Below are 57,671 nucleotides of genomic sequence, written 5' to 3' on the forward strand. Positions count from 1 at the left end.
GCTTTTTCTGCTAGTCCATGTTGACTGTGTGCGTATTCAAAAGTTGCGATTTCACCAGTAATATCGAGGTAGTGGGTTCCCGATTGCATACATGCGGTGATTATTTGCTGGCTTGTGGTAGAAAAGGGGCCGGCGCAATTTAAAACCAATTGCATATCAGAAAGCTGGTTTACAATATTTTTCTGCTCACTGAGATCAAAAATACGATGATTGAACCCCAGCTCTTTCGCTAAGGAGATGATTGCTTTCTCATTACGTCCTGCAAGAAGAGGATGCAATCCCCTAGCTTTTGCTTCTCTTGCAATTAATTCTCCTGTATATCCATTAGCTCCATAAATCATCCAACCAGTCATGTCTTGACTCCCTTAGTTTGCGCAGAGATTAGTGTCACATTTTAATTGTAGACAAGATATTGGTATCAAAAAGCCCACCTAAGCTCAACTGGATAGTGGTTTATAAGTACACTGCAAATAAACGATTCATGAAAATAGAGATTTTTGTTACAATAAACAAAGAGATACCTTAAATGGCATCCACTCAATGACATCTACTTAAAATCCCAAACAGCGAGGGATAAAGAGCTCATTACACGGACATTTCATTTAATGATTTAGAATAAGGATATAAATAAATATGGATGTTAGCCTGAATAAACTCCTGGTTTCCTCATGTATTTTTTTGATGTTCGCAAGCCCAGGAAATACCAAGCAAATTAGTCTTTTTGTTTCTAGGGGCCCTAATTTTTCAACGCTTAAAAATAACCGTTTGGTTGAAATTAATGAAGCAATTACTAATGCCTATCACACCAAAACCCAAACAAACACCCAGGGTTTTTGGGCCATAGGAGCAAGTCATACTTTTGAAAATGCCACATTACCTTCTTATCAATTATCTCTCGGCCTGGCCGGTTATTTTTTCCAATTAGGCCAAGTAAAAGGAACTGTATACCCCTTTATCAATGCCGGTCTTTTCGATACTTTGCGCTATGGTTTTCAAGCCAAAAGCGATGCATTGATGCTCGAAGCCAAAGCATTATACTCACGCTATGCATTGAAGCCTTATGTGTTGGTGGGTATTGGCTCAAGCTGGAATAAATTATCAGCTTATCATGAGAAACCAAGTGATCCTTCTTTGAGCGCATCCCCAATAGTGCCTTTTAGTGATCGCACGACACAAACTTTTGCCTATGAATTAGGTGCAGGCCTGCAATACTTGCTCTGGGATGACCAGAGGCGACATATTCAATATCACGCTTCAGCTGGATATCAATATTTTAGTATGGACCGAGGTGCCTTGGGTCGTTCATTGGCACAAACATCATTCGCTCACCTCAAAGTTAAAAACCTCTCTACCCAGGGAGTTATCTTTACCCTGGCCGCATCTTTTGGTTAACAAGGACGAATAAACCTATGAAAAAACACATCGTATTCCTAATTTATGCTGGTTTACTCTCGTTAACGGCAGCAGCGCATGCCGCCTCGATTATTGAAATTATCCCGAGCAGCTCTAGTCCTATTGCCATTTCGGCAACAGGTTCGACTTATGTCACTTATAATGCGAAAAATAATACGTCAACAATGTTACATGGACTTACTGTAGAACCTGGTTTTGGAATTACCAACACTACCTTAAGGGTTTCTTTAAGCAGCACAACGTGTTCCACTTTAGCCGCTGGCGCCAGCTGCTCTTTTGTTGTCTCCATACAGGGAACGGGGCAAAACTCACAATCAAACTTAATGCCACGAATTTGCGCGTACAAAGGGGCCACTTGTTCTGTACCTGTAGCAGGAAATCGCCTTGCCGTCACAGCAACTGCCGCCCTGCCCAGCAGCAAATTCCCACGGCCTTACGCTGGAACATTCTACCCGATTTACAATTCCGGCGCAGGCCAATGGCTACCGCCTAATCAGGCGCCTATTCCGCCCTTTAACCGTGTAAGCGCCATTTTTGTAGCCTTTGCCCATGTTTATACACTGCAAAATGGAGCCATTTTTACTTATGAACGAGGACAAATCGAGCAGGCTTCACGTTTGGCTTTATTAGTACAAACAGCGCGCGCAGCCAATCCCAACGTAAAAATTTTGATGTCTTTGGGATGGAATAAAGATGATTGGAGCGCGGTGAATAGGGATTACATAAATCATGCCAATCTATTTGTACCCAGCGTAATTCAATTTATTCGTACCAATAATCTGGATGGTATTGATATTGATGATGAAAGCATTGGAGGAACCTCCGGCTCTATTCCTCAAGCCAACTTTGATGGTGTAATTGCCAATTTAAGAAATGCGTTAAATTATGCATCGCTTCAAGATGGCAAAGTCTATTATTTGACCATTACTCCTGCAGGAAATAATGTGTCTAGCGGTATTGATTATACCCAAGTGGATGCTCTAAACGTCAAGAGTTTTGATTTAATCAATATCCAAACTTATTTTGATGAAACATGGGCCAATCGCTTTTTTAATGCGCTTATCGCTGTAGGCTACCCTAAAACACAAATCGCTAATGGTATTGATGTAGACCTGGCTAACTGCAACCCTGATTTCCCAACCTATATTGGATTAGCTGGGCTGTTTAACTGGACTATGACTCAAGACAGTACCTGTAGTAATTATGCCAATACCATTACTCTTGCGAATATGGTCGGCTATTACGGAACCTTAAAATAATCCCCATTCTGCAAGAGGTCATCCCAGCCCAAGGTAGGGATGACGCTCAAAAGATTGAACTCTGTTAATTCTAGTGTTAAGTTATGTTCATTGATTATTAAAGATAATTTATGATGACACGGACGCTTCTCACTACCCTACTTGCTTTATTTGTTTCTATTGCTTTTGCACAAGACCAAATAGTTGATAACTTTTTTACCGATGTAAATCCTGCAACACTGAGCGCACAGAATAAAAAAAATGTTCGTGCAACACAGTACCGCCTCATCCATATTGATTTAAGCCAACTGTATGCAGAATTGGAAAATGTTCCCCATCGTGATGGATTAAAATCAGGAGTCGGCACTCAAATAGCCCTGCCCTTGCCTGATGGAAGCAGCAAACTGTATCGAATTGTAGAAAACAGTACCCTACATCCAGAACTTAGTGCCAGATACCCAACGATTAAAACCTATGATGCTTATGGCGTTACCGATCCTAGCGAGTTCGTCAAATTAGATTTAACCGCTCAAGGCTTCCACTCCATGATTTTGCGACCAGGTAAAAGTCCTGTCTTTATCGATCCCTTAGGGAAAGACAAGCATCAATATTATGTGGTCTACAAGAAAAAGGATTTTATTGGTAGGAGTCATTTTAAATGTAATGTGCACGGCACAAACATTGGAATCAAAACCCTTGCTCACAGCGCCTCATTTGCACAATTTAATGCGTGCCAACTTAAAACCTACCGCCTGGCCATGGCAGCAACCGCGCAATATACCCAATTTCATGGTGGCACCGTCAATGATGCATTAAGTGCCCAAACTACCACAATGAATCGCGTCAACGGCATCTATGAAATCGATATGGCAATTACCATGCAAATTATTGCCAATAACGATCAAATTATCTTTACTGATCCAGCCACCCAACCTTATACCAGCGGGAATATCGATAAACTACTTGTAGAAAATCAAGAAACTGTAGATAGAATTATTGGCTCCAACAATTATGATATTGGCCATGTTGTAGATGCCGCAGGTAGCGGTTTGGCATGGCTCCGAAGTGTTTGTAATAATGAAGTCAAAGCAATGGGGACTACAGGTAAAGCTCGTCCCATAGATGATCCCTTCGATGTAGATTATGTAGCCCATGAAATGGGGCATCAGTTTGGTGCAGAGCATGTGCAAAATAATGCCTGCAATCGTAACGACCCTACCGCAGTAGAGCCGGGCTCGGGTAGTACAATCATGGCTTATGCAGGAATTTGCCCTCCGAATGTGCAAAGCAGTTCTGACTCTTATTTTAATGGCACGAGCCTAAAACAAATGGGAGACTTTGTTTCTAGTGCTGAGCACAATTGCCCTGTGACCACGCCAATTCCTAGTGCTCCAATAATTCACCAGACTAACGGTGGTGTGAGCATTCCGGCAAAAACACCTTTTGCATTAACTGCAGTGGCAAGTCCAGGCTCTGCCGGGAGTACCGTTACGTATACCTGGGAGCAGCTGGATAATGAAATATCCCCTCAACCGCCGGTAGACACAGCAAGAGGAGGCCCCAATTTCCGAAGCTTCTCTCCCCAAACCAACCCCACTCGCTATTTTCCTAAACTTAGTGCCTTAGTCAACGGCGGTCCGTTTACTTGGGAAGTATTATCCTCCGTATCACGACCAATGAACTTTAGAGTTACTACACGCGCCAACACTCCTGTTGGTTCATGTAATGCTTATATAGATACCCAAATAAAGATCGATGGTAATGCAGGCCCTTTTACGGTAATAAATCCCTCTGCCGCAAATATTCAATGGGCAGGACAATCATTACAAACCGTAAGGTGGGATGTGGCCAATACGAATACGTTCCCAGTCGGTGCCCTGTCAGTGAATGTATTCTTATCCACGGATGGCGGAATCAGCTACCCTACACCTCTAGTTGTTGGCACCAGCAACAATGGTCATGTTGACCTCTGTGTTCCTAATATTAATACAATGACCGCACGAGTTATGGTGCAGGCAAGCAATGGAACATTCTTTAATATTTCCAAAAATAATTTTTCGATTGTTGCTACACCGCCTAAAGCCCCTGTATTAACTGGCGCGGATCGTAATCGCATGAATACTAAAGAAGCTTTTGTTTTATTTGCTGACTGCCTTCCCACCACAAATATGACCTATCTAGTCAACGGCTTGCCGGGCGCCACGGTTAAACTGGACCTGCAACACCGTCGCTTTGTTATTGGTAACATTTTGACGCCAAAACGCGTACGCAATGTCACCATTACTGCGGTTGATGAAACGAATGTCGGCCGCACTTCAAATCCAATTACGATCCCTAGTATTTTATAAAGAAGGTAGAACATGAATAATAAATACAGCCTATTAGTAATTATCGCCTCAATGCTCTCGTTTCATGCGGAGGCTGGAGGGTATGCTGGTATTAATTTAGGTATTAATGCCGTAAAAGTGCAAAAAGATTTAAGATATCCGCTGGAAGAAGAAACACCAACTACCGCTCATTTTGATAATGCGTATACCAATTTTCATGGGCAACTGCTTACAGGTTATGAATTGTTCTTAAAACCTAGATTTTCAGTTGCTTTAGAAGCTGATGCAGAGCTATTTACTGGGGCATCACATTATAAAATAAATAATTGGTTCTTTACGCAAAATGTGGCGACCAAAGAACAGTTTCAGTATGGGTTTTCCTTCTTTTTACTCCCTGCTTATCAACTTAATGAATCGGTTCGACTTTTTGTGGGGCCTGGAGTTTCTCCAAGCTATTTTGTAGTAAAAAGTGAAGCGACAGCCGGTAACATAGGAGTCAGTGGTAGCTTTAATCAATGGTTGACCGGTGGTGGATTAAAAGCCGGGGCTATTGCACGCTTAAATAGCAATGTGGATCTGGTCTTAAGCTATCAATTTATGCAATACAATAGTATTAAACGTACCCGTATTGAACCTGTATCAGATGATACCTTACAAGGAAGTTATAAGCCGAATGTTAATTCCGTATTGCTGGGCCTGCGATATAATTTTAGTGAGAACAAACCGGTTCAAAATAAATAGCACGTTCATGGCAAAGATGAGTCTCAGCTGACTATTAGAGAAAAACCACCTGCCACCGCTTGAACTTGGTATCTAACTCCCTACGCTTATAGATACCACGATCAAGCCTTGAAATCTGTTCTACCTGTTTTATTTCCTAATCTCGTATCGGAAAAAACAAAAAAACACTCCTAGATAAATTAAATGAGATTAACAAACCTAGAGAAACCCTTGAGTTATATAGTAGGAGCCTCCTCCAAAAATCTCCGGAGGATTATCTAAATTTTACCTTTAAGGACCATCCTAGAACTTTGAGCATTAAATTTACCAACAATTTCTTTAATAGACTTATTACGCGTCTTACCGCATATCCAAGCCAAACTGACAGTGCCCCCAATACTTCATAAAATTTAGTTAAACAATTTAAAACTTGAGCTATGAACTGTTTTATCTCCAGCGTCTTGAGAGCAGGAGTTGAGCTTTGGTCCTATATGATTAAAGTTGAAGCTTTCTATTTGAATCTTTAATAAAACTCTACTATATAATTAAGCCATTCATTAAAAAATACGGATATTATGAACAAGATAATTATCGCCTTCATTACATTAATTTTTTCTCACTTCTTGTACGCAATGCCTTGCTCCTTTGATCAAAATAAACAGTGCAGTTTCTCCCGCAATATTCTTACTGATAAAAATGAAGAAGGATTAAATTATTACGCCTCCACTAACTACGATCATCGTAAGTCTGGTGAGATTAATGTGTACGATACTACCTTAGTTGCACCCTATTGGGACAAGGCAAAGCAACCTGGCCAGCTCAAATTAAGTGCCATAAAGGTCAACGATAACTATTGGCTTTCTGGCGAGATTATGACTCGTAGAAATCTTGAAAGTCCGCCTTATAATTCCCCAGTAAATTCAGCCACTTGGGATACCAGTGCTACAACTCATGGCTATCTTGAAGTTGTAGCAAAATTACCTCGCTGCGAAACCAGTGACGATGGCTCTTGTGAAACCCAGCAAAATCCTGCCAATTATAATACAGGCTTGTGGCCGGCGATTTGGTTATTGCCTACCGATGATAGTCAATGGCCGAATAATGGGGAAATCGATATTATGGAAGCTTATCCTAAAAATACTGACTTTAATGTCAGTACTGCAGCCCTTCATTTTAATGGTAACTCTCCAAGCTGTACAGGTGGTGACTGTAAAGGCCCAGGATATCGATTAATTACCAAAACAGAAAGCGACAAATTATATAATCAGTTTCACAAATGGGGATTTGAATGGGAAAAAGACAGCCAAAGTACTAAAAATGGCTATATCATTACTGGATATTTTGATAATCAAAAAATCTGGGGGCCGCTTAAAACCGATAACTTACCTGCGGATGGAGCCAATGCATTAAGCAGAGGGTTTAATAATCCCGATGGTGGCTATTATCTGATTGTAAATTTAGCTATGGGTGGTCCTTACGCCGGTGCTCCAAACCCACACATGAAGAGCGCCAGTATGCTCGTACAAAGCATTAAAAGTTACAATGTAAAATCGCCAAGTATATGCAAACCACCGGCTAATATCACATATACCTATACTACAGATAAAAAAAGTGTCACCTTAAAATGGCAAAAACCGGAAGGTAGCTTACTGATAGATGAATATCAGGTGAGAAATTGGGTACAACAACTCTTATGGAAAGGCACTGCCTTAACCTGGACTGAAAACACCCTCCCTGGCAAATCCGGAAAGTATACTTACTATTTAAATTCTCAATGTGGTGATACCACTTCTGAATTAATCAAATACGAAGTAATAATTCCATAAAGCTATTGTCGCAGGGCTGATAAGCCTAAGGGATCCTCAGCTTTTTATTCCTAGAGGATCCCAAACATTCCAGCTGTATCTCTACGAGAATAGCAGGGATATCAATTTTTTCTAATGCTATCCCCTCGTGCATTCCTCATATTTCCCCAAAACTAGAACTTCTAAGTCCGCACAATCACGTTCCTATCTCTTTATATCAACATGCAGCCACCTAAAAATACATAATAGTCTAATATTAATAAACGAACAGGGTGTTTTATATATAGTCATATTATGGAGCTTAGATATGCCCATCAAATACATACCATTAGCAGAAAACGATATTAAACTGTTATCTACAGTGGTATTAAGTCCCGATGAAAAAAAATTACTCGAACTTGCGCTCGTTATCGATTTTTTTAATAACAACCCGGAGAATGTAAAATGCTGCCGAGGACAAATTATCCATGACATTAAGTTGACGCAATCTTACATCAGAGACAGTGAGGGAGCGATTGTTATTGTAGAGCCAAGCTTTTTAGGGCGTGGGGCTTTTGGTAAAGTAAAAGACGCTCGCTCTTTACTGCCTCGTAGCGAAGCATTAGCAATTAAAATTGTAGAGATTGAGGATGAGGAAGGACTCGAAGCTCTGAAAGTAGAAGCACTTTTCAACAAGGATTTAGGTATTGCACGTGGTCGGATGCTGGTAAGAACAAACACGGAAAGGCAGGGACAAGGTCAGAAAAAAGTCGACAAGGATCTAATGGAGGTCGGCCCAGTGGCGTCAACTTTACCGAGCAATGATGTTCCTTCTTTTGGTTTTGAGTTCATCACCGATTCAATTTATCCATGTAAGGTGTACCAAATTATGGAAAATAAGGGGAGCTCCTTACAAAAGAAAATAATAGAGGCAAGGGAACAATTTGATCAGATAGAAAAAAATGGCGGTTCGGATGAGAAAACAGCCGCATCCGCTAAGCTCAAAGCCTTAGAGATGGATTTTGCAATCAAAATAAGTATTTTAATTAGCAAATTAGGTACGGGGGCATTGTCTTCTACCGGAACTCCATATGCTCATAGAGATCTCAAACCTGAAAACTTCGTAGTAGATAAAAAGGGCAAAATTATGGTTATTGACTGTGGTTCAATGACCTCAAAAGTAGATGTTGATGAACTAGTGAGCTATACATTCAAAGGCACTATACAATATGCGGCAATTGATGTAGCAGAATTAGTAAAAGGTGGGCCCATCGCATTACGGATTCAAAACGGGATTGCTTCTTTGTATGCCCAACGTGATAAAGGGGCTTTTCCAGCGGCTCCTGTGCTCACCAATGCCACACTGGATAGAATCGCCATGCTCAGAACCCTATGGAATCCCTTCGATCCCGATAGCAAAAATGCACTGGCTATTTTTCATCGGCGAACTTTTGACGCAATGCCGCAGGAGCTTCGCAATGTCTTGGATACAACACACATTATGCCTCATGTTGATGTGGATAGACACATGGAGACCCCGCTATTTTTCGCAGCGATTCTAATTGAATATAAAGAAAAAAATACTATAAGTGCAAGCCGTATCAATGAAATTCGAAAGTCTCTGGTGTTACAGAAACAGTTAGTCTTGAATTTCGAGGCAAAAGTAAATGAATGCATTGATGATTTAACCGCAGCACCTCTTTCTAAAGAAATTACTGAAGAAAAAACAACCGATGTCGATCTATTGCAAACGCTTAGAGAAAGAGTGCAGGAAACAAGAATAGAGCTAATTGAAAAAACAAGTAACAGTACCGATGAGGAGAACGAAATGGGGTTAACAGGTTCCTTTCACTTCTTGCCGCGATGAGCTTTAGAGTCTTATAAGAGGGAGCATCATGGTAAGCTCACACGACTCAAAGCCTAAAAAACCATGTCGAGTGACATGGCTTTTTAGACGCAAAAATAGACTAAATAGTTAATGAAGCCCCAATTAATTCTTCTACTGAACCTTGCAACTCAGTCACTTTATTAATGGAGTCGGTGTTAATTTTTGTAGAGAAGAAAAATTGACCGTTAAGTGCATAATTAATCGATCCTGCAACCACATAAGCCGCACCCACAGTCGCAATGCTCAGCACCGCAAGGACAGCAAGGCTAGCATAACTTAGAATCTGTTTTAAGGAACCGCGATGATTTTGGAGCTCAGATTCCTTTGCTTCCCTGATTGCATTTTCTGCCGCCGCTTTAAACGCCTCTTTATTATTATTCTCGAAATATGTTTGCGCCGCCTCATAAAGAGAATTATGTAAGGTACGTGCGGCATGAGCTGCCCCCGAGTAACTGTGATAAGCGTCGCTTTGCTTCCTCAGCTCATCATCATAAAGGTCATTTCCAGTACGGGCTAATGCTTCAGCTTTATCTGAAATTGCGTTCAACATATCATTAAATTTGTTTCGTGCTAGCAACTCTTCTTCAGATACAGCAGGTACAGGATTCTCAATAATAATACTTTGTAACGCCTCAGGAAGTGAACTAACAGCACGAGCTTTTCGGTTTTTGAGTTCCTCAGGCTTTGCATTATTAGCCACATAAATTGGCTTAGAGTGTCCATTGTTATACTCTGTGGCTGCTTGCTGAGATAGATCTTTTACAGTTTGTTGATAATTTTCATCAATAAATCCTGTTCCCTTGATTTCATTCATCAAAGTAACTTTGCCCCCAGCATAATGATTTAAGCGTAAAGTCACATTTGCAGGTATTAAGGCGTGATGCTGGGTATAAAAATCTCTTAATTGTTCGAGAATATCGTGGGTCGCTCTTTCTCCATTACCTCGATCATCATAAAAATCCAAAACAATGGGCTCATTAGGATGTTGGTTCGCTATTTTATGGATTTGTGCATAAATAAGCGTTGTTTTAGTATCATCAAACATCCAATCACTATGTTTTATCTCATGCTTGTTGCTACTGGTTGCCTGACTATAAGAGGTTCCTATCGGCAAATCACCGAAAATATCAGCTAGAAGAAATGTATCTAGTTTTGTACCCAGATAATCGCTTACTGTTTTTATTGCAGGAAAACAAGATCCTTTTCCCCAAGAATTGGCCATATCAACGTTATAGGATTGTCTATTGGAACCAACTAAACTGTAAACGGTAGTAAATTCTTCATTTTCCTTTTTAACGGCTTCCAAAAATGTCTCATTACTTTTGACAACATTTTTATCTTCAGAATAAACATATCCTTTATGGAAGAGACAGCCATCAAAATCAAAAGAAAGAACTCTAATCGTCATACATGCACCTAATGGTTGATTTTAAGAATTTCTGCTATTATATTTGACAAATATTAAGGTAACATTAAGAGAAAAAGCTCCCTGACTTGAGACGAACCGATTTTATAAACGAACCTTTGTTCTCTTATTAATCTATTTGAATAATTAAACAATTAATTTTACTTTTAAGAGATCTCCAGGGAAAAGACTCTAAAAAACCAGTATCTTTAGCCAACCTCCTCGTTGGGTTCACCTGAGCCACTGCTGAGCTGTTATCGTCTTATCAGAATATCATCGGGCTTGTGTTGGGCTCGCACTTTTTAAAGAGGTTATATGCCATTAATAAAGCTCTAATTGCGTAGATTTATTTCTTCTTCAACCGTTGAGAACGCTCATGACATATATGTTTGTATTTCTCTTCTAAATTTTCCAACTCTTTATCGGATAATGAAGCCAGGTCAATAGACAAATTATTGGCTTGTAGATGGGATTTAATTAACTCATCTAATTTTAAATTCATTATTTTAGTATCTCTATTTTGGGTATTTTGGATTAGGAACACCATTAAAAAGGTTACAATTGTGGTACCTGTATTAATTAAAAGCTGCCATGTGTCAGAATAGTTAAAAAAAGGACCCGTTACTAACCATATAATAATTAGAGCTGAGGCCGTTAAAAAAGAACCTGCTTGCCCACTTAATTCTGAAACCCACTGTGCAAATTGCGAAAATATACCTTTCTTACACTCACTCTTTTTCATATTATGAATTCCTTTTTATCATTCTCACAGTAAATACAAGGATGATTACTGTAACAATGCAATAAATTTAACTGAGACTTTCCTTAATCCTGAATATACAGCCTTAAATAACCATAATAAAGCTCAGAATACACTCTGTGTTCCTTCTGCTTGCGATTTTGAAAATTTAATTAAAATACTCGAATATAAGAGCTAAGGGTCTGATTAATGTTTATGCATATCCTCTTGTCTCCAAAAAAAACAAGAGGATTTCTTTACCTGCTTATGCTAATTCTTTAGGTAGGTAGCTTGGCGGTTGTTTAAAAATACTCATGTTCCGCCACTTAACAATCATTCAGAACGACAATTACGACCTTTGGTGCTTTGGATTTTAGCGCATATCCAGCCAAAACTGGAAATGAGATAGCTAACCGACTTTAAGTGCCATAGAATTACTTTTGAACCAGAATTAGGAAGAAAACAAACTCACAAAAAAATCCATAGATAGTGAGGTACACTCTTTACGAATAAGATTAATTCTAAAATTAATTATTTTTATTTGCATGGTCTAAAAATGGGGTGTTTTGAAGCAAGTTATCAAAAGCCTTTATTCTTACTTCAAATAACGATTTCATCGCATTCAAATTAGCGATAAGGATACTCGTCATTCCAGCACGCATGGCCTCTGTCATGCGCGTATGGCTTGCAGGTCCTGTGTTTGGCTCCGACCCTCTTCCCTTATATATAGCAAATTTTTGGCCTAACTCAGAGTCAAACCAATTTTCATTTTTAGAGCTTAATGAGTTACGAAATTGTGTTAAAGGAAGGGGTTTTTTAATAAATTGCGGCAAAGGAGAAAAAGGAACTGCAGAGCAATACTCATGAACAACGTGTATGGGAAGAAGCCTTTGTGCCCCACCCACACCTTCTATCCATTGGCGTTCAATCGCAGCCCAATCTTTTTCCCCACAAGCTTGCCTGGACTCAATTTGTACTTGTAACTCTTTAATAAGGGTATTTACAAAGTCAAAATGCATTTCTGTACTAGTTTTTCCATTTAGTTTATAGGTTACACCCCGGATATGGATTTTTTTATATTGAGAAATCAACTGCTCAAATACCCTTCTGTTTTCAGTTGGGGGTATGCACTCGAGCATTGTTACCCCCATATGCTCATCTAAAGCCCAAAATACATATTCAATAGCACTAATATTCTCAAAAGTCCTCCCAGAATAGTCTGTAACCGAGGCTCTTTTAAAAATTAAATTTATATCCTTTTTTAATACAGTTTGCACGGAATCATGCTCTCCTTTGACTACATGAGTTAGCAGTCTACGTGCATCAATTGTTGGTTGAAAAAGAGTAAAATAATATTTTGAAGACGCAGCTAAATGGGCTAAATCAGAGGTGGGCAAACTTTGGTGTTCATTCGCGAATTCGGAAAATTTATCCAACGTTCAAGTCGTCTTATTTAAGGGTTGATTGTAGAATTATAAGTCTATTTGGTGAAATAGACAATATTCCTGTACAGAAATATTATAAATTTTAAGGATTAAAATGATTATCGCTGTCTTCGTCATTTGATTCATTAAGTACTCTTATATTATGAAGTTTTTGTTTAAAATCATTTGTGGATGCTATATTGTCAGGAGAGTCCGTCATGATTGGAGCCTCTTTAGCTGGCTTCACTGACTCTGGGGTGGCTGTCGGGGAAAACCCTTTCAATTGTTCCGCAGTTAAAGCGAGCGTAGGTGTTCTAACAGGGTTGGCAATAAAGAAATTTGCGCCCTCAGGTGTTTGATAATGTCCGGTCCATTGCATTTGGGTGGGAGGAATTAAATATTCGTTTTCATCGGGTTGTTTTGAAATAGCTGCAACATATTTTCCTATTAATCCTGACAAAAGAACTGCATTACCTGCACCAGATAGCATCAATTCCTTGTTCATTTCGGTAACAAATGGATCACTGGGAAGTCCAGAAGCAGTACTAAAAAATGCAGATTCGTTCATTACGGAACCACCTTTTTGGACTGCACTAATTCTATTTTGCGAAAACTCTGCTCCACGATGTTCTTCAACACGAAAACTATAAGAAGTAGTCGATTCAGAAATTTTATTTAAACCCACACAACTCATTGTTACTGTAGCTAATATTTCGCCTAATTCTTTTGAGCTTATTTCTGGTAAGCCCTCCGTAAGCCCCCTGAGTAAATCATTACAAGGCTTATAAAAACCACCCGTATAAATATTGATGGCTGTTTTTTCTGCAAGATTTAATTCTTTAAGAGCGTTAGGATGAGGACTGTTCGCTTCACGTTTTTGATAATCGTCCATAGTAGGAGTTCCCTCGACTTCAAGTAGTGAAGGACCAAACTCTATATCCTTTTTATTGATATAAATCATATAATTATCCGCATCTTGCATACTAAAAGATAAATGAGAGAGGTTTGCATTTAATAATAAAGCACTTACATCTACTTTATGACCGTCGAGGACGGTGTAAATTCGCTTGCTGTCTATAGTAAATTCAATGGGCGGTTTTTCTGGATCTGCCTGAGCTGTGAGAAACGCTTTAATAACTTTTTCAAGTTGGATTGTGGCTTTATCTTTATTCAATGGACCCGCTTCAAGAGCGACCGGTGGTTCCAGCATCACGGTTTTCTCATGTATTGCCTTTTCCAGTTGAGGACCATTTTGCGTAATAAACAATTCTATTAAATCATTATCAGTGTTTGTGTTAGACATGGCTTTTGTGAAAAAAATAGTTCATTTAATTTAATAATAGTACATTATGTATTAAATTTTTCTTTGAGCGGTATGGGTGAGTAGAATGAGCTCATACTGAGAAATTTGGTTTCACCTTTTCTCTAATACATCACGCCATTGCTTAATTGGGCCACATATGAGGAAAAACGCAACTACTGCAATCAATTCACTATTCCGGCAAGTGATTTAAGCTGCTGGAGTTGAAGCAACTGAATTTTCTTCTGTTCAATAGAAATAATTTCATTATTTTTGAATTGGGTAAACGTGCGGCTAATCGTTTCTGCAGTTAATCCCAGGTAATTTCCAATATCTTGACGAGACATCGGCAAAAGAAATTCTATTCGTTGATCACACACAACTAATCGCGTCGACAAGTCAATGAGAAAAGCGGCTAAACGCTGCTCTGCTGTCACGAAGTTTAAATAAGAACCTGTAGCTAATTGCTGACTAATTAAATACAAAATGTGCTGCTGTAAACTGGAATGAGAACGCAACAATTCAAGAAAATGAGTATAAGGAATTTCACAAACCAGTGCATCCGAAAGCGCAACCGCAGAGTAAAGATAATTTCCACGGGCAATGGCCTCAAAACCCAGGATCTCACCGACAAAATAAAAGCCGCGCAGTAATTCATTACCTTCTTTATCCACTTCATAAGTCTTTAAACAACCTGCTTTAACCGCATACAAGCTATGAAAGTTGGTCTGAGGAAAATACAAAGACTGCTTTTTTTTAAGAACATGCTCTTGGCTAACTGCCGCATTAACTTGATTTACCCATCGCGAATTAGCCTCCTCTGACGTGCAAAAAGGCGAGAATCCACAGTACGAACAGGATTGATTATCTTTTGTGTGCATCAGAACACCGTAAATTGCTCATTTGCATAGTTTAGCTTGTTTTATACCTTTTTACATTTTTCCATGATGTATATCAGGGTATTTGCAGGAAGGCTGCATATAAAATGAAACAAAGCTAAAAGGCAGAAAGTTAGATTAGCTGATGGCCAATATTACGGAGCACGCATCATCAAACCAATTACACGCGATATTTCTTTGACCTTAGCATTCAAATTACTGCTTCTCTTTTTGCTGTGGTGGGTTTGTGTTCGCACAATGCATCTCCCACTGGAAAAGGGTGATCAGTGGTTCCTCGGCTCAGCAGAAAAGCCAGCTCTCATCAAGAAACAAGAGGTATTTAAATGATTCCAGCAACTGAGGTAGTTGACCTGTCTCGATTACAATTTGCATTAACTGCATTATACCATTTCTTATTTGTTCCTCTGACCCTAGGATTTTCAGTTCTCTTAGCCATTATGGAAACCGTTTACGTCATGACCGGTAAAGAGATTTGGCGAAAGATGGTTAAATATTGGGGTGTCTTGTTCGGAATTAATTTCGTTCTGGGTGTGGCTACTGGCTTAACCATGGAGTTTGAGTTTGGCACAAACTGGTCCTACTATTCTCGATACGTGGGCGATGTGTTTGGTGCCCCATTAGCCATTGAAGGTTTAATGGCATTCTTCCTAGAGGCGACTTTTGTCGGGTTATTTTTCTTTGGCTGGGAGCGTTTATCTAAACGGCAACATTTAGCATGTACCTGGCTGCTGGCTTTAGGTACTAATTTATCGGCACTATGGATTTTAATCGCTAATGGCTGGATGCAAAATCCCGTTGGGGCCTATTTTGATTATCAAACCATGCGCATGGAGGTAAGCAGCTTTTTTGATATTTTATTTAATCCGGTGGGCCAAGCAAAATTTGTGCATACAATCAGTGCAGGATACGTTACCGGGTCGATGTTTGTGCTCTCCATTAGTGCCTATTTTATGTTGAAAAATCGCAATAAAGATTTTGCAAAACGCTCCATGACGGTTGCCACCACTTTTGGTTTAGCAGCAGCCTTATCCGTCGTGGTTCTTGGCGATGAGAGTGGCTATCTTGCCAATGAAGATCAGAAGATGAAAGTTGCGGCTATGGAGTCCATGTGGGAAACCGAGAAAGCCCCCGCTAGCTTAACTCTTTTTGGCATCCCAGATGAGCAAACCAGAACAACTAAATACGCCCTTAAAATTCCCTATGCCTTAGGCATTATCGCCACCCGTTCATTCAACACCCCGTTGCAGGGTATTAATGAATTAATTGAAGAGGGTAAAAACCGGATCAAAGATGGTCTGCTCGCCTACAATGCATTAAGCATCTTGCAGCATGAGCCCGATAATAAAGATGCCCAAGAACAATTACAAAGCCATGTTAAAAATTTAGGCTATGCCCTTTTACTTAAGAAATACGCCTCCAATATTAACGACGCGACTGAAGAACAAATAAGCAAAGCCGCAAATGACTTAAAACCCAAAGTGGCACCGCTCTTTTTCTCATTCAGAATCATGGTTGCCTGTGGTTTTTATTTTATCCTGCTATTTGCCTTGGGTTTTTATCTCGCCGCGAAAAACAAGCTACACAGCACGTGCTGGTACCACCGGATGGCATTTTATTCTTTACCACTGCCATGGGTTGCCGCGGAACTAGGCTGGGTAGTTGCTGAGTACGGACGCCAACCTTGGGTGGTACAAGGAGTCCTACCAACTTTTATGGGAGCATCCAGTTTATCAACGAATCAGGTTCTGACCTCATTAACAGGATTTGTATTGTTTTATACCATCCTGGCCGTGGTGGAGCTGTACCTAATGGTTAAATACATTCGCCTTGGCCCAGATGGAATGGTTCTTGAGTAGAACCTTCGCAAGCTTATTAATGCAAACTTTCATTACGGAGGGGAACATGATTTTAGATTATGAAACATTAAGAATAATCTGGTGGTTTTTACTAGGCATTTTATTAATTGGCTTTGCGATTATGGATGGTTTTGACCTAGGGGTTGCCATATGGTTACCCTGGCTTGCGAAAACAGATACCGAACGTCGTATTTTAATTAATACGATAGGACCCACTTGGGAGGGCAATCAGGTCTGGTTTATTCTCGGTGGTGGAGCAATTTTTGCAGCTTGGCCCGATCTTTATGCTTTATCTTTTTCAGGCTTCTATTTGGCCATGTTAGTGGTTTTATTATCCTTGATTTTAAGACCCGTTGGCTTTAAATATCGCTCTAAACTGGATAATCCTACCTGGAGATCTACTTGGGATTGGCTCCTTTTTATCGGCGGATTAGTGCCTACACTAATTTTCGGCGTAGCTGTAGGTAATGTACTTCAGGGCGTCCCCTTTCATTATGACGACAGTTTAAGAGCAATGTATACCGGTACTTTTTTACAGTTACTAAACCCTTACGCGCTCGGCTGTGGCGTCCTTGCCGTATTCATGCTCGCCATGCATGGCGCATTTTTTCTGCAAGTAAAAACAGAAGGTACCTTGCAGCAGAAAGCGAGAAAAAGCGCACGTTATACTGCTTTATTGATGACTATCTTATTCATCATCATGGGATTTTGGACTAAAACGCTCGAGGGTTATGCCTTGACAAGCGCAATGCCACACGATGGCCCATCCAATCCCTTGTATAAAGAAGTGGGGATGCAAGTTGGCGCTTGGTTCACTAATTATAAAACGATAGCAAGTATGTTATTGGTGCCTCTTTTGAGTATTGTCTGTGCCTGGCTGGCCATTCTATTAACCAAGAAAACGGTCATCGCTTTTATATTAAGTAGTTTAAGTGTCGGCTCATTAATCGCAACTGTAGGGGTAAGCATGTTTCCTTTCATTTTGCCCTCATCAACGCATCCTAATCACAGCTTAATGGTCTGGGATAGTTCTTCAAGCCAAATGACTTTATTTATTATGCTGATTGCAACCGTAATTTTTCTACCGATTATTCTGGCATACACCGCATGGGTTTATCGTGTCCTTCGCGGCAAGGTCAATGAAAAAACCGTTACGGAACAACATGCTTCATATTAACACTGAGGAGAAGATAATGTGGTATTTTTCCTGGATTCTTGGAACAGGGCTCGCCTGCTCCTTTGCAATATTAAATGCAATGTGGCTGGAGCTAAGGGAGCAAAAAAACGGGGAACCCGATAAGAATGGATAAATATGGACTGGTATCCGCATCTAGGTGGGGATGGCCGAACCCGGAATTCCTAGTGTCACAAAGTCTCTTTATAACAATGGTGATGGCATGTTTTTAAATGATATTTCCGAGCAATTAATCCTAAATTATGAGGGTCAGATTCCAAGATACACGAGCTACCCCACTGCCCCTCATTTTTCTCCTGAGATTAACAGTGCGATTTATTCACAATGGCTAAGCACACTCCCAGCCCAAGACAAGCTGTCACTTTATATTCATATTCCCTTTTGCCGGCAATTATGCTGGTATTGCGGATGCGCGACTAAAGTCTCCAATAAGGATTCATCTCTGGGGGCCTATATTCACCTTGTAAAGCAAGAAATAGCTTTAGTCGCCGCACGCTTATCTAGCACCAGGGTGACCCACATTCATTTTGGTGGTGGCTCGCCCACAATATTGCCATCACCACTCTTTTTAGATTTGATGAACAGCATTCACAACTTATTTAATGTATCGCCTCACGCGGAAATAGCCATAGAGGTTGATCCGCGTACCGTCGATGCAGAAAAGGTAAAAGCCTATGCCAGTGCCGGGGTAAATCGGGTGAGTATTGGTGCCCAAGATTTTAATCTTGAAGTTCAACAGGCAATTAATCGAGTGCAGTCATTTGAGTTAGTGCAATCCTGCGTTAATCTTTTTAGACAGCATGGAATGAACAACATCAACCTGGATTTGATTTATGGATTGCCCAAACAAACAATAGAAAGTATTAAAAACAATATAGACGCCATCTTTCTGTTAAATCCCAATCGAATCTCCCTTTTTGCCTATGCTCATGTCCATTGGATGAAAAAACATATGCAACTTATTCAAGAAAAAGACCTCCCGAATAACACCACACGAATAGAAATGTTTGTCACCGCATCTGAAAAACTAAAGCAACGAGGTTATTTACCCATTGGCCTGGATCATTTCGCCACCCCCTCCGATGCAATGACCCGTGCGTTAAATACCAAAACACTCAAACGGAATTTTCAAGGGTATAGTATAGAGCGCGCGCCACATCTCATTGGTCTTGGCATTTCATCAATCAGTCAATTAGGCAACGGCTATGCCCAAAATACTTCAGAGCTAAAACAGTATAAAAGTGACATATTAAATCATCAATTACCCATCACACGCGGCATAGAGATTTCTATTGAAGATCAATTAAGAAAAAAGATTATCGATGAGATTATGTGTTATTTGAAAGTGGATCTCAAAGAACAGTGCGAACTGTTTAATTATCCGTTTAATTATTTTGACGAAGAGCTTAATTTGTTAGACGGTTTAGTGCGAGATGGCCTGGTGGCGGTTAGCAATTACGTCATTCACATACACCCAAAAGCAAGACAGATAACTCGGGTGGTAAGCAGCTATTTTGACCGTTTTTTTAAGAAAAGTACTCAAAAACATTCAAAAATCGCTTAAAAAGCTTTTGATAGCCATCCATGAGATGACCTCCCAAAGAAGCGGGCTCTTATTGTAACGCGATGAAGAGCCCAACAGTATTCTAAGCGAATCGTTAAATGTTCCTTACTGCAACCAAGGTTTTAATACCAGTTTACAATTTAAAGGATGCCTCACTGCAACTAGTGCTGTCCATTTCACATACCCCGCTGGAAAAGAACGAATACTGATTATTCGTACTGTTATGCGCTGAGCTTGAAAAGTCGACTAATCTGATTAAGGCCTTGGCTTGTTCCTCTGAAATATTGGCACGAATTATTCCCAAGATAGCTTGAGCCTTTACTAGTTTTAGCAAACGGTCTTTTTGCGCAATACAAAGAGCATTAATCTGCTCTGGTGCCAGAGGTTTAAGTATTTTAATTAAATCCTCCTTGTTATTGATGATTCGCGGCATATTTTTTTCCATCACGCCACATACAGCAATAATCTGGTTTGGCTTCAGAGAAGTAATCATTACGCTAAACTGATTGCTGTTGTTGATGATTTTGAGCAAATGTTCTTTAATCAAAGTACCGACAACGTTGATTTGCTCTGGAGCTAAGGGCTGAAACACGCATAAAACATCTTTACCATTCTGAATTAAGTACGGAATATCCCTACCTAAATCACGGCAAATTTCCTTTATTGATGCCAATGGAAGTGGTTGAAGTATTGTAGCTAAATCGTTACTGCTATTAAGTAGCCCGTATAAGCTAAATTTAATTTTCTTATAAGCGGTATAAATTTCCCCTTGAGGCACACGTGTTAAAAATAGAGCAAAATCATCAATAGTTTTAATTAGTTCAGGCTGGCGGAATTGTATATTCGTGCATATATTAAGAATTTGTACAGGCGTAAAATGGTGAAGCACAGCCCGCAACTCCTCTGTAGTATGTACTATCCTGTCTAGTGAGTCTTGCATTTGTTCACACAAAGCATCATATTGTTCTGGAGACAAATAAGTAAGCATTTTAATAAAATCATCATGGGTTCTAATGGTGCGGTGAAGATGCGTCCCCATTACCTCAAGCAATGTTTTTCGTGGTTCATTTAAGATCAAAGAAAGAGATGCCTGCATTGCCTCAAAGTCGTCCATATTATTAATTAGAAAAGGCACTCCCTTTTTTAAACTGCGGAAAAAAACCAAGCGATTATCGTCAGCAAGCTCCTTAAAAATTTCAATAAATTCATCGCAGTGTCCAATCAGATCTCTTAAAGAAGCACTCATTATCTCTAAGATCTCTGTGTGGCGCTTAGGGAGAAGCTTAATTACTGCGCCTAATTGCTCACCATTCTTAATAATATAAGGAAAACTGCTTTTAATACTCTCTAAAACTACACTACTTTTTTCGGGAGGCAAATCAAGAATCGAATTAAACTCCTTCCGGGTTTTAATTATCTCGGGGAGAATTTCTTTTATAATCTTATCTAATAACGCAATTTCTCCAGGAGAAAACTCATTAAGTGCATTAACGAGTCCCTGAGCGTTAAGGACACTTGACAACTTGTCTTTCATGATATGCCATACTTCAATACGTTGTGCTGGAATTAAACATCTAAATAACATATCCAATTCATAACTATCTGTAATAAGGTTAGAAAGGTCATTTTTTAAGAGGTCAAAAAGCTCTGCGCGTTGCTCCTTAGACAGAAGAGTCAGTACTTCCGCACACGCATACTTATCCCCCTTTATCATTTCCCGGAGATTTTTTTTCACTAAATTAAAGAGTTCGTTCTGCTGTTCCACCGACACTATTGGGAACAAAGCACAAAAATCATGACTACTTTTAATGATATTCGGAAGATTATTTTTAATAGCCTCAAAAATAAGAATATGCTTCTCCGGGAGAGTGCTCCATAACCATTGAATATTGCTGATGTTATTAAGAAAATCGGAGGTGCTTAAAACAGTAATGATTAGTGCATCCAGCTCCGCTTTTTTATCCCTGAGTGACTCAGTTAGAAGCGCGTAAGTAAACTCCAATAAATTTTTTTTATTACATAATAAATAATAAATAAAATCGTGTAACATCCGATTCTCGTTAAAAGGAGTTCCACTCGTAAGCAGTTCTATTATTAAAGACTTCGTCTGATACTCTGATTTACAGAAAAGAAAAGGCTTATTCACATCGGCTAAAACACGTTGTGTTGATGCATCACTATAACCTGTGTAATCCACACATTTCTCTATGCTCGCCGAATTATCAATAACTCCTTGATACCTAGCAATACCTGAGCCTGAGCCACAAACTACTTTATGAGTATGCCCCTGAGTAATTAGTTCTTTTGTCAGTTGATTAAAGAAAGGCATGATGGGACAATACGGTTCATTTTTATTCACTTCAATCGAATCAAAAACCAGCGCATTATCTTTACTTCGCCATGTCCAAGATTGGGCTATAATTTCATCACTCAGAGCGGGAGCGTTTGGATTTCCTCTGCATAAAACATAAAAACCACTATGGGGCGAACTAATACCATCTACTGCACAACTAGAGCCAGCCCCACCAATGTATTGGCAACAATGCGTTATTTTTCCCAGGCAAGCAGCTAGCGCAGCCCCCTCTTTGTCCATAACATCTAATTTTTTCAGGTAATAATTTTCATAGCCTTCATCCGCTATCTTGATAAATAAATTAGGAATAAGAACATCATCGTTGCGAGGAATTAACTGATTAAACTCTCTGATACTGGCTTTCGAAATGCCGTATTTAACCAACGTTTGATGATCTTTACATTCCCTTTGATATTCCTTATAAAAAGCATCTAAAATAGTCATATTACAATGCATCAATGACATGCCTTTACAAAGCTGCGCCAATTCATGACTCAATTGCATGCTCTTCATGCTTAAATTGGCTAACTCTTCGTCTCGTGTTGCTTGTTGCGTTGGTGATGGGTTTGTTTTAAGGACTTTATAAGTTTTGCTTGTCTTCGCAATTTCCTTTATTTTATCCTCTACCGCCTGGGTATTTGTTTGTATATTTTTCTGTCTATTTCCCGTGGCGCAAAAGACCTCAATTTCTGTTGCATGAGGTAATAAAGCTCTGAAAGAAGGATTAGCTAGATGAGTATTGGCTAATTTTTTCCACACGTCAAAATTGCAAGTCTCTACATCAGGTAATTCGAAAAGACAGGCATCATGAAAGAAATGCTCAAACGTATTTTGCGTTTTAAATTTTATTAAATAATCAAAAACGTCTTGGTACTTTTCAAAAATCTTAGCCAATTTATCAGCATGATCAATTGCTAGACCATTTTGTTCGTTTTGATAAGCCATTTCACATAAAGGCAAGAGTTTTCCTGACAGCGAGCATGGAAGAATAAACTTTACGTCAGAATTGAGTTGCTCTTGTAGCACTTTAGGAAAGTTTAATTCGTGTAGCGTTATTTGTAAAAACTCAGCTCCCTGCGCCCCGTATTCTATGAGTATCGATTCTTCTAACTTTGTCAGTTCAGTGAGCGCCAGATCACACTTAGCTGCAAATTTTTCTTGAATACTATGTTGCCTAGGTACGGGCATTGATTGGGGAGGGATAGGGCAAGTACCTATTTGTTTTCTAATACGAATAAGTGCCTCGAGTAACTGAGAAATAGACATTGATATTTTCCTTTATTGATAGAAGAAAGGAGTTTAAATACCAGGAATTAACAGTTAATTAAGTGGACAAGAATTTTGGGAATAGCCCATTCCTAATAAAAATGCATGTGACTTTTTTAGTCCATACCCTCAGGTTGCAAAATGGGCTTGAGAAACTACTGGGTAAGAAGGGATGAATAAAGGCATTGGAAATTCAGACAAGATAGTTCTCTTAACTTGATGATCCTGGAGCATTGGGAAGAGCACGAAGGGTAGTTGCTGGACTTTTCAGTCCAGCCTACGCTTTTGCTCAGTGCATGTTACTCTGTTGCATTCGCTCTGCGCTGATTTTGTTTCATTTCTTTACGTGTCTGAATAATTGCAGCGACATCGCCACCAATGTGTGTTTCACCACGTGCTTTTGCTAACTGATTTTGCTTTTCTCGTTCTTGATGGCGTTGTTTTTGTATCTCTGTATGTTGATCAACACAATGAGGACAGCTCACCCCTTGAACATAAGACTCACTGCGCATGTCTTCTTCACTAATCGGCAAACGACAGGCATGACATTGTTCATAACTACCTTTTTCCAATGAATGATTTACAGCAACGCGATCATCAAATACAAAACACTCCCCTTCCCATAATGATTCTTCTGCGGGTACTTCTTCGAGGTATTTTAAAATCCCGCCTTCCAAATGATAGACTTCTTCAAAACCGAGCATTTTTAAATACGCTGTGGATTTTTCACAACGAATGCCACCAGTACAATACATTGCAACCTTCTTATGCGTTGCAGGTGATAGGTTCTCTGCTACATATTGAGGAAATTCACGAAAAGAGGTGGTATTGGGATTGATTGCGTTTTTAAAAGTCCCGATTTGTACTTCGTAATCATTTCGCGTGTCAATGACCGTAACATCAGGAGAACTAATTAATGCATTCCATTCCTCAGGTTTTACATAAGTTCCAACTACATCACTAGGAGATACTCCTTCCACGCCCATAGTAACAATTTCTTTTTTCAATTTTACTTTGGTTCGATTAAAGGGGATTTCATCAGCAAAAGATTCTTTATGAACAATATTCGCCAAAGCACTGTGTTCATTAAACCAACCATAAAGAGCATCGATTGCTTCCCTGGTTCCTGCAACAGTGCCATTTATACCCTCTGCAGCCAATAATAAACTACCTCTGATGTGATTAAGTTTCATAAAATTTAATAAAGGCTCTTGTAACTGCAGATAGTCACTTAATAATACAAATTTATAAAGAGCAGAAATTACATAACTCATATGAACTCACTTTAAATACCGAAATTAATTGTGGCTTTATTATACACTATCCTGCGCTAGAACTGTATGAATTATCCCGATACCCAAAGGGATAATTGGAGTAAAGACCACTTTTCTTTAGTGCTTTTTCAGTAATGGATTAAATATAAAAACTCAACTGGAGCCGTATTATACTGTGCTAATATGAGCTATCGCATCGATAACTACCCTATACTCTTCCAATAATTTTCCGCATCAAAACGTTCCAAAAGAAAATCAATAAACACTCGGACTTTAGAGGGCAAATAACGTTGGTTCGGATAAGCGGCATGAATATTAATATCATGCTCACAATAATCATTTAACACACTAATTAAACGACCCGCTTTAACTTCTTCCGTAACCATAAAACTCGATAACTTAACTAAACCAACCCCCGCTAATGCAGCTTTTACCAAGCCTTGATTGCTATTAATGCGCAGATTCCCCGATACAGGAATACTCAATTTATCTTTTTCATCATAAAAACGCCATTCATGTTTTTGTCCAATTCCTAAGGAATTCCCAGGTTCTGATTGATAAATAAGGCAGTTGTGCTGGGTTAGATCTTCGGGGATTTCAGGCATGCCAAATCGTGCAAAATAGTCTGGAGAACCATAAACACCACTATTGCGAAGAGCAATCTTTCGCGATTTTAATAAAGAAGTATCCGGCAAATCATTGATGAAAATAGCCAGATCTAAGCCTTTATAAATAAAATTCGCATATTGGCTACCAAGAATTAATTCGATTTTCATTTCAGGATACAAAGCGAGAAAATCATTCACAGCCGGAATAAGGTGTACCTGGCCAAAACTCATCGGGGCGTTGATACGCAGAAGCCCTGATGGGATTTGGTGTTGTTGTTGGATTTTATCCGCAGCATCATTAATTTCCGATTTAATCCGTTTGCAATGCTCATAAAAGAGTTGGCCACTTTCGGTGAGGGCCATGGTGCGCGTGGTTCGTTGAATCAATTGCACTCGAAGTTGATTTTCCAAGCGGCTAATGCGTTTGCTAATCACTGAAGAAGAAATAAATAGTTTTTTAGCCGCCGCCGCAAAACTTCCCTCTTCCGCCACGCTTAAAAACACCAAGGCATCACTAATTATAAAATCAGTCATTTTATACCCCCAATCGATTCATGCAAATTTTGCATCAATATGATTCTAAAATTGGTCATTGTTTATTATTTTATATCAATTTATTATGCGGGCCAAATGCTTATCTAGCTGTCAGTAAGAAAAAAAGATAGCCAATATCAATTAATAGTGGGATTAATAAACATGGGCCTAGTATTAAAAGAAACAGCAAACTATCAAGCACGCTATGTTGAATTAGCAAAACCGATGACCGGAGCCATAGCAATAGCCCTCTATTACGTGCTGGAGGATATCGACGGCGATCCCAGCATGAAGCTCAGCATGAGCAACACCATTGCCACCTTTATTTGTTGGGTATTAGGTGAGCAATTAATTCATCGGATTTGTATGCATTTTGATTTATATACGAAACCCAATGCAAAAAATCCCCTATATCGAAACTTAAAAACCCTCGCAAGCTTAGGCTCTTCTTTAGGAATTATTTTTGCTTCACTAAACCATAGTTTATCTAATCGCAAACTATCCTTTTCTCTGCACAGCATGTTGATGGGCTCGATGATCGGTTTATTTGCCTTTATTATTCACCACTATGAGAGCAACCTAGAGCAAGACGCAGAAAGTCTTGATGCGCAAATGGGAACTGAAGGATGGTCCAAATATGCTAAAACAGCGCTTGTTTTAGGGACGTCTCTGGGACAATTTATTGGTGGGCTAGTATCCTACCTCGATGATTGTGACACCCTGACCAGCACAAGCAACATAACCCTCTACAGTGCCATTGCCGCAGTGGCAACCTTTTTTGCGGTCATGGCGTGTGTACCGCTGATCAATTACCTGACACGTAATAAAGAGGAAGACAAAGCTCGAGGCATTTTGGTTAGTGAAGATCGCTCCCTGTTTAATAATAATTACGTACGCTGCGGCCTAACTCTTGGCATGGCTCTAGGCACAGTTTTAGGAGGACTTTTAGGACCGGCGCTTCTTCCAGGCCTCAGTGCCGAAATTGCCATTGCGCTTGGGGCCAGTTCCCTATCAATTATCGCAGGTCTGGGCTTAGGTTTTTGTGGTCAAACTATATCTTCTTATTTTGAGAAGTCTTGGGGAGTCTCTAGCACTACTGAAAACAGTTGGTCTTATGCTGCCCGTAGCACTGCTAATTTTTTTAGCTACATCGGTATTGTACTTGCTTATGCATTCTGTCCTGGAGCGGCATTAGTTCATTGCGTCCTGCTTGGTTCAGCTCTTGGGAGCCTCGTTGGCTGGTTTGCAGGGTTATTAATTATCTGTCTAGCCCGTAAAATAGAGCCAGATGAAAAAGCGATGAGTGCCGACACCCTACCCTGGACCCAGCGCATTGCCGTTGGTACGGGCCGAGGAACAATTATTGGTGCCGTTATAGGTTTAACTTTAGGCTTTATGGTTGGCGGTCCTTTCACCTTGGTCGGCTGGAGTGTTCTTCTGGGAGCGGTGGGTGCTATTATCGGTGGGATACACGATATTGTTGCGGAACCTGTTTTTTATAAATCGATGGATAAAGCAAAACAGCTTATTAAACGCTCAGCTTCATCATTGTTTTTTCCCCCTGAAAATAAAACCCATGCGCTTGAATACTCATCAACTAAGTCTCATTCGCACCAAGTACCCAATCGCCACACTTTATTTTTTGAGAACAAACCTAAATTTATCATTTCTCAAAGTATTAGCACACCCTTACCCCAGACAAAGAACATATTTGATCGTTGCGAAATACAGCCCTATGGGAGCCAAATTTAACACTATGGGTGAGCTAAAGATGTGATTTGAGACGGATAAACGCTTACTGATAAGTGGAAAAGTAAATTGGTATCCCGAGGAGACAGACCACATCCTTGTGGTTGTGCATCATCCTTAATGCATTCTAAACAATCCTTTTAAGACGTCCGCTGTCTTTCCTCGTACTCATTAATCATAGCTAACAATGATGAAGAATAAAACTCCAAATCGCGCATTATCATGTAAGAAATTTCTTATTCTCCGTGCACTCCACGGATCCTTCAAAGATTAAACAGGAACTCTTTCCTGCATTGAAAAAAGTTACATTGACGAGACCAAAATCTCGAAAGCGCATAAAATGCATACATAAAATAAACTATGTTATAATATCGCCCATATTGACCTAATTTCAAGTTTAATCCCAATAACTAAAAGGTGTACTTTATGCAAGATTTAATCGAACGAAATCCTATTGTAAATAATCCAGTATTTCAAGAAAGTATGAAAACAGAGCAAAGCTATAATCAGACTCTAACTTTACTAGAAAATGCGTTTGATAAATCTGATGTACGTAAAAATCAAAATCTTAGTGATTTTAAAAAATTAATTCCCCCGTTAAAAGTTATTTCTGACCAATTACTATCTAATGTAATTAAAGCTGTCGATGTTTCTACTACAGACGGCTCAGTCCTGAGGCAGCAGCGTCAGCAACTTATCACTGCTTTTTTTAAAGCCTACAAAGATTATGTACAAGCTTATAATAGTTTTTGTGTTGCAAGCAAAAAAGAACCTGAATACGCCGCCGTTATCAGCCACTTAGGAAAGCATGATTTAGAATCACTTTTAATTCAACCCATCCAACGTGGTCCACGTTATATGTTACTTATTAACGAAACCGTAAAGAATAATAAAGGTGTTGATGAAACTAACCTCAATGAACTGGACGTATTACTGTCCATAGTTAAAGAATTTTTAGTCTCTATTAATCAAAGTGCAAACGTTCCCAAATCAAATACAAAAGAATATGAATTTGGTGATTACACTAAAGCACTTATGGATTGGGCTGCCGCTGTGACAGTACAACATGAAGATAACCTTAAAGCCCGTACTGGTGAGCAAACCTCTTCAAGTTATCAATTTGGAGATATAACTCGTTACTTTTATGGGAAATTTTTCGTAAATCAACAAGCACTTACAGATGATCTAACCGAAGACCAATCTGAAAAAACACCAAGTGCAACTCTTGGGTCGAGTAGCCAATAAAACAAACTGACATGACACATTCAAGCAGCCATACCAATGTGTCATGTCAATTGGCTTTGTTGTGTAATTAGTGCTAAGAGGGTACGGAGAGCAAAGCAAAATACCCTTAAAAACGAGTTAATGATAAAAACGAAATATCAAACTCTGTCGATTGTTTGCTTGCAAGATCCACCAATATTTTTCCCAGAACATTACTCATTTTATAGGCGTGCCCCGATAGTCCGGCTGCGAAAGCAATCTGGGGGTAATCAGGATGATTATCAATAACAAATTGATGATCCGGCGTAACATCATATAAGCAGCTGGCTTCTTTGATGGCATCGCTGAAGGTGAGCTTAGGTAAATACTGTTTAGCAAACTGCTTAATCGCATCAGCTTCATTATTAAACTCTGGCGAGTCATGCGGATGCTGCATTAATGCACCACCATTATGTCTTGCGACTTTAACAAGACCACTGATGTTAGGAAATCCATAAAAAACCTCACCATTGAGATGATATGAAAAACAAGGAGAGCCATTTTGAATGCTGTATTCATTTGGTTGTACAGAAATCCATACTAATTTTTTTTGGATAATTTGCAATGGAATATCCAGTGCATGCAATAATTCTGGGGCCCAAGAGCCCGTGGTTATAATCAAGTATTTGCTGTAGTACGTCGCTTTATTTGTTGTAACCTGAACCAGGTTATTTTCGCCTACCTTCCAAGACACAACTTTTTCATTATAAGCAACGGACGCCCCATTGGCAGTAGCGGAATTAACAAAATAATTCATGCAATTATCGATTTGCAAAAAACCAGCCTCAGGTTGAAAAATACCAACCATCTCATCTGGAACCTGAAACCCAGGAAAGCGCGTGGTAATTTGTTCTTTGCTTAAGAGTTCAATAGGAATTTGATAATCGTTACAGCATTGAATCGCATCCACACTCATTTTGCTATTCGCAAGCCCCATTTCAAGAACACCACACTCGATAAATAAATCCATTTCGCTATTTGCATCTAAATTTTTCCAATCTAGATACGCTTTTTCTAAAATCGGAATATAGGCAGGATTATCATAATAGGCTTTGCGAAATGCTCGAGTTTCCCCAAGAGTTCCGCCCTTTTGGTGCCCTTGTTCATACTGTTCTATACATAAGGTTGATAATCCGGCACGCGTAGCATTGTACAGTGTTGAACTACCAATACCCCCGCAACCAATAATAATGAGATCGTATATCTTCTTCATTTCCTGAGGTTGTCCATGATTTTTCCCAACTACCGCCCCATTCATATAGGGGCTTTCAATAATATCTAGCCGCGATAGTTGCTTAAAGATCCATGAGTTGTCAACCGATTATTAGTACTAAAGCGGGGTATGCCTTTTGCTTCATAACTGGTTGCGCTATAGTATAAAGAGGGTAATCGATAGAGAGTGCTATGGCAGAAATCATTAATCTTAATAAAAAAAGAAAGGCTAAAGCTCGTGTAGAAAAAGAAAAAAAGGCTTCTGAAAATCGCATTAAATTTGGCAGGACCAAAAAGGAAAAAAAAATTGCCAAGCAAGAAAATGAACGCCAAGAGCGCCATCTTGATGGCCATCAATTGGAAAACAAGGACAGCGAATAAAACACAATATCGTAGGCAGGGCTGCCTCAGACCCAGTAAACACAGTTCGTGCTCACCTCGATGTAAACTTTGCAGCCGCTACATTGATCAAATACTCTAATAATTTTTTTTCTTTGTCTATTCAAAAGAAAGCTCTCTATGTTAAAATTTGAAGCAAAATAAGCACTAAATCATCAAAATATTCCCTCATAACGCCCAGGACTTGTGTCATGCTTCTCACTTACGTAAAAAATAGTAAATTAACTCTGTTAATTAATACTTTCGATGAACAAGCCTTGGTTCCCGGGAGTAATCCCCCCAGATCCAATCGCGATTATTTAGCAGCATTAGTCCAGACTATGCAGCAGGGTGAAATAGACCATCCACTGTTTGCTCATCCAAATATTGAGGTCTATTTGGCTTATCTTTATCTTTGTCGACAATACTTAGACAAGGAATTAGAAAATGCAAAAGACCAACCATTAATTGCAGGCTTTTTAACCAAGATCCGCCATCAAAAACAGGAGGCTATTTTATCAATCACCAAGCAAGACTTTCTGCAACAATATATGTATTTGCTGGCAAGACGGAGCTATGACCAGATTCATGCGCTCAAACTCAATGAGCCTGAGCATAAAATGCTATTCGATGCCTATCTACAGCACATACAATACAGCTACCCAAACATTGACCTTGACCGTATACAAACAAGATTACAAGTCAACCCAGGACTTGGTAACCTATTTATTGCCATTGAAGAAGGCCAGGCAACCTGCAAAGATGAATTATTAAAAACACTACTAGAACCCTCAGATGATCCAACCATCCGCTCACCAATGGCCCTGGTCACTCATGAGGGAAAAGCCCATTATTTAATTCCACCGCTCCATCTGGTCGAATGGATTGCGCGTGAGTGTAATCCCATGCATCAAATTCAAATAGAACCCTGTTTTGGTATTATTAGTCCACAAACCTTATATCAGGAATTCCATTTACAAAACAAACGCTTGATTAACTTACCCTCCCAATTTGTACGCAAAAATCTGGAAACTGCACATGAGCTTAGTTGCACTCCATTTAGTATTTCCGCCCATGATAGTCACTATCATTTCATTGCCTTAGCTCTGCTCTCCACGAATGAATTTCGCTTCATTATGGACTTTGTCATTCCTAAATTGAGTAGCGCAGTTACTGATTTTCCCAGTATGAAAGAGGCCATAGAGGAACTCAATGATCTACCTAGCGACTCAAGTACCAATAACAGCGCCCTCTCACCGGATTATACATTGACCTTTCTGCATCAACGCTTGATTGAAGATCCCTTGCTCTTTTATTTTGGACTGATTAAGTTAATTCCTGAATTTAAAGCGCGTGCCAATGAAATTAATCAACAATTTGGGATTAATATCCAGCAACTTACCCAGCTATTTTCCGTCTATGAACCCTATCATTCACGATTTGAACGTTGCCATCCGTACCATGCATTAGGTGTCTATCATGCTCTTGACGAATTAAAAACCAAAGATCTTCTTAACAAATTTATTGCTAATTTACTGTTTCGCCACAGCGCTCAAGCCTCTCATCTGGCTGCTATTGTCATCAGTTTTCAAAATTATCCTAACTTATACCTCGATGAATCTTTGCTCAATTTATTAGCCAAGGGATTAAGTAATGCACGTGATGACCGTGAAGAACTCCTCATCCGCTCCATTGCACGACGTTTCGTTAGCGCAGCTGAGCTAGGTACTCAACTGAACTTACCACTCATGAGCCTTATCATCAGTCAAAAGAAAAACATCTCATTGACCAATCTCATCATTTTAAACCAACAGGCAGAATCTTTAGTCTGCAACTCAAACATTCCTTTGCTTATCGAACTAGCCAACTGTCCCCTAATAACCACCCCCTTGATTCAACAGGGACTTAGTAAAAAATATTCTATTGCGGAATTAAGACAACAACAAAAACATATTCTAGAACAATGGGAAAGCGCGATACATGACCCATTTGCTCCCAAAGCTCCTCCCTTCCAAGCAATGCGCAATAACTGCACGCAAAATCTAACGATACTTTCACTCTTTCTCAATGCTGCCGAGCAAAAGCCTCTACTTCAAAGCACCATTGAAAATCTATATCGAATGCTTAGTGAAGAACCTGAAATTGCTGGAGCAAATGGAGAAAAACTACATGATTACATCGAGGCTCATCAACAGTCATTGAGTAGTGATTTTTTGCTCACAATTGCTTATTTACTTCATTTAGCGCATTTGCCCTTATCGAAAAATAGCTTGGAGCTTATTTTCAAAGAGCAACGTGAATGGAGTTTAAGATCCACTGCAAATTATCGATTGATTTATGAACTCACAGTTATTATCAAAGCATTACGATTGATACAACCCTCTACCATGAAGAGAGAAATCCAATTATCTCCCCAATTCTTAGAGCGTCTTTTAGCAATGCCCTATGAACAATTGCATAATATAAACCGGGTCTGTAAAAAACTCACCGAAAATGAGATAGACACCTTGTTTGTAAAAACCAATATCCATCCATTAGTCTTATGCATTTATCAAGAAGTGCCCCTAACTCCCCAACAACAAGCATTAATTACAACAAGCTCCCACAGGGACAAATTTAATAAACTTTATAAAAAATATCCACAAGTTTTCGGCCCTTTACTTGGTTTAGCTGAAGAAGGAGCAAAACTAGAGGAGCATGCCGCGAAAAGTTTTTCCCCTAAGGCCTAATGTAAAATGTCCTTGATGCAACGAACACATTTAGAACAATGGATTTACGCGGGAACTATACGCCTAAATCCATGTTCTGACTTATATGAGTAAGCAAGGGTTGTATCACTCTCACTTCACACCTAATGAGTTGTCATTCCGGAGTTCATCTTCCCCTCTTCCCTCATTTAATAGATTTCTATATCTAACGGTTTCTCCCTTATCAATATGATGTTTACGATGAGGCAGATCATCAGGATTTACTTCCATTTCATCCTCGTCGCTCCCATGATCCAACCCGGCACTTTCTTCCAATGAGCCATCAACTACCAACTTAACTGGTTTAAGTTTTACAGACTCAATATTAACGGCTATTATTTCTTGTCGTTGTTCCAAGACTGGTCCATTGGCCAATCCTTGCACTACATTCTCTCTTGGGTGTACCTCACTAGCTTCTTGGGTGACGATCCTTCCTGCATTAAGAACGGAGCTTTCAGCGCGCACCTCTATCGCACGCTCGTCAATCATGCGATCATCAAGTCCATGTAAATGCTCACGTTGTACTAGCATTTCAGTTTGTACATCATAGTATTCGGGCGGAGTGAATATTAGATCGATGGAAGCATTTACATCTTTTTCGATAATAGTAGGTATATCGAAATGATCATCAAAGAACTCTATTTGCTCCGCATTAACAATAACGTGATTATCCGTAGTGAATAGCCCAAAGAATTTACCAATGTTCGTAATCAAGGAACGAATTGCATTCCACTCGGTATTTAAACGTGCTAATAATCCTTCATTGTTATTCAATTCTACTCTTATCTCTTTGCATTGCTGATCAAGCTTATCTATTTCTTCTTTACGTTGTTTTTTAAGTTCGCTTATTTCTTTCTCAAGTCTTAAAACTTGCCGGTCCATTTTTAATATTTCTTTGTGGCTAGAATCAAACATGATTCGTGGTTCACCCGTTTCAGGATCTGGCTCGAACTTGGGTTCGCGATTTTCAACGGGTCTATAGTTATTTTCTAAAAGTTCTTCAAGAGCTTTTTGGCCACGCATCTTCGCTATGGTATTATTAACCATAACTTCGATTTCTCCCTCAGTTGCCTTGACTTTTTGCGCAGCTAATACCTCTTTAATAGCGGCCCTGATTTCCTCCTTATCAATAGGAGTAGTCTTATAATCTTTCAATCTCTCGGGCAATGGGAAATTATTTTTATCAATTTTATTTTCTGACCACACTTTAATACGTTCGTAAAATCCTCGTTGCTCTTCTGTGGCAACTCCAATGGAGTCAAGAATGCCATTTAAGACCATATTTTTCATTGCCTTTTGTATGGCTGTCTTACTTTCTGCTTTATTGAGTCCAGCAGTGATGGAATAACACAAACGATCCTTGAATCTCTTTTCCATCCTGTCGGGATTGGAACCCACTTTAGAGGCAAAGTTTCTACAAACCAGCATTAATCGTTCTTGAAGTTGTTCTTGAGTAAGTGGTGGATCTTCTCTTCTAGCTAGGAAAATGACGCTTTTAAAATGTTTAGAAAAATCATCAAACGCTTTAGTTCGTTCTTTTTGACCGTCTTTGAATTTATCATCAATTTGTTCACAATAAACATCATAGAATAAATTTCTAAAGGCGGTATCAAAATCTTGTCCTAGGAATGTAACCTCTAAATTTTGCTTTGAACCTATTTTAGCGGGTGCTCTGCTTGCTTTAAATAAAGAGTCCATAGGTAATTCATTGTCCTCTTTATAAGGCACTGCATCGGAATATCTCTTTTCGACTACCAACAGAAGTCTAGTTAATTCTTTATTTAAAAGTACAGATAATTCCTCGTCACTTAAGCCTGAGGCATCACCTTTCACTATTTTGTCTTTATTCAGTTTAAAAAGTTTGTTGAGACAATAGCTCGTCCCCATCTCAAGATCATCACACCATACTTTATCGAGTTGGAACCCATAGTGAGTTGCACCTTGAACTTTATTTCTTGCAAACATTTTTAGATGTTTCAACGCGAGGGAACCCACAGGGCCATTAGACCATTCTTTGGCATCGAGCGAGGATTGCATTGCTTTAGGATAGCCATCAATGATTGCTTGCTTGCCCTCGCTAATTGCCACTGCTCTTTCTTCTTTCTTCTGTCTAATTAACTCCGCATAGTGATCCATTCGTTCATGTTTACGCTCCCGAAGATCATGATGTTCTTTTTTAAGAGAGGCGTGTTCTTCCAATGCCTTTTCGCGTTCCTCTTCAATTTCATCTCTAATTTTCTTAATCGCCTTAGGCTTGTCTCCTTTGGTGAACCGATCGTTTAGTTTTGACGAAATAAACACATCCGCTTTACCGTCATTTTCACCAATAGATATAGTGACACCAGTCTCTTTATGCTGTTCTGTATGTTCTATTTCAGTGCGCTGAATTTGTATTTTACATTGGGTTGTATTTTTTCCAGTAAAGCCCCATTCAGGTATCTGAAATACGTTATCCTGAGCAGTTAGATTTTCAGTATTAGAAAAAGTAATATCCAAAGTGGGTTGAAGTTGTTTTGGAGTTAATATTCCTTTAAAAGATTCTGCCAACTCGCTCACAGTGGCGCCTACTACTGGATGTCTAAAGGCGGCAAAATTTAATTTACTCACTGTTGGCTCTTGTAGTAAAGCAATTTCAGGACCCACTATTGGTGTTAGAACTTTTGCTTTAGATATTTCATGCGTTTTGCTAACTCGGATGTCATAGAGACTCCAACCTTCTTGAGGTGATGCTTTAAATTTATTTGCCTCATCTTGATTGATTAAAATAACTTTAGGATCACCTGCTTCTCGAGCGACAAAATAACGAACTGGAGGTACGGGATCCGTTGCTTTATAGGTTGAGCTGCAACGAACAGAATCATCATCTAAGAATAACTTTGTCATGTGTGCTATTTTACTTGCTAAAGGCAGTGCACTAATTTCTGTAGGCTTAGATAAATAAGCAACTGAAATCGGCTCAACGGTCATGTCATGTTTTAATAAGCGAGCGTCAACAACCACCTCTTCATTATTCACCTCAGAAAATGAATGTGTCTGTGTTTGACTTTGACTTTGGCTCTGACTTTGTGATTGACTTTGAGATTGATTTTCAGTAACGGCTTCGCCTTCCGCTAAAGCATTACCGCTGTTCGATGGAATCACAAATTTATCGCTTAATTGCGATTCACGTCTTGCTATAATCCTCTTTTTCATTGCAAAGTAAGGATCTTGTGTATCTAGATCTTTTTCAGGTACACCTTTGCCCTGTCTTTCAGGAAGTTCCAGATCAATTCTTGCCTGATCAACAGCCTGATAGAGTTCATCCATACGTTTCTTAAATAGAGTATCCAAATCTTTAATAAATTGTTCTTTGGTAGTTTCTCCATATTTTCCACCATATTTAGCCTTTAAATCTCCTACCGCATTGGGAATAAAGGGCAAAGAGCTAATCTCACTGAGTTTTTGTACAAACGTGCTGAAATGGTTTACTTGCTCCTCAGTTAAATTTCCAGAACCCATTAATTTGGTTATTTCTGCTTGTTGCTGCAAGATGGCATTTTTAACAACGGAATCGAGCTCTGCTTTAAATACAGAAATATTATTTAAATCACTTTTGAGTTCTTTTTGTCTTAGCCAAAAAGCGATATCATTCCCTGTTAATCCTTCTGGTCTATCCTCTACTGTAAGTTTTAAATCAATTAAAATCTGTTTTTTTACATTTTCAGGTACAGCGATTGAGAATGATTGGCCTGCAGTCTTGTCGACAATTTTCCTCATTCGCATAATCGCTTGTTTGTAATCATTATTGGTCACGGTAAAATTCAAGGTTAAAACAGCATTGGCTCCATTCATCTGTTTAATATCCGCACCGCGGGAGTGACTTTGATCATAATAGGTAAAATAACTTCCATTTTTATCGGATTCAGCCACCATATCTGGAGTTAACTCAACAATAGTTTCCTTACCCGATTCATCTACAGAAAGAACCTTTTTCATGTTCGTGACGTCATCATAGAAAATAACGCCTTTTAATCCTTTTAATGGTTCTTCTTTTAGCTTTAATTGCTTGGCTATTTCAAATGCAACACCCCGATTTGAAATCTTGCATAAACCACCCACGTCAATGAATGTTCTTGTTTTTTCCTGAAATGAAGATTCAGCTAAAGCTTGAATCAAGTTCGCGGTGTAATCACCCTTCTTAGTAAAACCATCAGTATCGAGTGTTGTAGTGGTTTGGCAGTTTTGTCTTCCCATAATACCTAAAGTCATGTTCCCATCGGCAGCTGGGTCAAGCATATTCTGTTTAAAATGAGAGGATGTGTCGCCTGCAGTACCTGAGAACCCAATGACTACATCCTGCATTGTTCCTTGCTCATAACGGTTACTGTTGGCTTTACCCGTATCGAATTTTATTTGCTCTTGGATAATGGTGCGAGCCAGCATTTTTCTAAAGGCAACACCATCTTTATCTAGAGTTTTAAAGTACTCATGTCGTTGCGAGTTTCTGAAAATTGGATCCTGAATATCCGCTAATTCTTTCAGCTTCTCAAATAGTTCTCGAAACTCAGGATCAATTTGCTGACCTGATTGGTCTAAGAAGGGTTTTTCACCAACTCCTGTGCGGATGGACTCAATTAAAAACTCTAAATGAGGGTCTTCATATACTTTGGTTTTAGAATCGAGGTAATACAAAAAGGTGGTAATTGCGGTAACCTCTGGATTATCAAATCTCGAACCTTGTGGTTTTGGAGTATTTGCCGCTTGATAGGGAATGGTAATTAACAAGGGTTTAGTTGATTTTGCCTCACCCGCGGTTCTAAGCGCATCATAATCATATTCTTTTGAACCATCGGATGCAGTTTGAAACCAAACCCCAAAGTCTGTACCCGCTTCTTTTTCGGTAAATACGCTGAGCATCACCGGATCAGTTAAGACAGCCCGCATCAAATAAATTTGTTTACAATTTTCCTGGTTAACTCCTGAAGGTTGCTCTTCTTCCAAAGACATAATGTATTTCTTAATGCTCTGTTCAGAATCATCAACGATGTTAAATTGCGCAAGCAATGCATCAGCCAAGGCGTCAGGCGATCTATCTTTTGCGGCTTTGATGATTTGAGTAATCACTTCCAATGGATAAATTTCCGCTGAGTCAAGTGACTCTTTGATACCCGAAGTATAATTTACGTCCGTTGTTGCGCTATCTTGGGTCGCATCCAACTCATCAAATACGGAAACAGTGGCCATAGAACGTATTTGGTTTAACACCGCAATGCATTCAACAAGCTCTTGACGTTGCAAGGTCTCCTTAGGATTAATTCGATTTAACATATCTAAGAAAATCTTAGCTTGACACTCCATGGAGTTACGAACATTAGGTGCTTGTACCAGCACTTCACGATTTTCTCTGATTCGTTCATACAACGCGAGTCGTTTTTTTAGATCTTCTTTGGCATTTTGCAATGAGTGTAAACGAGGACTCTCCAAGCCCATATCGGGTTGAGGATCTGCTTCGATTCGATAACGTTGGAAATCATCTTTTACGGCACGACCACCAAGCAAATCTCCCAGGCTTGAAGACATATCCGCGGTATTGGTTTCCAGTGCTGATTTAGGAACTATGAAGCGAACTAATTTACTGGGATCTGTTTTATATAAAGCAACCAAAGGTAATAAAGTGGTCTTACCAAATCCCATTCGCGCTTGAGCAGAGTCAATTTTGTCTGGATTAGTTTCTTCATCAAGCAATAGACCACGGAAAATATTTACTTGACGGGTATTACAACGATGACCAAAGCCAGATTCAAACAAGAGATATGCTCTTTGCATTTTTCGCTCTTGTTCCACCACTTGTGGATCTGTTGCCATTGCATCTAAAGCAATTTCAGAATCAAGCAGTCTATCGAGTTGGTAGTTTCGTTTAATGTGTAACATTGAAACTGCTTTTGCATCTTCTCCTCTTTTGAATGTTGCTTCGATATCATTTAAATGATCCAGTTCTGTTTTGTAGTATAACAAGCGAGTCATATTATTATTCAAAGAAATTTCAATTTTCTTCAGATCAGTTCCTATAGGGAATTTGGCAAGAAGGCTACTGTAATCATTTAAGAGGTAAGCTGAATTGAGCTCGGCAAATGTAACTTGTGGCGATGAATTTGCCAAAATTGATTCAAGTTTATCTTTGGCCATTAAATATTCAATATTGCATTTTTCTTGAGCTTCAGTAACTTTTTCAATTAATTCGTCTCGAGCACCTGCTTTTATAGAGTAAGTGCCACCATTCACTGCAGTTTGGTATAAAAATGTTTCCAATCTGTCAGAGATGGCGCGTACTTCGCCTTGTGCAAACCCTTTTTCAACGAGATAACTGGCAATTTTGTGAGAGGAGTAAAACTCACTCGGATGCAATGCAAGCTGAAATTGCCCTTTCTCTTTAGGTTCTACGACTCGAACCCAGCCATTTTGTTTCATTAAGTCAAATAACTTCGCAACATGTTCTTCACTTAATCCACCAAGCCCCTTATGGCTTGGAGTGACACTGAACAGTTTTTCAAGCGTTTTTTCATTAAAGACCCCATAATTTTCGTAATAATAACCATCCTCTTGGGCCTGAACCGATTCACCATGCTCGCTTAACTCTGTTCGTAAACGTTCTTCAAGTTCAAGCTGAGCTTTATCAATAAGCTCTTGCGGATTGCTATGCAATTGAATGGTAACCAAGGATCGAGCCCCCATACTTTCAATGGGCATATCCGTTGTTCGGGTATTAATACTAATGGGTTTTTTCTCACCAGTATCAACAGGAGTTATGGGTTTGATAAAGAAGTGATCGAGCATACTAGGATCAAATTCTATTCTCTTTTCTATTGGATATTTAAACTGTATGCGTATCCATCTTTCTAAGATCTTAGGTTGATCAGTAAATTCTGCTTGTAGACTACGCCATAGCTCAGAAAATTGTTCATGGGGAAACGTTCCAGGATGTTCTTTCTCTGTCCTTAAAACACCATCCATTTCTGAAAGAAATTGATTGATTAAGTTGTTATAAGTCTCTCTATCCCATTGATCTAATCTACCATAGGCGCATGCAGCTCGCTCTAACATATGATGTTGGAGTTCTGTACCAATCAACATCATTCGCGCGGCTCTATCTTCTACGCTTAAAGGTTCATTTTTTGCCATAAACGTTTGCTGAATATTATGCAACTGATCTAATTCAGTTGATTTTAAAGGGCCTTTTGGAATATTAGTGCCTAAAAGCTGGGTTAAAACTGTGGTCTTACCCTCTACTGAAGCAATATGAAGAATACTTTGGAAGTCTTGAGCTTTTAACAAGCCACCTTGTTCGCTATAAGTTCGCAAATAACTTGCGGCTGAGTAAGCTTGATCCAGTTTAAACTTACCTTGTAAATAGGCGTTTTTCTTTGCTTCATACTGAATTGCCAGAGTATCTCTATCTTTTCCGCCTGCCTTAAATTCAAGATAGGACTGCTCCATGGCATCCTTAAGTTGAACGAGCGATCGTTCTAATTCTTCAATTTGTGGCGATTTCGCTACAAAAACAAAATACTCAGGGTTAGTAATTTCTCTAATTTTATTTTCAAGCACACTAATTTTTTTCGCTACCTCTTCTCGGGCTTGTCTACTGAGTAAACCCGTTCCTTCGAGCAATTGCACTCTTACTTGATCTTTTTGAATTTGCTTTTCGAGCAGTCGTGCGTCTTTTTGGACTGGTGTATCCCCAAGCAAGGTAATTTTTTCACAAGCTTGCTGAATTAACGTATTAATTTCCTCATCTTGAATATTTTCTTGCTCTAGAGCAGCAGACTCCATTCCCACTTTTTCCAGCAGCGCTTTGGCATTTTTTATAATTTGTGTTTTAAGAGCAGGTGTTTGTTCTTTTAATTTTTGAATTTGCTCTTGATAACCATGAACCTCTCTTTCTTCGGAGGATGACAATTGTTTCGTGGTAAATGCACTGCCATCTTTCTTTATATCAAGATGCATTCTTGAGGAAAGATCGGCAATGCTGTCATTATCGGATAGGAAATAACTTGCTAAAACCTCATCATAAATTACATATCTAGCAATGGAGGGAACATAAACTGTGTTCTTATTCACATTGATCAGTTCATCTGCGGGGAAAATACTCGTTAAATCATGAGCAGCAGACTCCTCCACCGTATGCAAACTGATATCAATTGATTTACCACGATGGTCTATTAATTTACCACTCCAAATCTCATTATCACCCAGCGATAATTGTAATACAGGTTTAAAATCTGCGGTAAACCCATGGATTTCCCCCTTAGAATCGACAAAATAATGTGCTGCATTGAGCCTTCGTTTTAATGCAATAGGCACGGCACTCATCTTATCAGGCTGGATGTATTGAAGGATCTTAGGAGTACCATCTAAAATTTTTAACTCTCTTTGGATTATAAGACTTCCATCTTCCTGAGGCGTAATGGACGCTTTTATTTTATTACCACCCTCTTCCACATTATCTTCAGAATAGATGTATCCACCGTCTTTGGGTCTAAATGGAAGAGCACCAATACCTAATTCTTGAAGGGCAATATTAGATTGAATATAGGCAGGCATCACGCCTAACCTATTGTTACCCATATAAAGAACACCATGTAAAACATCCAGCGAAACCTGCCCTGCCAACGTGATAAAACCAGGTAAATCTTTAGTGGATGAGACCGACGTTTCAATTTCAATCTGATGACCATCAAATTTAGAATCCTTCGCATAAGCAGAGAAGACTTTGGTAAAGAGTGCTGAACGTCCCTTTTGGTTAAGAGTAGTTGAGAATTCAGTGATTTGATCCTGATATTTGCTGATATTCGTCTGAGCTAATCCCATTTCTCGAGAAAACTCAAAATTCTTTTTCAGATTAGCTATAGTTTCTTCAGTAGCTTGATCATAAGTTAATTTATAGGCCAAGTTAGAGCATATTAGTTTCGCGTAGAGTTCATCTACGGCAGCGACATCCTCCTCACTAAGTGGTTGTGGTTTATTAGTAAAATGCTCTATTTTTAATGCCAATAGATTTATCTCTCGGACAAATCCAAAGAGTCTATCGGTTGCATCCGGTTTTTTGACACTCAAGGGATCATCTACAGTCAATGAATGAACAAACGATTCTGTTGCCGTAGTTAAGGGTAGATCTGTACCCGTAATTTCCTTAAATGCTTTAGGGTCAATATTGGCTGCTTTGAGCAACAATTCATCGATAAATGATGCATGTGGCGCTTTAAGCGTGCAAGGCATCTTCGCTTGATTTAAAGGTAACTCATATATGAAATTTGATAACCGCTCTTTTTCCTGCATGGTGATGGCATTTCTAAAAGGCAAATTATTTATAAAATGCAATAGCTGTTCTTTTTCTTGCTTTGTAGTGGCATTTCTAAACGCATCTAAAAATGCTCGTTCAAAGAGCTCTCGACCTTGTGTGCTATTTATGCCATCTTTAGAAAGTAGAAATGCTTCATTGGAATAATAGTCGATAACTTGTCGTGCAAGTAAGGCATCACCATTTCTCATACTCAGTTTATCGGCAAGTTTACGCAAGTCAGCATCTACCAGTTTTTCTTTACCGTAGTTGAGTAAGGCTACTTGTAAGCCTCTTTGACCTTCATACAAACCTTCCAAACCAATTGGAGAACCGTGAAGAGCAAGATCAACTTCTGTAAAGAGCGTAATATCAACCGGCTCCGTTCCATTTGGAGTTAATAAGCTTATTTTTTGTGACATCGCCTCATCACGAGGAATAATTAACTTTTCCCATTGTTTAATCGTAGAGTAGAATTTAGGATTAACTCTGGCATCAACGCTAGGATCAATTTGTGACAGAGTTAATTTAATTAAACCTGTGAGTAATTGTGAGCGCTCATGATTTTCTAAATCCATAAACCCTTTATCTAAGCTGTGTTTTTCATCATCAGCTCGATAACGCTCCAAGATGCTTTCGGTAATATCATTTACCAATTGAGCAGGAGGTGGATAAGGCAAATTAAAGATTTTGGATGCAGCCGAATCACAAAATTCAAGAACGCGTTCACCTTTATTTTCCAATCCATTAAACGTTTTCAAATTATGTAAATGAGCCGCTATGTCTTTAAAGTATTGTTCGTAATTTTCGCGAGTATCTCCCTTTAAAGTAGGAGTAGGATGTTCACGCAAAAATTTCAGCGTGCTTCCATCAATCACTATATTTTCATACAGTTTTAAAAAATTCTCTTTTGGTGGTGCAAAATCTTGAACCTCTGTGACCACATGTTGTCTCTCTAAATCGTCACCAGTTAGCTTAACTGCAACAACAGTAGGCGTATCTTTGGGTTTTGGTCGAGCATCCTCCAGCTTTTTAAATTTTGCGGCAGTGATTAGTGCGTTATTATGGCGCTCTTGACGTATGGCTTCGATATCAATCGGCTTCCATCCCATTTGCTGAATTTGGGCTTCATTGAGATCGATGGGATATCCCGATTGTTTTAGTGTTGCGTACTTAATATTTGCTTTTTGTTCTAAGAAATGATGGAACAGATTATTAATTGCTTCGGTGGAATTGGCGCTATTTTGAGCTTTGTTTAAGAGCTCAGCACGCTCAAATTTTATCCAAATAGCAAACATTCCACGAACCCATTCCTGTTTCAGTTCATCGGGTATAGACTCTTTGCTTAACTCTCCAGCAATCCCATCAAGCTTGATGTACTCATCATTTCCAGATGACATCGAATTAAGATCATCTGGAGCATAATGGTCCGATTTAACAAGGACCTTTCGTTCTACAATCTCAAAAGCTTTTGCTTTAAGCTTTTTATTCATGTCCTGTATTTCGTAATACACGCTACCCGGTAAAAATGAATTTTTCCCTAATTTGTAAAACTCAGCCCGTTCCTCAGCTGATTGCTTATACATTTCCCGATTTCGTTCTTTCTCAGTTCCTAGTCTTCCCGCTGCGAGCTCAGCCAAGATTCTAAATTCGGGGTTAGTGTCCATATGAGCCGTAATCACGCGCTCGCGGAATTTGTTCACATGGAGATGACGATCATTGATTTGTTTTTCAATATCATCTACTTCAAAAGTTTGGGTAATTGACATTAAATCTTTATGGACTTTTTCCAGATGTTCATCCGCAGATGAGAATGCATGACATACCGCATTACTCGTTTGCAAGTCAGAGTTTTTATCACTGAGTCTTCCATAAATTTCATTGGCAATTTTAATACGATTTTTTAGAGAACCAGGAACTGTTTCATCAGACTCCAACCGTGCTAGTTTTGTAAGAGCCGACTGTTTCAAACTCTCAATTTCTAAAACTTCTTTTTTTAGAAGATCGAGACGTGCTTCCAGATTTCTTAATTGGACAGAGTTTTTCCCTACACCAATAATCGCTTTTTCTCCCTCAATTTGCTCCTCAAGTGATGTAATGCGCTGTGCAAAATCATCCTCAATCATTTGAGTCAATTTTTCTTTAATTTCAGTAAGTTTTATCACATCGGCTTTTAGGCGATTAGTCGCTTTATCGATACTAGTAGCAAGCTTCTCTGCAAAGGCTTGGCGTTGTACGTCGCGTATTTTGCTCTTATATTCCGCTTCAATTGTTGTTGATGAATTACGTAAATAGTTAATAATCCCAACTACATTAGGGTTGGTAAGCGCCTCTTTATTTGCACTTTTTGTTACAAGCTTAAAAAATGTATCGTGGTCAATTTCTCTGCGTTTACCTCCTACATCGATTTCTATTTTAGTATATTCTTTTCTATCGTTACTGGTAACGAAGCTGACTATATTTGCATTCATCAGATCGTGGGCTGTAACTTTTGACACACCCCAACCGCTCACTGATTTCAATCGCTCGCTCTCAGATTCGATATGTCGTTCATTAACGCTTAGTTTTTGAATCTGATGATTCACTAATTGAATTGTTGCTTTCCACGCCATAGCAGTGGAATGTTCGCTTAATCGGGTCAATGCAGCATCATTTATTTTGCCAGACTCATCAGTCTTCAATGGCATAACAGCAGATTTCCAATCATATACTGGGTCTGTACTATATACAGCAGGTGCGAAGATTTCCTGAATTTCTGCCTGTTTATTATTCGCTTTTAAATACGAATATAAAGCTTTAGCATGAGCAGCGATTTTATCATCGATACGCCCAATCGCTATGTGTTTAGGATTACTTTTCAGAAGTTCCGCTTTTGCATCCAATAATGCGTTAAAATAGGTTTTATAGTATTCGGTAGTGGGTGGTTTTTCTAATTCGGCTAAGCGCATGGATACATCATGTAGCTCATCTGGAGAAAGATATTCGGGTTCGATGCTTTTCAGCATGTCTACATACTGGGAGCTAATAAACTTAACTGCATTTTCAGCCTGTACCTCTCCGTTCTTTCCACAAACATCATTTAAAATGCCTTCGCGTTGTTCCAGTAACATCGCGAGTCGAACTTTTTTATAGGTCGCTTTTCCTAATTGATATAATTCACAGGCTTGCGATTTCTTTGCAAAACAGTTCGAGGTGTTTTGAGGTCTTTGTAATAACTCTTCAAATTGTGGTACCCCATCAGGATCGGAGAGGGAACTAAAATTTTTGATGTAATTGGAATAAATATCCGATTGAGCGTTTAGAGCGGATAATCGCTCAAAATAGCCCATCTGATCACGCTCTTCCATGGTGCTATGTTTAATATTTAAGTCGATATGTGTTTGTGCCCAACCAGCCATTGAGTTGGAGCGTACTAGGGTACTTAAATAATCTAAACCTTCAGCGGTATATAACTTATCCTCAGAAACAGTGAAGGATAAGGCATTCCTGCGTTGTGACTTATAGCCCATCCCCCATAATTGGAAAATCCCTGAAATAGCACTTCCAATGTCGCCCAAAGCACTCCATAACCCTTTGGTTCTCAGAGTATCCATAAAGCCTTTGGAACCGTCTTTAATGATGCTCACACCTCCTTTGGATAAGGCCGTATTTTCTAGAGCTCCAGATGAATCATAGGTGGAAAGTTTAATTTTTCCATTTTCCTTTTTGATGACCAACTGCATCGCATGGCCTTCTAAGCCAGTTTCAAGGAATAAGGATTCACCATCGGGTAATTGTTTTATTGCATCTTGCAAGGATCTACTGGCAAGATGTAGCTTTTGCTCAAATCGTTCGTTTTTAATTTCAAAATCTTCGTCAACTTTGATGTAATTGTCTTTCGGCTCGCCTTTTTTGGGATCTGTCTTTCGGTACCCACCCCAGTCAGAACAAACATGCTTCAACATATGGCTTAAATCTTTACTTTTCTCCATACTGTTATAATAACTATCTATTTGTTCTTTTTCAGTTCTTGTCAGTTTCAATCCATACTTGTCAAATTTTTCTGGATTTTCACATAAGGATTTGAATAGCTCGAACTCAATAGAAGTAACTAGATCAGCATCGCCTCCTTTAGAACAGGCATGTTCGCTATTTAAAGGATTGTCCGCAATTGGATTAACCACACCTTTGATGGCATCCTGCAGTGAACGGACCGTTCTATTATTATCTTCTGGTCTAACTAAAGACCCAATTACAGTCTTGATAGCACCATGATTTTCATTTTCTGTTGCCGCCACCATTTGTGACGCCATTACCATCCCCAAACGGGAATGGAGTGAATTTTGAATACTTTCCGCATCGCGCTTTTTAGTACCGCCCACCGCAGTTAACCCTGTGGTTTCTGCTATGGCTCGAGCACCGGCATCACGCCATAGCTCTAATTCCAACTCCTCATCCTCGGTAAAATCATCTGGAACTGGCTTCAATTCTTTTACTGGCGCAGGTCTTGGAGCAGGTGTAAATAAATAACTATAAACCGTCAAAGGAACATATCCAACAACCATGGCAACGCTCTTGACCAAAAACTCTCCGGTGTTTGTAGCCGCCTTAGACACCCAATTTCCTACATTAGCCCAAAAACCGGGTTTCTTTTTTTCAACCACCTCATAGGTTCTTGGTGGAGGAGTATATAATTCCGCTTCAATTTCTTGACCGTGTCTAATTAGTTTTTGCCATTGTTTTTCTTCCCACTGCAAATTTCCTTCCTGCTTTTGAAATTCATGGAATTCATCCATCCATATCTGGGGATCCACATCTGGAATTTTTTTGCGCGTTTCAATTTCAGCATCGATATCAATCTTAAATAGCTCTAATTCTTCATTAGCAGCCATGAGACTTAATCTACGTTTCAGCACAAATAATTCCATATTGGATGCTTTCTGCAGCAGTGCTTCTTTTACCTCTTCTTTATTAAATCCTGAAAGAATATCTTGAGTGATGTCCTCAAACATCACTTGCAGCTGATCGCTAACCCTTACATTGCTTTGGAGTGCACCTTCAACGACACTCTGTTTTTCAGAGGTCGTAAGAATCTGCTTTTCTCGTTCAACTAACATCGCATTCAATTGTCTTCTACGATCTACATCTCTGATGTTAGGTAAAATTTCTGCATAGATTATTTTTAACTCGTCGAAATCAATTTTTTTTATATAGGACTCTATAAGTAATATATCTAGGCTAGAAAAAAGACTTGTGATTTGCTCAGCGTATTTAGCCATCTTAACTCCTAGCAATTGTAATTTAATATACAGAAGCACGTGGGATTCAATACTATAAGTGTAGGACAAAAAATTCAGATATTGGCTCCAGCCTTAGCACTATCCGAAAAATAGGTGTCATAATCCGATTCACAGCAGTTTTGAATGGTATTTGGCTATCGAGAACATCTGAACCAGATTTAAAATTGATAATTGAAAAATGGTAGTTAATGACCTAGGAGTGTTTACGCGAATTGAGAACCAATTTCCATCGTTCAGGTAGTGATCTAGTTCGTGATGAAAGACCTTATATCAGAACACTGGGACGATTGACTTGCAGAGCCTTTCCGAATGAAGCGGGTAAGACCCTGAAGCCATTGATTTATCCCTTCTGACTTGTTTGGGAACTGCTCGAAGAATGAGCTGACAGCGTGTCATCGACCCCATTGAGAGTAGTTTCTTTTGGTTTTGGTTTGAAAAATCCTATGTGCCCCACCTTAACTTTTTCTTGTTTTTGTTCCGCCGGACTTTCCAACATCTGATATAGCCCAGCAGTTCCATCAAGCATTAGGGCATGACAATTTCCAAAAAAATCACTTGTACTAGCAGATAAAGTCATCTTGGTTCGAACTATGTTCATAAAAACAAAATCTTCAGAGTATTGAGCTCCGTATTTTGTTGTTAGATAATGTTCAAATTCCCTTTGTTTTACAGCTGAGATATTTAAGGCAGTTAGCAGGTTTTTATTCGGCTCACTGATATTATTGATATTAATAATATAATCTTCAAACGCAGCTTTTAAAGCAGCTTTATTGTCCTCTCGAATACATGATTGAAAATGTTCACGAGCAAAGTTTCTTACTTCCCCTAAAATCACATCTTCAGTTACGATGCTAATCAGAGGATGTCCTAGAACCGATTGAAAGAGTCTGCGTTTGACACCCGAATAACAAGAAGGTCTATCTCCCTCTAGGTCATCATATTCCTCTAGTTTCTCTTTTGAAGTAACTCGTGTTTTATCCCAATTATGAGAGCGTCCAATGAGAGCCAACTCGTCAACATAATGATTTAAACGGGATTCAAAAGTATGTCCCTCTGTAGGTTCAGTTTCTTTATCCTTGGCTGCCAACCAAAGAAGTCCAATAAGGGGCTGATAATCCTCAAAAGTAGACCACTTGGCCAAAGTTTTTTTATCCTGATAAACATATTCTGCATCGGGATGCATCCATGGGTTAGGTTTAGATAAATAACGCCACGCCGAATGATCTTTATTTTGATAATACGCCTTTAATGCAAGTTGGTACTCATTTTCTTTTAATTTAAGATGTTTAAATTCTGCAAAATCCATAGGCAGAATAATTCGCTTTCCGTCTCTATCTACTATTGAAGCTGGATTTGCTGTATACCGTTCTATGAGCTGAGCACGTAGATCACTCATGAGATTACTCATACCTCTGCTCTTCAGAGTAGGCCCATATCGTTTAATCGCATCATCAAGACGTTTTTGTTCACCAGTGGTCAAAGCGGTCATGGATGATTCACCATCTTTACACAACTGGGATAAATCTAATTCTCCACGTGCTTCTGCACGATAATAATCATTTTCCTCTGTTAAAGATTTAACTTCGGGAATATTTAATAGAATGGTCGCGGCATCTTGATTCCCGGTGGTCAGAGCAAGTCGTATCAGTTCATTAGGTTGTTCTGGAGTAACTGCCATATGAGCTAAGGCTTTTACCGAAGGTAAATTGAGTAAAAACTTTATCTCATCATCTAAAGCACGCTCATTACGGCGAATTAAATTTCTTACTAGGTAAAAACAAATTTTGGCTTGTTCCAAACTCTGAATGTCAAAAACACCGGGTGGAGGGAAGTTAAGCGCTTCACGATGAAGAGCACTTAAGTGTTGGCTAATAAATGGATTAACACTCGCTTTACCAAATTCTTGCACATGAGCTTCAGCATAAGCAAAACAACGGCTACTCTTTGAGAGCAACCAATGGCTCGCTTCTATCTGTGCATTTTCTACCGATGCACGATAAGCGCGGAAATTATCAGCTTCTACCATGTGCTCGAATAATTGGGGTGCTTTTGATTCTAAATGACTTAATACACTTATATGACCATTTTTTGCCCCCATTCGGAATGCATAATAGTTTTGTGCCTCAATCATTTTGATGACTAATTCTGATGCCTTTGCTTCTAAATCTTTAAGAACAGCCACATGCCCATTGCTAGCTGCATTTTTATAGGCCGCATAATTTTCGGCAAGGATCATTTCCCGAGTAAGGCTTGAAGCTTTAGACTCCAGGTAGTTTAGTATCTCTGCATGGCCATGCTCTGCTCCTTTTCTATAAGCATAAAATTCATTATCCTTAATTAGATCAAGAACTTCCTGGCTACTTTGAAATTGTTTTGTATAGGTATCTAAAAAAACTAGATTCCCTAATACAGCGAATAATGAAAATAGCGTTTTTTTATTGAACTCCAGTTTTTTTGCTGTCTCTTCAAGCAAGGAAAAATTATTGGGCTGAGCCAAGGCAATTCCCAGCCAGGCTTGCTTCTTCTTCCATTGATCGTTGAGTTTAGATTTATATTTATCTAAACTTAAAATTGTTGCCTCACTACTACCGGCTTTCATAATAGAAATGACCGATTCTTCTAAGGTTTCGTTGAATAATTGATTGTCTTTCCACATTGAAGCAGGTATTAGTTTACCTTGCTTATGCTTCATCCGCTCTTCAAGTGATTTAAATTTGGCCATATAAACTCACATAATCGTTCAATATGCTGAATAATACCACAAGCTCTTTGTTTTGACTTAACTTGTAGTCACATTGATAAATATTTACACTCAAACTTCGTTGAAATCAATATTAAAACTATAGACTAACCAGATTAGTTAGGTGGGTTTTTATGCCACATTACTTGTTTCCATTATGAAACATAATGATTTATATAGAGATTTCTGTTTGCTGTAATAGGAGTTAAAGCTAAGAATTAAGTCCGTATGTGCTACATTTAAAACCAGGAGATGAACATACCATATTGACTTACAATTAAATTGACTGTACTATATTTCACCAGATCACAGTGAATTTCAATCATTCCACAGTATTTATCTAATAGATAGCTCATCGGAGACACACTATGAAATTTTTTTCTACGCCAGCAACGGTACTGACCAGTTTGGGACTCTATTCAAATGAAATTCAGTATTTACTAGAAAAATTAACTGGCAAAAAGGCTTGGGTCTCTTATAAAGATGATGAAGGTCATGTTTTAAGGCTTCAAATTATTCGAAAAAACAATGGAACGTATTTTGCTCTTGTGGATGCGGAATCTTTATGTGGTCTAAAAGATAAAACATTATTCATAAGAAACGGGGTAGAATTTGGCCTCAAACAACAAGGTCTTGACATTCCTTTTACTGAAATTGCTGTGGGTGGTCTTGTGAGTGATGAAGGACGATTAGGAATTTTTTCCAAACTCTTAGGAAAGGTACCTCCAGCGGTACATGAATATGTAGCATTCAAGCTCCCTGGTGAGTCGCAGGTATTCATTGACGATCCCCGCACTGGTTTTTTTGATTGGAGAGAAAAATTTCAATCGCGAACAAATAATCAAGTCTGTTGTTTTGCAGCCACGGCAATTTTTATTGCCTCGTGTATCGCTCTCAAGCGCGGAGATGCACCTGACTCTACTCCTGAACTCTTTAACGAAATTTATAAGAACGATGAGCTAAGGGCCCTTATTCAGCAACTAGAGAATAAAGTTGGCAGCTCAACTGAAACCAAAAAACAAGTCATGGACTCTTTTGTAAAAGCCTTAAGCAATTTCCCATTCCCTAGACTAGATAAAAAAGAAGAAAATGGAAATGAAGCGATACTTACTGCATTAAAGGCCTAATCCAATGACGCTCGCGGATTTGCGATGGAAGAGCCTTTTTCAGAAAAGGCTCTACTAAGTTCCTGCTTTTATACTAGTTTTACCTTGAAACCCAGTTGACCATTATACGCATTCACATGCAAATTTAACCCGGTGGTATAACTGGCGTTTGCATAAATAAAAGTATTTTTAGGTAATTCAACTGTAGTTCCTAGATTAAACTCCATTGAGGCGCCTTCCAATTGAGATTGAAACGGAATGTATCCATAGACTGACGTAAATTGCGCTTTCGGATCCCCTTGAAACTGATACCAGAAATTAGGGCGAAACCAGGTAGTGAGTTTTTTGATTTTTTGTTGCTCATTAAATGTCTGTTCATTTGCCAAACGTACCCCCAAGCGCCCTGCAAGTGAATCATTATCTCTAAAACGAATTTTTGCACCGACATCATGTGTATCATCTAAATTAACGAATTGATAAATAAGCTGTCCCTGAGGTTCCACTACCCACTGCTGCTTCCACAGCAAAGGATACCCACCTTCTACTGATGCAGCAAAGCCTACTCCGCTGTTATCCAGTGCGATGGCTCTAAATGAACTGGAGTTCATATCTGTATAAAAGGTAGTCTGTAAGACCGTATCAATATATGCTTTCGTTGGTGAATAATAGGTTCCATATGCACCCACTGTGTATGCTGTAAACAAATTATTACCGATATAATGGGAAAAACGTTTTACATCCCCATCAGAACGACCAAAAGCACCATACCCCCCAAGATGATAGCTTGAGCCGTTAGTTAGAGATTGCGAAAAAAGATCGCCACCTAATTGTAAGCCTGAAAAATTATAATCATAACTCACTCCGCGCATCCGCTGATGATGATTGACACGATTCCTATTGCCATGTAAGCCAATCAGGCGACCCCAAACACGGTTTTTGGCGTTGGTTGATGCATCATTTGACCAGTCATCCTGCCCAACTCGCTCATGCAAAGTACCAATCAGGTTTTGTCCATAGAGCAAAGTCGTTGCAGCTAAGGTAGGATAAATTAGCGTTTCGATTCGATAATTTGCGGGTACAGGTGGTGCAGGTGGCTCAGGTACGCATTCCGGATTACTCGCAGGACAAATGGAACGTAAATACCAATTATTTTCATTATCTCCATTAAGACTCGAACGATATAAAAAATATTCAAATGGACCGGACACTGCGGGAGATGCTAAAGAGAAGGCGGTGGATGAGGTAGTTGCACCACCTAGAGCATCAACTACCAAAATACCATCCCCTGTGGTTAAAGCCCCCGCCCCACCGGTATTATTAATAATTAAACCCGTTGTCCCTGTAGCAGAGCCATTATTGATGATTAGCATATCTGAAGGCGAACTGGAGCCATTTAAGAAGGTGTTCAGCTGCATCAACCCATTATTACCTACATAGTTATCAACAGTTAATGTTTTATAAATACTGCCACTTGGTGGGGTAAAAAAAATGGTACTATTGTCATTCAATAAGTTGGTGATAACGGAATTAGCCGACATATTCCATATGCTATGGTCGAAAAGTGAAACGCTCGATGTTGCATTCGTCGCAGAATCCAGTAAGGCAGAACCAGTTAATGTTGAATTATAGGATTCCAGGTTAATTACTCCAGCATTTACTGCGGACAGCAAACTGCCGTTTCCAGTAACCGTGGTATCCCTAAGGGTGGTATTTAAAATAGTATTATCGCTTACGATTGCCGTGGCATTATGCGTCTCAATAGCCCCTCCCTCCACACTTATTATACTCGTTACCCCGCTACTGTAAGGGGTCGCATAAAGACCATAAGCATTTTCTCCGTACGTTTCAATAGTAGAATCGGTTAAAACTATATCTCCCCCACTGCGTGCATACGCCCCATAGGCTGCATTACCATAAGTAGTAATAGTGAAATTTGAGGCATTAATTAAGGAGCGTTGGCTTGCTGAGGATAAGGAGTAAAGTGCCATTTCACCATCAGCACTGGTATCTATCGAGCCACCATTGATAGTAATAAGTCCTCCCTGGATCGCCTCAATCCCATAATTACCCATGCCCGCTATAGAAGTGATAACATTAGTTAAAGTTATCGAGCTATTTCCTCGTGCATATACCCCTCCCGAACTCGAATTTCCATTGATGGTAATTGAACCATTTGTCATGAGTATGGTACTGGTATTGTCCGCATAGAGCCCTCTTCCTCCTGTCACGGTAGCTCCTACGTTAAGGTTAACCTCATCTAGGATAATAGTACCCTGCAATGCTTCGGCAGCACTCGAAGAAGCCCCATTGACAGTCACATTGGTTTGGGAAGCGGTAATCGTTGGATTATCCAAGCCAATAGCATAAATCCCATGAGCAAAAATACCATTAGTTGTAATGGTTGACCCGGTCACATTTATCCTGCCCGCATCATTTGCCTGCACTCCATTTGCTTGAGTGCCATGAGTAATGATTGATACATCTGTAGCATTGATTGTTGCATTATTAAGAAAAGCATATAAACCATCTGCATTCGCACCCGAGGTAGTTATCTCTGTGTTTGCACCAACATTAATAATTGCCCCATCGCGTGCGAATATTGCTTTTGCATCAGCACTACCTGAGGTGCTTACGGTGCTTCCCGCTGCCAAAGAAATGCTACTGCCTAAACCTAAAGCATAAGCCCCAGAAGAAAAATTACCGCCGGTGATGAGTATAAGAGGAGTGCTGCTTGTAATAACTCCTCCACTCAATGCATAGAGGCTATAACCAAGAGTTGGTGTGGCAACACCCGTATCATAAGTTCCTGAGGCAACTTCGTTGGTACCATTTGCTACCAATTGTACTGCTAAAGCCTCTCCTAATAAACTGAAACTCAAAGAAAAGGAAATTAATAAAAAAGAAGGTGATTTTATTTTCGAAAACATTTTAACATCCTGTATTGTAGGAGACGATCAGTCATTCCGTTAACTAATTTAATTCGTTTTCTGGTCAAACAAAAAAAATTACCACAGCCAGCAAAACTAAACTTTATTGATGCATATTTTATATAATTCAAAGCTTTTCTAATAAATCCTAATCGTAAATGATTTAAATTTAATATTTTTTTATCACATAATAATAACAATATTCAATAGAAATATTTACTCATGCCTCATTGCATCGACATTATCAGCATCCAATATCTCGATCTCACTTTTTGCGGGGGCTTGACTCGGTGCGGCAACAAAAAAACGCCCTCCCTTGCGGAGACGAATAAGCGTAGTGGGCTTGTGTATGGTTCCCTCATCAAGATGCTTCGCTTGGGGCGTAGATTCCCAGCCCTCCTCTTCACTGCTTTTTTTCCTTTTTTTATTCCGAACTAATATATTACTCTCGTTATCAGGTATTGATTCCACAACAGCACGGTGAGTGAGATGATTTTGAGATAGCCTATTGAAATAAGAATGAATTGGCAATGATAATAGTGATGGAATCGGCTGACATTGTGTAATGATAATTTTTTGTTTATGGCTAGGAGCAATCGTGAAAAATCCTTGGTAATTAAATAATGAAGAGGTCTCTTTTAAATGCTGAGTTAGGTCATTAAAAATATTATGTGCATTATTATCGCCCACCACTAAAACAATAAATCCATTCACCTGCATAGACATTAATGCTTGCGTAAGAAGCTTGAATAAAAACTTTTCTTTCCAAAGTGCGTATGTTGTATATCTATGAGTGCTTTGCTCTTGACCTTGATATATCTCTTCTAAAAAATAAGGAGGACAGGTCAGCATAAGTTGATGACGTACTCCATAGGGCATTAATTCCTGCTCACTTAAATCTTCCATCGGTTTGTCGTGGATAATCGTTTCAAAACCGTCAGGAGCGAATTCTCGGATTATATTTTGATAACATTCTTGTAATCCACTATTTGGATCTGTCCCTACATAGCGCTGCAATCCTAATTGTTGTGAAATAAATGCTCCCATTAAACGATCCCCCCAGCCCGAACAAAGATCTAATAATGAGGTGGTAGCCGAATGATATTTATTTTGTAAGTAGGTAATAAGATATGGGACGTATAAAGGTTCGAAGTGCCCTGATGTATAGGTTTGATTTAATTGACACCTTAATCTTCTAAGTGAAAAAAATTCATCACTGTCTTCTTTATCGGCATTAGTACGACAATAATCGCTATAAGCTAATTGACCATTTTTATTTACACTAGTTTTATAAAAATGTAATTGCTTAAAGAGTTGATGTAGAAGGCCGGGGCTTGCCCAAAAGTCGACTACCGACATTTTTTGTTTCGGCTTAACCGTCAAATGACGATAATCCTGGCTATATAAATCGACAAGTTCGTTGCTTTTTAATCCAGTAGATCTAATGTTGATAACACCTTTGTTTTCCGAAGACTCATCAAGCTCTAGTTGATTAGATAGTTTTATTTTAATCTCTGCTACTTGGTTACACAACTTTGCATAACGTTCACTACGCTCTCCGGTATCAATCATCCTAGGAAATGCGAATTCATGCTGTCTAATTTCTTTATAAACCCTTAGTGCTAAGGCATGAAAAACGAGTGTTTCAAGTTTTTTTGTTCGTTCTAGTTTTTCTATTTTTTCTAACGTCGGGTATTTTGCATCCATATACTGAATTAATTTTCCAATGTGTCCTGCTAAGTATTTCGCAGGAACAAATACCGGCCATTGAAAAAAATCAGGTATTGATTGTTCGGTAAGAATAGAAATAAGTAGATGCTGTAACTCAGGGTCATCGTTTAACTCATCCTCGTTTATTGCATTTTTTGAACCCCACTGATGCGGATTTAGCCTTGCCTCTTGATTAATCCAATCGGCAAAGAATGTATCGCTGTTATCTAGTTTTAGAATTTGGATTAATTTTTCATAAGTACGAATTAATTGCCTATTCAATTTCTGTTCCAACCACATAAATTGGACAAATTATACACAGCAATATGCTTTCAATCAATCAGAAAGCGCAAGTAATAATCAATTATCATCTGGTTATTTATTTGCCTCCCAGCCTTTACTCTTCTTAAATTATTTGGGAAGAGAATCAATCCTGTTAATTTGAAATAAAAAAAAACCCTATCAGTATAACTGACAGGGTTTTTTAAAATCGCTTACTGAATTACTTAGCAGCAGCTTTCTTTTCTTTTTCTTTGGCAATTACTGCTTCAGCTACGCTATTTGGGCAAGGAGCATAGTGAGAGAATTCCATTGAAAATTGACCACGGCCTGAAGTAAGAGTACGTAAGGTACTGATGTAACCAAACATTTCAGAAAGAGGAACATCGGCCTTAATACGAACGCCAGCCGCACTTGGCTCTTGACCAGAGATCATACCGCGACGACGGTTCAAGTCACCAATTACGTTACCAACATCATCTTCAGTACTGTACACGTCAACTTTCATAATTGGCTCAAGCAACTGCGGCGCAGCCTTAGGTATTGATTGACGGAACGCACCTTTTGCCGCAATTTCGAACGCGATCGCAGAAGAGTCAACTGGGTGATAACCACCGTCAGTCAGCGTTACGACCACATCTAATACAGGGAAACCTGCCAACGTACCAGTACCCATCATTGAACGGAAGCCTTTCTCAATTGCAGGGAAGAATTCTTTAGGAACGTTACCACCAACAACTGTTGAAGCAAACGTAAACCCAGTGTTTGGCTCACCTGGCTGAATAGTGTAGTCAATTTTACCGTATTGACCAGAACCACCTGATTGCTTCTTATGCGTATAGCTGTCCGCAACCTGTTTCGTAATCGTTTCACGGTAAGCAACCTGTGGTTGACCTACGATTAACTCAACATCATAAGTACGCTTTAGAATATCTACTTTAATATCAAGATGTAATTCGCCCATACCACGAAGAATGGTTTCACCTGAGTCTTCGTCAGTTTCCACTCGGAAGGTTGGATCTTCTGCAACCATTTTACCAATCGCAACACCCATTTTTTCAGTTGAGCCTTTATCTTTTGGCGAAACCGCTATAGAGATTACTGGCTCAGGGAATACCATCGCTTCAAGTGTACACTCATGATTAGGATCGCAAAGAGTATGACCGGTACGAACGTTT

General features: G+C 39.1%; 30 protein-coding genes and 1 pseudogene (2 of these 31 running past the window's edge). 16 read left to right on the top strand and 15 right to left on the bottom strand.

What is annotated here, in order from left to right; translation table 11 throughout:
* On the bottom strand, positions 1 to 353 hold the 5' portion of the coding sequence (locus ACD661_RS12235; protein ID WP_400188151.1) for a saccharopine dehydrogenase family protein. Its footprint begins 685 nt before the window's first position; only the first 353 of its 1,038 coding nucleotides appear in the window; the start codon lies at positions 351 to 353; its stop codon lies beyond the left edge, outside the window.
* A 280-nt stretch (positions 354 to 633) separates the two neighbouring features.
* Here ACD661_RS12235 and ACD661_RS12240 point away from each other — a divergent pair, with 280 nt between their 5' ends.
* The 6 genes from ACD661_RS12240 (at position 634) to ACD661_RS12265 (ending at position 9,349) form a co-directional block, all read left to right on the top strand.
* Positions 634 to 1,392: a hypothetical protein gene (locus ACD661_RS12240; protein ID WP_400188152.1), complete on the top strand. Its 759-nt coding sequence runs from the start codon at positions 634 to 636 to the stop codon at positions 1,390 to 1,392.
* Between the two features lie 17 nt (positions 1,393 to 1,409).
* On the top strand, positions 1,410 to 2,672 hold the full coding sequence (locus ACD661_RS12245) for a glycoside hydrolase family 18 protein (protein ID WP_400188153.1): 1,263 nt from the start codon (positions 1,410 to 1,412) through the stop codon (positions 2,670 to 2,672).
* A gap of 110 nt (positions 2,673 to 2,782) precedes the next feature.
* On the top strand, positions 2,783 to 4,999 hold the full coding sequence (locus ACD661_RS12250; protein WP_400188154.1) for a reprolysin-like metallopeptidase: 2,217 nt from the start codon (positions 2,783 to 2,785) through the stop codon (positions 4,997 to 4,999).
* Positions 5,000 to 5,011: 12 nt separating this feature from the next.
* Positions 5,012 to 5,719, top strand: a complete 708-nt coding sequence (locus tag ACD661_RS12255; protein WP_400188155.1) for an outer membrane protein — start codon at positions 5,012 to 5,014, stop codon at positions 5,717 to 5,719.
* A gap of 554 nt (positions 5,720 to 6,273) precedes the next feature.
* Positions 6,274 to 7,524, top strand: a complete 1,251-nt coding sequence (locus tag ACD661_RS12260; RefSeq protein WP_400188156.1) for a glycoside hydrolase family 16 protein — start codon at positions 6,274 to 6,276, stop codon at positions 7,522 to 7,524.
* Between the two features lie 286 nt (positions 7,525 to 7,810).
* Positions 7,811 to 9,349, top strand: a complete 1,539-nt coding sequence (locus tag ACD661_RS12265) for a protein kinase family protein (protein ID WP_400188157.1) — start codon at positions 7,811 to 7,813, stop codon at positions 9,347 to 9,349.
* 100 nt (positions 9,350 to 9,449) lie between these two features.
* Here ACD661_RS12265 and ACD661_RS12270 read toward each other — a convergent pair whose 3' ends face one another.
* From ACD661_RS12270 to ACD661_RS12290, 5 genes are all read right to left on the bottom strand, one after another.
* Positions 9,450 to 10,778 (bottom strand): hypothetical protein, encoded by a 1,329-nt coding sequence (locus ACD661_RS12270; protein WP_400188158.1) that lies wholly within the window; start codon positions 10,776 to 10,778, stop codon positions 9,450 to 9,452.
* Between the two features lie 343 nt (positions 10,779 to 11,121).
* Positions 11,122 to 11,517, bottom strand: a complete 396-nt coding sequence (locus ACD661_RS12275; protein ID WP_400188159.1) for a low affinity iron permease family protein — start codon at positions 11,515 to 11,517, stop codon at positions 11,122 to 11,124.
* A gap of 524 nt (positions 11,518 to 12,041) precedes the next feature.
* Entirely contained in the window at positions 12,042 to 12,950 is a 909-nt protein-coding gene (locus ACD661_RS12280; RefSeq protein ID WP_400188160.1) for an F-box protein, read from the bottom strand.
* 91 nt (positions 12,951 to 13,041) lie between these two features.
* Entirely contained in the window at positions 13,042 to 14,241 is a 1,200-nt protein-coding gene (locus tag ACD661_RS12285; RefSeq protein ID WP_400188161.1) for an ADP-ribosyltransferase, read from the bottom strand.
* Positions 14,242 to 14,423: 182 nt separating this feature from the next.
* The gene (locus tag ACD661_RS12290; RefSeq protein WP_400188162.1) at positions 14,424 to 15,119 is read right to left on the bottom strand and encodes a helix-turn-helix domain-containing protein; all 696 of its coding nucleotides are present in this window, start codon (positions 15,117 to 15,119) and stop codon (positions 14,424 to 14,426) included.
* 216 nt (positions 15,120 to 15,335) lie between these two features.
* Between ACD661_RS12290 and ACD661_RS12295 the strand changes: the two genes are divergently transcribed.
* From ACD661_RS12295 to hemN, 5 genes are read left to right on the top strand one after another with little or no spacing between them, the layout of a single operon-like run.
* Positions 15,336 to 15,464, top strand: a complete 129-nt coding sequence (locus tag ACD661_RS12295) for a hypothetical protein (protein WP_400188205.1) — start codon at positions 15,336 to 15,338, stop codon at positions 15,462 to 15,464.
* Positions 15,461 to 16,993: a cytochrome ubiquinol oxidase subunit I gene (locus ACD661_RS12300; protein ID WP_400188163.1), complete on the top strand. Its 1,533-nt coding sequence runs from the start codon at positions 15,461 to 15,463 to the stop codon at positions 16,991 to 16,993. Before ACD661_RS12295 ends, ACD661_RS12300 begins: the two co-directional genes overlap by 4 nt.
* Before the next feature lie 46 nt (positions 16,994 to 17,039).
* Positions 17,040 to 18,170, top strand: a complete 1,131-nt coding sequence (gene cydB / locus ACD661_RS12305) for a cytochrome d ubiquinol oxidase subunit II (RefSeq protein ID WP_400188164.1) — start codon at positions 17,040 to 17,042, stop codon at positions 18,168 to 18,170.
* 16 nt (positions 18,171 to 18,186) lie between these two features.
* Positions 18,187 to 18,303, top strand: a complete 117-nt coding sequence (gene cydX / locus ACD661_RS12310; RefSeq protein WP_400188165.1) for a cytochrome bd-I oxidase subunit CydX — start codon at positions 18,187 to 18,189, stop codon at positions 18,301 to 18,303.
* Positions 18,304 to 18,333: 30 nt separating this feature from the next.
* Entirely contained in the window at positions 18,334 to 19,752 is a 1,419-nt protein-coding gene (gene hemN, locus ACD661_RS12315; RefSeq protein ID WP_400188166.1) for an oxygen-independent coproporphyrinogen III oxidase, read from the top strand.
* 133 nt (positions 19,753 to 19,885) lie between these two features.
* Here hemN and ACD661_RS12320 read toward each other — a convergent pair whose 3' ends face one another.
* The 3 genes and pseudogenes from ACD661_RS12320 to ACD661_RS12330 all read right to left on the bottom strand — a co-directional run bounded on the left by ACD661_RS12320 (position 19,886) and on the right by ACD661_RS12330 (position 25,787).
* A complete protein-coding gene (locus ACD661_RS12320) occupies positions 19,886 to 23,371 on the bottom strand; it encodes a hypothetical protein (RefSeq protein ID WP_400188167.1) in 3,486 nt (1,161 codons plus the stop codon).
* Positions 23,372 to 23,934: 563 nt separating this feature from the next.
* Positions 23,935 to 24,645: pseudogene (gene trhO, locus ACD661_RS12325) on the bottom strand (oxygen-dependent tRNA uridine(34) hydroxylase TrhO); the annotation flags it as partial.
* A gap of 203 nt (positions 24,646 to 24,848) precedes the next feature.
* The gene (locus ACD661_RS12330; RefSeq protein ID WP_400188169.1) at positions 24,849 to 25,787 is read right to left on the bottom strand and encodes a LysR family transcriptional regulator; all 939 of its coding nucleotides are present in this window, start codon (positions 25,785 to 25,787) and stop codon (positions 24,849 to 24,851) included.
* A gap of 162 nt (positions 25,788 to 25,949) precedes the next feature.
* On the opposite strand from ACD661_RS12330, the gene ACD661_RS12335 reads away from it, so the two are divergent.
* Both ACD661_RS12335 and ACD661_RS12340 read left to right on the top strand, forming a co-directional pair.
* The gene (locus ACD661_RS12335; protein ID WP_400188170.1) at positions 25,950 to 27,539 is read left to right on the top strand and encodes a hypothetical protein; all 1,590 of its coding nucleotides are present in this window, start codon (positions 25,950 to 25,952) and stop codon (positions 27,537 to 27,539) included.
* Between the two features lie 423 nt (positions 27,540 to 27,962).
* Entirely contained in the window at positions 27,963 to 28,781 is an 819-nt protein-coding gene (locus ACD661_RS12340; RefSeq protein WP_400188171.1) for a RhoGEF domain-containing protein, read from the top strand.
* A 106-nt stretch (positions 28,782 to 28,887) separates the two neighbouring features.
* Here ACD661_RS12340 and solA read toward each other — a convergent pair whose 3' ends face one another.
* Positions 28,888 to 30,012 (bottom strand): N-methyl-L-tryptophan oxidase, encoded by a 1,125-nt coding sequence (gene solA / locus ACD661_RS12345; RefSeq protein ID WP_400188172.1) that lies wholly within the window; start codon positions 30,010 to 30,012, stop codon positions 28,888 to 28,890.
* Between the two features lie 191 nt (positions 30,013 to 30,203).
* On the opposite strand from solA, the gene ACD661_RS12350 reads away from it, so the two are divergent.
* Positions 30,204 to 30,392, top strand: a complete 189-nt coding sequence (locus tag ACD661_RS12350) for a DUF4169 family protein (RefSeq protein WP_400188173.1) — start codon at positions 30,204 to 30,206, stop codon at positions 30,390 to 30,392.
* Positions 30,393 to 30,601: 209 nt separating this feature from the next.
* Positions 30,602 to 33,118: a hypothetical protein gene (locus tag ACD661_RS12355; RefSeq protein ID WP_400188174.1), complete on the top strand. Its 2,517-nt coding sequence runs from the start codon at positions 30,602 to 30,604 to the stop codon at positions 33,116 to 33,118.
* Between the two features lie 111 nt (positions 33,119 to 33,229).
* Here the strand turns inward: ACD661_RS12355 and ACD661_RS12360 are convergent, their stop codons facing one another.
* Positions 33,230 to 47,710 carry a DUF3638 domain-containing protein gene (locus tag ACD661_RS12360; protein ID WP_400188175.1) on the bottom strand — a complete coding sequence of 4,827 codons (14,481 nt, stop codon included), beginning with the start codon at positions 47,708 to 47,710 and terminating at the stop codon, positions 33,230 to 33,232.
* 361 nt (positions 47,711 to 48,071) lie between these two features.
* Complete coding sequence (locus tag ACD661_RS12365; RefSeq protein ID WP_400188176.1) at positions 48,072 to 50,453, bottom strand: hypothetical protein; 2,382 nt, start codon at positions 50,451 to 50,453, stop codon at positions 48,072 to 48,074.
* A 386-nt stretch (positions 50,454 to 50,839) separates the two neighbouring features.
* Here ACD661_RS12365 and ACD661_RS12370 point away from each other — a divergent pair, with 386 nt between their 5' ends.
* Entirely contained in the window at positions 50,840 to 51,598 is a 759-nt protein-coding gene (locus ACD661_RS12370; RefSeq protein ID WP_400188177.1) for a hypothetical protein, read from the top strand.
* A 68-nt stretch (positions 51,599 to 51,666) separates the two neighbouring features.
* On the opposite strand, the gene ACD661_RS12375 is transcribed toward ACD661_RS12370, so the two are convergent.
* The 3 genes from ACD661_RS12375 to fusA all read right to left on the bottom strand — a co-directional run.
* Positions 51,667 to 54,504, bottom strand: coding sequence for an autotransporter family protein (locus tag ACD661_RS12375; protein WP_400188178.1), 2,838 nt, complete (start codon positions 54,502 to 54,504; stop codon positions 51,667 to 51,669).
* Positions 54,505 to 54,720: 216 nt separating this feature from the next.
* A complete protein-coding gene (locus ACD661_RS12380; protein ID WP_400188179.1) occupies positions 54,721 to 56,496 on the bottom strand; it encodes a hypothetical protein in 1,776 nt (591 codons plus the stop codon).
* Between the two features lie 220 nt (positions 56,497 to 56,716).
* Positions 56,717 to 57,671: the final stretch of an elongation factor G gene (gene fusA, locus ACD661_RS12385; protein WP_400188180.1), read on the bottom strand. The gene runs 1,133 nt beyond the window's last position; 955 of the gene's 2,088 nt are visible here — the last part of the coding sequence; its start codon lies off the right edge, out of view; it ends in the stop codon at positions 56,717 to 56,719.

The sequence above is a fragment of the Legionella lytica genome (assembly GCF_044626755.1).
In the GTDB taxonomy this organism is placed as follows: Bacteria; Pseudomonadota; Gammaproteobacteria; order Legionellales; family Legionellaceae; genus Legionella; species Legionella lytica_A.

Excerpts from the sequence above, each read along its gene's own strand:
- ACD661_RS12255 (WP_400188155.1), top strand. The coding sequence starts at position 5,012 with ATGAATAATAAATACAGCCTATTAGTAATTATCGCCTCAATGCTCTCG.
- ACD661_RS12370 (WP_400188177.1), top strand. The coding sequence starts at position 50,840 with ATGAAATTTTTTTCTACGCCAGCAACGGTACTGACCAGTTTGGGACTC.
- ACD661_RS12270 (WP_400188158.1), bottom strand. The coding sequence starts at position 10,778 with ATGACGATTAGAGTTCTTTCTTTTGATTTTGATGGCTGTCTCTTCCAT.
- ACD661_RS12240 (WP_400188152.1), top strand. The coding sequence starts at position 634 with ATGGATGTTAGCCTGAATAAACTCCTGGTTTCCTCATGTATTTTTTTG.
- ACD661_RS12360 (WP_400188175.1), bottom strand. The coding sequence starts at position 47,710 with ATGGCTAAATACGCTGAGCAAATCACAAGTCTTTTTTCTAGCCTAGAT.
- ACD661_RS12350 (WP_400188173.1), top strand. The coding sequence starts at position 30,204 with ATGGCAGAAATCATTAATCTTAATAAAAAAAGAAAGGCTAAAGCTCGT.
- ACD661_RS12265 (WP_400188157.1), top strand. The coding sequence starts at position 7,811 with ATGCCCATCAAATACATACCATTAGCAGAAAACGATATTAAACTGTTA.
- ACD661_RS12355 (WP_400188174.1), top strand. The coding sequence starts at position 30,602 with ATGCTTCTCACTTACGTAAAAAATAGTAAATTAACTCTGTTAATTAAT.
- ACD661_RS12275 (WP_400188159.1), bottom strand. The coding sequence starts at position 11,517 with ATGAAAAAGAGTGAGTGTAAGAAAGGTATATTTTCGCAATTTGCACAG.
- ACD661_RS12330 (WP_400188169.1), bottom strand. The coding sequence starts at position 25,787 with ATGACTGATTTTATAATTAGTGATGCCTTGGTGTTTTTAAGCGTGGCG.
- hemN (WP_400188166.1), top strand. The coding sequence starts at position 18,334 with ATGGCCGAACCCGGAATTCCTAGTGTCACAAAGTCTCTTTATAACAAT.
- ACD661_RS12300 (WP_400188163.1), top strand. The coding sequence starts at position 15,461 with ATGATTCCAGCAACTGAGGTAGTTGACCTGTCTCGATTACAATTTGCA.
- ACD661_RS12320 (WP_400188167.1), bottom strand. The coding sequence starts at position 23,371 with ATGTCTATTTCTCAGTTACTCGAGGCACTTATTCGTATTAGAAAACAA.
- ACD661_RS12375 (WP_400188178.1), bottom strand. The coding sequence starts at position 54,504 with ATGTTTTCGAAAATAAAATCACCTTCTTTTTTATTAATTTCCTTTTCT.
- ACD661_RS12260 (WP_400188156.1), top strand. The coding sequence starts at position 6,274 with ATGAACAAGATAATTATCGCCTTCATTACATTAATTTTTTCTCACTTC.
- ACD661_RS12290 (WP_400188162.1), bottom strand. The coding sequence starts at position 15,119 with ATGCACACAAAAGATAATCAATCCTGTTCGTACTGTGGATTCTCGCCT.
- ACD661_RS12245 (WP_400188153.1), top strand. The coding sequence starts at position 1,410 with ATGAAAAAACACATCGTATTCCTAATTTATGCTGGTTTACTCTCGTTA.
- ACD661_RS12340 (WP_400188171.1), top strand. The coding sequence starts at position 27,963 with ATGCAAGATTTAATCGAACGAAATCCTATTGTAAATAATCCAGTATTT.
- cydX (WP_400188165.1), top strand. The coding sequence starts at position 18,187 with ATGTGGTATTTTTCCTGGATTCTTGGAACAGGGCTCGCCTGCTCCTTT.
- ACD661_RS12250 (WP_400188154.1), top strand. The coding sequence starts at position 2,783 with ATGATGACACGGACGCTTCTCACTACCCTACTTGCTTTATTTGTTTCT.
- cydB (WP_400188164.1), top strand. The coding sequence starts at position 17,040 with ATGATTTTAGATTATGAAACATTAAGAATAATCTGGTGGTTTTTACTA.
- ACD661_RS12285 (WP_400188161.1), bottom strand. The coding sequence starts at position 14,241 with ATGTCTAACACAAACACTGATAATGATTTAATAGAATTGTTTATTACG.
- ACD661_RS12365 (WP_400188176.1), bottom strand. The coding sequence starts at position 50,453 with ATGGCCAAATTTAAATCACTTGAAGAGCGGATGAAGCATAAGCAAGGT.
- ACD661_RS12335 (WP_400188170.1), top strand. The coding sequence starts at position 25,950 with ATGGGCCTAGTATTAAAAGAAACAGCAAACTATCAAGCACGCTATGTT.
- solA (WP_400188172.1), bottom strand. The coding sequence starts at position 30,012 with ATGAAGAAGATATACGATCTCATTATTATTGGTTGCGGGGGTATTGGT.